The organism is Pseudomonas sp. SORGH_AS_0211 (assembly GCF_031453455.1).
Taxonomy (GTDB): domain Bacteria; phylum Pseudomonadota; class Gammaproteobacteria; order Pseudomonadales; family Pseudomonadaceae; genus Chryseomonas; species Chryseomonas aestiva.
In genome coordinates this window covers 4,100,381-4,155,712 of record NZ_JAVIZV010000001.1, presented here as the reverse complement: position 1 = coordinate 4,155,712, position 55,332 = coordinate 4,100,381, and the positions used below count along the sequence as shown (strand labels likewise).

Below are 55,332 nucleotides of genomic sequence, written 5' to 3'. Positions count from 1 at the left end.
GGCCGCGCCCTGGGCGATCTGGGACTGAATCTCGCGGATCAGCAGCGGGAAGGCGGCAAACCCTTCTGGCGAGCGTGAAAATCTGCGCCGGGATGCGACTTCCTCGGGCTGGCGGTAGTCTCACTCAGGCCTATCCAGACGGGAGTCCCCCATGAAAACCCTGCACCTGGGCGCCGCCGCGGCGCTGTTCTGCCTGTCCACCGCCGCCTCGGCGTCGAGCTTCTATGTCACCACCGACATCATCGTCAACGCCATCGATGCGACCTCGGACACCACCTCGTCCATCACTGGCTCCTTCAAGAACGACAAGCTGGTACAGGAAGCCCGTGACGATGCCGCCACCTTCGTTGGCAGCGCCGGCGACATCCGCGGCGTACGCCTGGAGGCGGCGCTGGACCACTTGCGCGGCCAGGCGCCCGAACTGCGCCAGGCGAGTGACGACCAGCTGGCCCAGGCGATTCTCGCCATCTGACGCGCAACACCGCGATACCCCCCGCACCCCGTGGCTGCTAGCCCGGAGCGGGGGGCTGCGTTAGCCTTGGCGACCATCTGCCACCGGAGGGTCGCCATCCATGCATATCCGTCGTTCTGCCGCGCTGTTGCTCGGCCTCTGTCTCGCCACGCCGGTCCTGGCGTTCGACTCCACCACCGAGGGTCTGGTGAAGACCATCTATGGCACCAGCCAGATCACCACGGCGCCGTTCCAGAACAAGCTGGTCCTGGCGGCGCGTGACGATGCCGCAGCCTTCGTCGCCACCGATGGCGCCCTGCGCGGTGCCCAGCTGGAGGAAACCTTCCGCGCCTTGCGCGCAGCCGATCCGGCGCTGCAGGCTTCCGACCGGGAACTCGCCGAGGCGATTCTGAGTCAGTAGTCCGTTTCAATTCCGTGACATCCCTGGAGTATCCATGCGCCGTTCCCTGCTTATCGCCGCTGCCCTGACCCTGGGCGTTTCGAGCCTGGCTCAGGCCCAGACCCTGGTGGCCACCAGTAACATCGTGGTGCGGGCGCTGCAGCGCAGCATCGACTTCACCTCCGATACCACCACTTCCATTCGCGACGCCAAGATGATCCAGGCCGCGCGTGGCGATGCCGCCAGCTTTGTCGCCACCGACGGCGACATCCGTGGCGTCCAGCTGGAAGAAGCCTTCCGCAGCCTGCGCGACCAGTTCCCGGCCGCGCGCCAGGCCAACGACCTGCAGCTGGCCCAGGCCATCCTGGCGCTGTGAGGAACCGCGCCGGCCGGCTGCGGCAGTGGCTGGCTGGCCTCGCGGCCGGCCTGGCCCTCGGCGGGGCTCAGGCCGCCCTGCACCTCGAACTCGATACCCAGGGCCTGACGCCCGCGCAGATCCAGGCCACCCAGCAACTGCTGGCTGAAGCCCAAACGCTGTTGCCACCCAAATTCAAGGCGGCGCTCGACGAACGCATCCCGGTGCGCTGGAGCAGCGAGTTGCGGGAAGAAGCCTATGGCGAGGCGGATCGGCGCAACCTGCTGCTCAATCGGCGCCTGCTGCCCAGTCTGGTGGACGGCAGCGACACCCGCATCCAGACCGGTCGCCCCCATGGCACCCAGCACCGCGAACTGCTGGCCACGGTGCTGCACGAGCTGACTCACTTCTATGACCGCGAGCGCGTCTGGACGCCCGAGCAGCGCCAGCTGATCCTCTCCTGCGGCGGCCTGGGGCTGACTTCCGACCAGTTGCCGGTGAAATGCCAGGGCCAGGCCGGGCGCAGCTATACCCTGTCCGATGATCCGCGGCTGCTGGACCTGGCCGGCTGGCAGGTGAAGACACGCAAGCACGGCAATCGCGAGTCGAAGAACCTCTTCATCGCGCGCAGTCCCGATCTCTATGAAGTCACCAACCCGAAGGAATTCGTGGCGGTGAACCTGGAGTACTTCCTGCTCGACCCGAGCTACGCCTGCCGGCGGCCGGCGCTGCAGCGCTACTTCGCCGAGCACTTCGGCTGGTCGCCGGCGCACGACGCCTGTCCGGGGCGCTACCCCTATCTCAACGCTGGCAACGACTTCGGCGAGGCGCCCCTGGGCTGGCTCGATCCGGAGCGGGTCTATGCGGTCGACTACCTGTTGGCCGAGGGCAACGAGCAGGTCATGAGCCGCTGGGGCCACAGCATGCTGCGCCTGGTGGTCTGCGCCCCGGGCCGGCCGCGCGGCCCGGATTGCCGACTGGACCTGCAATACCATCTGGTGCTGTCGTTCCGCGCCTTCGTCAACGACGTCCAGCTCTCCAGCTGGCGCGGCCTGACCGGCTCCTACCCGTCGCGGCTGTTCGTGCTGCCGCTGGCCCAGGTGGTGGACGAGTACACCAAGGTGGAGCTGCGCGGCCTGCAATCCGTGCCGCTCAAGCTGACCCGTCCGGAAATCGCCGACTTCCTCGAGCGGACCGCCCAGGTGCACTGGAGCTATGATGGCCAGTACTACTTCGTCACTAACAACTGCGCGGTGGAGACCTTCAAGCTGCTGCACGACGGGGTGCCGCGCCTGGCCGATGCCCAGCTCGATGTCATCACCCCCACCGGGCTGATGGATGCCCTGAGGTTCAAGGACCTGGTGGACACCTCGGTGCTGGACGATCCGCGTGAGGCCTTGCGGCTGGGCTATCGCTTCGACAGCTTCCGCGAGCGCTTCCAGGCGATGTTCAAGGTGGCCCGGGAGCGCCTGAAGCTGCCCCAGGCGGATGTCGAGGCCTGGCTGGCGCTGACCCCGCAACAGCGTCGCGAGCAATTCCAGCGCGCCGACCTGCGCGCCAGCGCCGCCCTGCTGCTCTTGGAGCAGGCGGCCTATCGCCGGGCGCTGTTGCAGGCGCAGACCGAACTCAAGGATCGCTACCTGGGCCAGGACGCGGTGGACAAGGCACGCTTCGGCAAGGCCGGCGGCGCCCTGGAGCAGATCCTCAAGGACAGCGGTTATCTGAGTCGTCCGGCCGAGCTGCTCGGCACCGACGGCTACGGTCTGCCGCAACCGGGGGAGTGGGAGCAGCTGACCGCCGAGAGCCAGAAGCGCCAGGCGCACCTGCGCAGTCTCAGGGACACCCTCAACAACGAAGTCCGCCAGCTGCTTTCGCCGGAGGCCCGCGATGGCCTGGACCTGACCGAGGCCAACCTGGACCTGCTCGGCAAGCACCTGCGCGAGCTGAACAAGGCCAGTGGCGGGCTGGAGTTGAAGTAGGGCGGTCGAAGCCGCTGTTGGGCTTCGCGTGGCTCAACCCAACCTACGGAGCCTGCGTAGGTTGGGTTGAGACGGTCCTATCGTCGAAGCCCAACGAGAGAGGGCATGTTGGGCTTCGCGTTGCTCAACCCAACCTACGGAGCCTACGTAGGTTGGATTGAGACGGTTCTATCGTCGAAGCCCAACGAGAGAGGGCATATTGGGCTTCGCGTGGCTCAACCCAACCTACGGAGCCTGCGTAGGTTGGGTTGAGGCGGTCCTACCGTCGAAGCCCAACGAGAGAGGGCATGTTGGGCTTCGCGTTGCTCAATCCAACCTACGGGGCCTGCGTAGGCTGGATTGAGACGGTCCTATCGTCGAAGCCCAACGAGAGAGGGCATGTTGGGCTTCGCGTGGCTCAACCCAACCTACGGGGCCTGCGTAGGTTGGGTTGAGGCGGTTCTATCGTCGAAGCCCAACAGCCCAAGCATCCGCTAGCGTTTCGGTGCCTTGCCCTGGGGTTTGGCAGGCGCCGTGGGTTGCGGGCGTTCCAGCAGGGCCAGCAGCTGTTCCGGCGGCACCTCCTGGCCATTGAGCATCAGCCGTCCGGCGCTGTAGTTCAGGGTGGCCACCAGGTCCTCGCCTTCGGCCTTGAGCAGGCCGCTGTTCAGGCCGATGCCGGCCAGGGCTTCGGCGGTGGCCTGGGCCTGCTGCTGCATGGCCGGCTGGGTGCGCTGGGCGCCCGCCTGGAACAGGACACCATCCACCAGGCTGCCTCGTGCTACCGACAGGCGCGCATCGAGACCGGCCAGCAACTGGGCCGCGAGCTGCTCCGGCGGCAGATCGTAGGTCGCCGGCTTGGCCAGGGTCAGGTCCAGGCGCAGGTGGTTGCTGCCGCCGGGGGTGTCGAGACGCAGGTCATCCACCACCAGCTGGGGACGCGCGGCGAGCACATCGCCGAGGTGCTGCTGCAGGGTCGCCTGGGTGGTGGGATCGAGGCCCTGCTCGGTATCCAGCTGCAGGTGCTGCAGCAGGGCATTGAGCTGGGCCAGGGCGGGGCTGTCGAGATTGCTGTAGTGACTGCTCAGGGTCGCCTTGCCCAGGGTCTGGCCGGCGATGTCGAGTCGGCCAAGGCTGGCGTTGAGCGTACCCGCCAGCTGCTGGCCCTGCTGCCGGGTGTCGCCCTGAAGCTGCAGGTCCCGCAACTCGACCGGCGGCTTGCCGGGCATGGCCAGCAGCAGGCGGCCGAGGCGCAGCTGGCCCGGGCCGAGCCAGAAGCCATCGGCATTGCGACGGTTGTCGCCGGTCAGGCCGAAGCCTTCGGTCTCCAGCTTGGCCCAGCCATCCGGCGTGCGCACATTGAGGCTGAATTGTCCGACGGTGCTGTCCAGGCGCAGTCGGCTGGCCTCCATGTCGGTAGCGAAGGTGGCCGTCAGGCCGGAGAAGGCCACCGCGCCCTGGGGCTGGTCCAGGTGCAGGGCGGCCAGGGTCAGGCCGCCGTCCACCGCGCGGTCGTAGCCCAGGGTGGCGTCGAGCTGCACGGGTTCGGCGCCCTTGGCCAGGGTGAAGAGATCGGCCGTGAGCGGCGTGCGCGCCAGGGTGAAGCGGTTGACCGCCATGACCGGCGCCAGCTGCAGGGACTTGAGACGGGTCAGGGGGAAGGGACCGTGCTGGATGTCGTCGAGCACCCGCAGTACCTCCACGGGCGGCCGATCCTCGGCCTGCACGGTCAGGCTGAAGGTGGCGGCGCTGCTGAAGACACCGCGCTGCAGCTCGACCAGCTGCAGCTGCAAGGGGTACTCGGGCAATTGCGCCTGCAAGGCTACCTGGGCCTGGCTGGTGGCCTGGCGCAATTCGCCCTCCAGCCGGGTGCCGGTGTACCAGGCGCCGCCCACGGCAGTGCCGACAACGACCAGGGCCACACCGGCGAGGGTGGTAAGTAGCGGTTTCTTCATGGCGACCAAATCCCTTTGTAAGAGGCGCGCAGCGGCTTGCGGCCGATAGGAGGCGAAGTGTACGAGAGCGCCGGGTGGATGCCGAGGGGCCGCGGCGGTGATTTGCTCGCCGGGCTGCAGACTGTGATGGCTTTCCGGCGGCGTCGGCGCCGAGTCGACGACCGCGGCGGTGAGTGCTAGCGTGCCGCGATCCCCACTGCCGGAACCTCCGCCATGACCGCTTCCCACTGCTTGCCTGCCCTCTCCGCCGTTTCGCTGCAGGGGGTGCCGGCATGAGCAGTCAGCGTCCGGTCGATGGCCTGCAACTTCCCGCCGAACTCCTGGCTCGCGCCGAGGCGCTGCTGGCCCGGGGTGGACGCCGCCTGCTGGGCATCGCCGGCACGCCGGGCGCGGGCAAGTCGACCGTGGCTGAACTCTTGGCCGCAGCGCTGGGCGAGCGCGCCGTGGTGGTGCCCATGGACGGCTATCACCTGGCCAATCGCGAGCTGGCGCGCCTGGGTCGCGCGCAACGCAAGGGCGCGCCGGACACCTTCGATGCGCGCGGCTATCGCGCCCTGTTGCAGCGGCTGAAGACGCCGGTGGCCGGGGAGACCGTCTATGCGCCGCTGTTCAATCGCGAGATCGAAGAGCCCATCGCCAATGCCATTCCGGTCCACGCCGAGACCCAGCTGGTGATCAGCGAGGGCAACTACCTGCTGCTGACGCAGGCGCCCTGGAGCGATGTCGCCGAGGTGTTCGACGAGTGCTGGTACGTGCGCGTCGATCCCGCGGAGCGTCGCGAGCGGCTGGTCGCCCGGCACATGCACTTCGGCCGCAGCCGCGCGGACGCCGAGGCCTGGGTGGAAAGCACCGACGAGCCCAATGCGCGACTGATCGACGGCGACCGGGCGCGGGCAGATCTGGTGGTGGAGTGGCGGGGCTAGGACACCGGGTGCCCAGGGCCGCCGGCGTGTCGCCCGGCACGCCCTGAACGGCGGGTCAGAAACCCCCGCCGGCATCCAGCCAGGCCTGTTCCTCCGGCGTATTGAGCCGCCCCAGTGCCCGGTTGCGGTGCGGGAAACGGCCGAAGCGGGCGATCACCTCCAGATGGGCCTCGGCATAGCGCCGGTAGTGCTCGATGCCCAGGTCCTCGAACAAGGCGAGCGAGCGCCGCTGATCGGCCAGGACTTCGGAGTGCTCGAACGGCAGATAGAAAAAGGCGCGCAACTCGGCTGCGACCTGCTGATCCAGACCGGCGTCGATCGCCTGTCGCGCATGCTGCAGGGCCAGGCCGTCGGTGGCGAAGGCGTGGCCGCTGTGGCGGAAGATATTGCGCGGGATCTGGTCGAGCAGCAGGCACAGGGCCAGGGCGCCTTCGGCACCTTCGATCCAGTCATCGCACTCACGGCGGCTGGCAGCGAAGTGCAGGGCCTCGAAACGCGAGCGGCACTCGGCGTCGAAGGCAGGGCCGCCGTTGAACCACTGGCGCCGGCCGGCGGCGCGCCAGAAGGAGACGACTTCGGCTGGATTCATTTCCTGCTCCCTGTCTGATCGGGTTCCACGTGGAACCCCTCAGCCCCGGCCCACATAGGGCATCTTGGTCGCCATCACCGTGAGGGTCTGGACGTTGGCGTCCAGCGGCAGGCTGGCCATGTAGCGGACGGCGTCGGCGACGTGCCTGACATCCATGCGCGGCTCCACGGCGGTGCTGCCATCGGCCTGGAGCACGCCGTTGGCCATGCGCTCGGTCATCTCGGTGGCGGCGTTGCCGATGTCGATCTGGCCGCAGGCGATATCGAAGGCGCGGCCGTCGAGGGCCAGGGCCTTGGTCAGCCCGGCCACGGCATGCTTGGTGGCGGTATAGGGCGCGCTGAAGGGCCTGGGCGTGTGCGCCGAGATGGAGCCGTTGTTGATGATGCGTCCGCCACGGGGTGTCTGCTCGCGCATCAGGGCGAAGGCCGCGCGGCTGCAGAGAAAGACGCCGGTGAGGTTGGTGTTGACCGCCCGGTGCCAGGCATCCAGTTCCAGCTCGTCGATGGGCACCGCCGGGGCGCTGACGCCGGCATTGTTGAACAGCAGGTCCAGGCGACCGTAGGTGTCGCGGATGCGGGCGAACAGCGCCTCGACGCTGGCGGCATCGGTGACGTCGCAGGGTACCGCCAGGGCTTCGCCGCCCTGTTGCCGGGCTTCTTCGGCGAGCGCCTCCAGGGGTTCAGTACGGCGCGCGGCGAGGACCACGCGGAAGCCGTCCTGCAGCAGACCGAGGGCGACGGCGCGGCCGATACCCTGGGAGGCACCGGTGACGAGGGCGATGGGGTGGACGGTGGTCATGGGCGGTCCTTGGGCGGGGAAGGAGCTTCCAAGGCTAGCAGGTAGGGAGAGGGTGGTGGGCACCCCCTCACCCTGGCCCTCTCCCGCAGGGAGAGGGGATGGCTACGGTGTGTTGGGGAGGTAGGTGGTCCCTGGTAGCTCCTGTAGGCTCAGCGGAGCTTGGGGTCCGTCGGCACCAGGATCGCCTGGCCGGAGGGTCGCGCGCGCAGGCGGTCGAGATAGGCGGCGAGGCGGGGCCAGGTCGTCTGCCAGTGGAGGTCGGGCAGGGGCTCCAGGTAGTCGAGCATGGGCCCCAGCAGGGCATCGGGCAGGCTGAATTCGGCGCCGCAGAGAAAGCTCTGGTTGCCCAGCTGACGGTCGAGTACGGCCAGCGTCGCGTCGACGTCGGCCAGGGCGCGCTGCTGCTCTTCCAGCGTCTGGAAGGGGGCGGGTCGTGGCCCGGCGATCCGTAGCAGATAGCGACGGACCAGGCGGGCATCCACGGTGGTGAGCAGGGCGCTGCTCCAGGCATCCTGCTCCGGGTTGCCGCCGCGCTCCGGCGAGAGCCGACGATCGAGATGGCGGCAGATGGCGAGGGTTTCGAAGATCCGCTGGTCACCGTCGAGCAGCACCGGCGCCTGGCCGAAGGGGTGCAGCGCCAGATGGGCCTCGCTGCGCCAGGCGATGGGCTGGCCACCCGGGGCGAGGCCACAGGGTAGCTCCAGCCCCTGTTCCAGGGCATGGAGGCGCACGCTGCGCACCAGGGTGCTGAAGGCGGGACCGAAGAGATAGGGCGTCATGCTGCAGGCTCCTTGCAAAGAAGGCCGCATGCTGGCAAAGGAGACCTTATGTTCAAGAACATAATCCGGAGTAGCCATGGCCTGGCCCCTTGATCAGCGCGAGCGGACCCGCCAGCGCATCCTCGACAGCGCCGCCCGCCTGTTCGCCCTCCGGGGCTTCGATGCGGTCGGACTCGATGACCTGATGGCCGACGCCGGTCTCACCCGCGGCGCCTTCTATCACCACTTCCGCACCAAGACCGAGGTCTATGACCAGGCCATCGCCCATGCCGCGCGGATCGGCAGTGCCCGGCTCGACGGTCTCGGTAGCGAAGGCCTCGGGCAACTGGTCGAGCATTACCTGAGTCGCGAGCATGCCGAAGGCGAAGCGCTGCGCTGTCCGCTGGCCTTTCTGGCAGCCGACGTCACCCATCGGGGGGCCGCCATCCGTGGCAGCTATACCCGCTTCTTCGCGCGCTTCGTCACCCGGCTGGAGCGGGATCTGTCGGGGCCGCCGGCGCGGCGGCGCACCCGGGCGCTGCAGCTGGCCACCACCCTGATCGGTGGTGTGGCCCTGGCGCGGGCGCTGGATGACGAGGACCTGGCCGAGGAACTGCTGGCGGCCTGTCGCCAGGGGGCCCAGGACCTGCTGGACGAGGGCAGCGATTTGGCAGCGGCGGCCGGCTAGGCGACACTGGCGGTTCCTTGGTCCGCCGGAGTCATCCATGCAGATTCGCCCCCTCGCCGCCGCCGATTTCGAGCAGGTCTGGCCACTGATCCAGCAGGTCGCCCAGGCCCGGGAGACCTACGCCTACGACCCGGACATGACCCGCGACGACGCCTGGCGCCTCTGGGTGGAGCTCCCGCAGGCGACCTTCGTCGCCGAGCGCGACGGTCAGCTGCTCGGCAGCTACTACCTCAAGGCCAATGCCATGGGGCCGGGCGATCACGTCTGCAACTGCGGCTACATGGTCGCCCCCGCCGCCCGCGGCCAGGGCGTGGCCGGCGCCCTCTGCGAGCACTCCGTGCAGGTGGCCCGAGAACTGGGTTTCCAGGCCATGCAATTCAACTCGGTGGTGGCCAGCAACCAGGTGGCGGTGCGGCTCTGGCAGAAGCACGGCTTCGAGATCGTCGGCACCCTGCCCAGGGCCTATCGCCATGCCAGCCTCGGGCTGGTGGATTGCCTGGTGATGTATCGCTGGCTGGCGGACTAGCGCCACTCGCTCAGCACGGCCTGCAGCGAGGCCGGCAGCATGGGGCCGTGGCCCAGGCCTTCGAGAACCTCGTAGCGCACCCGGATGCCGGGGAGCTGGCCGAGGCGGTCGGCCAGGCGCCGGGTGGCATCGGTGGGGACCTCGCTCTGGAAATGCGCGGGCAGTTCGCGTTCGGCGCCGCCCTGCAGCAGCACCAGGCGGGCCGGATGGGCCTTGAAGCGCTCCTTCAGTTGCTGGTCGTCTTGCGGCAGCACGGTGGGACTCCACCACAGCGAGGGGCTCACGGCGTAGCCCTGGGCAAAGGCGTCCGGGCGGGTGAGCAGGGCGTGGAGGACGAAGAGACCGCCCAGGGAGTGACCCCAGAGTGCGCGCTGGCCCTGATCCAGGGGCAACTGCCGGGCCACTGCCGGTTCCAGGCGCTCCAGCAGCCAGGCGAGAAAGACGTCGGCGCCGCCGGTGGCCAGCTCGCGAAAGCGCTCGCTGCTAGGCGCGGACGGCGTGTAGTCGTAGGCCCGGCCTGGGCCGTCGATGCGCTTGCCGCCCGTGTACCCCACCGCGACCAGCACGGGCGGCTTGGGCCGCTTGGCCAGGGTATCGAGCAACTCGGCGTTCAGCCCGCCCAGGGCGGCGTTGCCGTCGAGCAGATAGAGCACCGGATAGCCAGCGGCCGGTGCCGGGGTGGCGGGTCGGGCGATCCACACCTGGTAGTGGCGGGCGCCGTCGACGGAATCCAGCTGGAGTTCGCTGAAGGCATAGCCGTGGCCCGGCTGCTGCAGCACCTGGGCGTCCATGGGCTGATCGATGGGGCGGGCCTGGCCGGGAGCGGCGAGGGCGAGCAACAGCGGCAGGGCCAGCCAGGCGCTGTGACGGACGGAACGGGGCAAAGGCGGCATCGGCGAACAAGACTCATTTCCAATGGAGCGGTCGAGCCTACCGATCTCTGTTCCCGCTCGCCATACTGGCCAGGATTTCCCGTTGCCAGGACATCCCATGCATCACCCCCATCTGCTGTTCGATCTCGATGGCACCCTCACCGATTCGCGCCTGGGCATCACCCGGGCGATCCAGGTGGCGCTACGCGCCGAGGGGATCGAGGAACCCGATCTGCGTAGGCTGGAGGTCTTCATCGGCCCGCCGCTGCTGCAGAGCTTCATGACCCATTACGGCTTCGACGAGGCGCGGGCCTGGCGCGCGGTGGAGGCCTATCGGGGGTATTTCCGCGCCACCGGTCTCTATGAGAACGAGCTCTACGTGGGCATCCGCGAGTTGCTGGCCGAGTTGCAGGCGGCCGGGCGGCGGCTCTATCTGGTGACGGCCAAGCCGCGGGTGTTCGCCGTGGAGATCCTCCGGCACTTCGCCCTGACGGAATGCTTTACCGCCGTGCATGGCAGCGAGCTGGACGGTACACGCGCCGACAAGACCGAACTGCTGCGTTTCGTGCTGGAAACCGAAGGCCTGGCGCCGGAGACCTGCCTGATGCTGGGTGACCGCGAGCACGACCTGATCGCCGCTCGTGCCAACGGCGTGGCGGCGGTGGCCCTGGGCTATGGCTTCGGCAGCCGGGAAGAGCTGGAGCGCCATGGCCCGGCCTTCCACTTCCACAGCGTAGCGGCCCTGCGCCAGGGCTTCGGCCTCTAGCCGGGCGCACCGACCTGCGCGGCAGGGGCCGGCAGGTCGTGGGGCGCGCCGGGGATCAGCCGCAGGTGGCGGTCTGCACCACCAGGCTGGCGCTGGTGGTGATGGTCAGGCGCTGGGAATTGAAATCCATGGTCATGGGGTCCTGCGGACGGACCACGCGGACGACCTGGGCACCGGCGCGCTGCCGACCTTCTTCGGCCAGGGCCGGGGAGAGGGCCTTGCCGACCAGATCCTGGACCGCATCGGAGTTGCAACGGCCACTGCTGCCGACGGCGCCGCTCGGGGCCGAGGAGGTCGCCGCCGGGCTGCTCTGGGTTTCATGCGAGCCGCAACCGGCCAGCAGGGTGAAGAGCGCGGCACCAGCCAGCAGGAGGGGAGTCTTGGAGCTCATGAGTTCGCCTTTTCGATCGTGAGAGAAGGAACCTTAACCCGTACGGGCCTCCTCATGGACCCCTCAAGGGCGGGCATTGTTACAAAGCGCGATACAGAAGACGTTGAGAAACCTGGCGGACCAGTCGTCCTGCAGGAATAAAGTTAATAAAGATAACTTTCGGTAATCGGCCAGATTCAGCCTGGATGGCTTGATCCATTTCTGCCATGGACCATCATCGAACCAGGGCCAACCGCCCCCCGGTGACGACAACAACAACAAAGGGACACCCGCCATGTCAGCTCGCTATCCAACCACCCTTCCTCCTGACCGCTACCCGATCCGCGCCCGCGAGGCCCTGATCCGCGCGCCCCGGCGGCGCCTTCCGCTTCCTCAGTCAGGACGGTCATCTCATGTCTTTTTCGCGCTCGCTTCCGGCCCGCGCACGGGCCCGCTCGTGCCTCGCCTTTACCACGCTCGCCTCCTTGCTCGCCAGCCAGGGCCTTCTGGCCGCGCCTTCCACCACCCTGGAAAGCGCCCGGCCCAAGCCGCTCAACAGCCTGGAGACGGCGCGTCCCCTGCCGCCCGGACCGCCGCGCTGGGCCGAGGACTATCGCTTCCTCGACGATCCGGCCAAGCGCACCGATCCCTTCGACGGGTTGCGCTACCAGCGCCTCGGCGATTCGGCCTGGCTGCAGACCGGCGGCGAGGCGCGCTATCGCTTCGACAGCATCCGCAATCCGGTCTTTGGCCGGCGCGGGGTGGCTACCGACCACTACATCCAGCAGCGCCTGCAGCTGCACGCCGACCTGCACCTGTTCGACGATGCCGTGCGCGCCTTCGTCCAGCTGGAAAACACCCGTGCCTGGAACAAGGCGCTCTACGGTCCCTACGACCAGAGCCGCACCGAGCTGCACCAGGCCTTCATCGACCTCAACACGCCGCTGGCCGGCGGCACGCTGATGACCCGCATCGGTCGCCAGGAGCTGGGCTATGGCAACCAGGCCTTCGTCACCTACCGCGACGCCCGCAACATCCGTCTCAACTTCGACGGCCTGCGCCTGGCCTGGACCCGCCCGGACGGCTACCGGCTGGACGCCTTCGGCCTGAGGCCCGTGGTGACCGGCGAAGACAGCTTCGACGACGGCTCCAACAATGCGGTCAAGCTCTATGGCCTCTACGGCACCCTGCCGCTGGCCGGACCGCTCAAGCTGGATGTCTACGGCTTCGGCCTGGAGACCGACCAGCGCACCCTGGATGGCCTGACCGGCGCGGAAAAGCGCTACACCGCCGGCTTCCGCCTGTTCGGCAACGCCGGTCCCTGGGACTGGAGCTGGGACCTGGCCGGGCAGGGCGGGCATCTGGCCGGCGCCCGGATCCGCGCCTGGGGCCTGAGCAGCGAAACCGGCTATCGCCTGGGCGGCGCCTGGAAGCCGCGGCTGGCCCTGCGGGTGGACGCCGCCAGTGGCGATCACGGCCCGGGCGACGACCGCGTCGGCACCTTCGATCCGCTCTATCCGAAGAACGGCTTCTATGGCGATTCCGGCCTTACCACCCTGGCCAACCTCTATCTGGTCGGCCCGCTGCTGACCCTGGCGCCGCGCCCGACCCTGCAGCTGGAAAGCGGGCTGTTCGGCGTCTGGCGGCAGAGCACCGCAGACGGCGTCTACCTGCCGGGCATGACCACGGTGCCGGGCACCGCCGCCAGCTCGGCGCGCAAGGCCGGCACCCTCTGGCGCAACAACCTGCGCTGGATGCCCACCGCCAACCTGACCCTGGACCTGGAATACAGCTACTTCCAGGCCGGCGCCGCCGTGCGTCAGGCCGACGGCGACGACACCCGCTTCCTGATGGCCGCCACCACCTTCCGCTTCTGAGGAGTCCACCATGCGCCTGCTCTCGACCGTTCCGCCCGGGGCCCGCCTGACCCTGCTGCTGTGCTTTATCGTCGCCCTGCTGGAGGGCATGGACCTCCAGGCCATGGGCATCGCCGCCCCGGCCATGGCCAAGGCCTTCGGCTTCCAGCCGGGGCAGATGGGCCTGGTGTTCAGCGCCAGCATCCTCGGCCTGCTGCCCGGCGCCTTCATCGGCGGCTGGTGCGCCGATCGCATCGGCCGCAAGAAGGTGCTGATCGCCTGCGTGCTGATCTTCGGGGTCTTCTCGGTGGCCACCGCCCATGTCTGGAGCCTGGAGAGCCTGCTGCTGGCGCGGCTGCTCACCGGCATCGGCCTGGGCGGCGCCCTGCCCAATCTGATCGCCCTGTCCGCCGAATCGGTGGACGAGCGCGCCCGGGCGACGGCGGTCAGCCTGATGTACTGCGGCGTACCCCTGGGTGGCGCCCTGGCGGCGGTGGTGGGGCTGCTGGACGTCGGCCGCTGGCAGACGGTGTTCTATGTCGGTGGCCTGGCGCCGCTGCTGGTGGCGCCGCTGCTCGGGCGCTACCTGGCGGAGACCGCCGGCTTTCTGCGCCATCGAGGCGGGCCTCAGGCGGGCGGACCGCGCGGGGCCTGGCTGGGCGCCATCCCGCTGTCGACCACCCTGCTGCTGTGGCTCGGCTACTTCTTCACCCTCACGGTGATGTACATGCTGCTCAACTGGCTGCCCTCGCTGCTGGTGGGCCAGGGCTTCAGCCGCGGCCAGGCGGTGGGGGTGCAGATCCTCTTCAACCTGGGCGGCGGCATCGGCTCGGTGCTGTTCGGCCTGCTCATGGATCGCTGGCGGCCACGGCTGACGGTGCTGGCCATCTACCTGGGCATCCTGCTGGGTCTGGCCGGGCTGGGTCTAGCCAAGGCCTATCCACTGGTGGCCCTGGCCGGCTTCGCCGCCGGACTGTTCGTGGTCGGTGGCCAACTGGTGCTCTATGCCCTGGCGCCGCAGCTCTATCCGGCGGCGGTGCGGGCAACCGGGACCGGTGCGGCCGTGGCGGTCGGCCGCCTGGGCGCCATGGCCGGACCGCTGCTGGCGGGCCAGGTCCTGGCCGTGGGCGGAGGCGCGGCGACCCTGGTGGTAGCCACTACCCCGGCAGTGCTGGTGGCGGCGGGCGCGGTGCTGGCCCTGCTGCAGCGGCGGACGGCGGTGCCGGCGGCTGCAGCCCGCGCCGAGGCGCCTGGTCATGCGTAACGGCATGGGTGCGCTCTACGACGATGTCCTGCTGCTGGATGGCGTGCGCACGCCCTGGACCGATCTGAATGGCGCCCTGGGGCAGGTGTCGCCCACCGACCTGGGCATCGCCGTGGCCCGGGCGCTGCTGGCACGCGGGCATGAGGCCGGGGCGGTGGATTCCGTGCTGGCCGGCTCGGTGGCCCAGGCCAGCTTCGATGCCTATCTGCTGCCACGCCATATCGGCCTCTATGCCGAGGTGCCCGAGGCGGTGCCGGCGCTGCAGGTGCAGCGGGTCTGCGGCACCGGCCTGGAGCTGCTGCGCCAGGCGGGCGATCAGTTGCAGAGCGGCCAGGCCAGCCGGGTGCTGTGCGTGGCGGCCGAGTCCATGACCCGCAATCCCATCGCCGCCTACACCCATCGCAGCGGCTTTCGCCTCGGCGCGCCGGTGGAATTCCACGACTTTCTCTGGGAGGCCCTCAAGGACCCGGCGGCCGGACTGGACATGATCGCCACCGCCGAGCGCCTGGCGCAGCGCCACGGCATCGCCCGCGCGGCCGTGGATGCCTGGGCACTGCGCAGTTTCGAGCGCGCCCTGGCGGCCCAGCGCCAGGGCTGGTTCGCGGAAGAGATCGTGCCGGTGGCGGCGGCGCGCTTCGAGGCCGAGGGCCTGGCGCCGCGGGCGTTGCGCCTGCCGCGGGGCTGCGCGGTGGTCGAGCATGACAGCCATCCACGGGAAACCTCGCGGGAGGCCCTGGCACGGCTGACGCCGGTGCATCCGGGCGGGGTCCAGACCGCCGGCAACAGCTGCGCGGTGGCCGACGGCGCCGCCGCCGTGCTGCTGACGCGAGGCGCGGACGCCGCGTCGGCACGGGCACTGGCCTGGGTGCGCGGCAGTTGCGTGGTAGGCGTGCCGCCGGACGTCATGGGCAGCGGCCCGGTGCCGGCCATCCAGGGCCTGCTCGACCGCGTCGGCCTGGCGCTGGAGGCCATCGACCGCCTGGAGATCAACGAAGCCCAGGGCGCCCAGCTGCTGGCGGTGCAGCGCGCCCTGGAGCTGGATCCAGCGCGACTCAATGTCCACGGCGGCGCCATCGCCCTGGGACACCCGCTGGCCGCCACCGGCCTGCGCCTGGCCATCACCCTGGCGCGTCAGTTGCGCGCCGAGGGGCTCAGGTACGGGGTGGCGGCGGTGTGCATCGGCGGTGGGCAGGGGATGGCGGTGCTGCTGGAAAATCCGGGGTGGCGGGGATAGGGCGGAACACCGGGATTTAGCGCCGTGCCGGGCAGCCCCTCTCCCATGGGGAGAGGGTTGGGGTGAGGGGTAGGACAGGGCTCTGGCGTGTTGGGCTTCGCTGCGCTCAACCCAACCTGCGAGGGTATCAGGGCGCCGGATTACTCCCTCTCCATTGGGGGAGAGGGTAGCTTTCCACCCAACCTACGAAGCCTCCGCCGGCGGCACGACCAGGGGCGGGAAATGGATGGCCACGCGCAGGCCGTGGCCGCCTGCCGCGGTCGCCAGTTCGATGCCGGCGTCGTGGGCGATGGCGATGTCGCGGACGATGGCCAGCCCCAGGCCGGTGCCATGGATGCCGCGGTCGAGGCGATAGAAACGCTCGAAGATGCGTTCGCGCTCCGCCTCGGGAATGCCCGGGCCGTCGTCTTCCACCTCCAGCACCGTCGCCCCGGCCTGGCCGCGCAGCCGCACCGTGACCTGACCGCCGCGCGGGGTGTATCTGAGGGCGTTGTCGACCAGGTTGTCGAGCAGGTCGCGCAGCTGGAAGGCGTTGCCCTGCACGGTCTGCGGCTCCAGTTCGTAGCCCAGGTCGATGTTGTGGCCATCGGCCTGGGACAGCTGGCTTGGCATGGCTGCGCCGATCAGCTCGTCCAGCCGCAAGGGCTCGCGCGGCGGGCTTTCCAGCCGCGCGGTGGCGGCGCGGGCCAGGGTCAGCAACTGGTTGGTCTGGCGGGTCATGCGCTCGGTGGCGGCCTGGAGTTGCGCCAGGGCCGCGGCGCTTTCGGCATCGCCGGCATGGCGCTGGCGCAGCCACTGGGTCAGGGTGCTGATGCCGGCCAGCGGGGTGCGCAACTGGTGGGCCATGTCGTCGAGAAAGGCGCGCTGGTTGCGCGCGCCCTCGCGGATGCGCAGCAGTAGACCGTTGAGCGCGGTGACGAAGGTGCCCAGTTCGCGGGGCGCACCCTCTTCGCGCAGCGGCGCCAGGTCATCGTAGTGGCGGCTGTCGAGCTGGCGCTCCAGCCGTTCCAGGGGTTTGAGGCCCCGGCGTACCGCCCAGAGCAGCTGGGCGGCGATCAGCAGGGCGACCAGGATCTGCACCGCTACCAGGGTCAGCACCATGCGCTGCAGGGCGGCGGTGTGGCGACTCAGGGTCTGGGCCACGCTGGCCACCACCGGTTGCCCGGCCACTACGCCCAGGCGGCCGACCATGAACACCGAGCGATCGTTGATGCGGGTGCGCAGGGCGGTGGTATGGCCGTCGCGCATCTCGTCGGTGATCTCCTGGACCGGCATCGCGGCATCGCCGAACAGCAGCTGGCCGTCGAGGCTGCGCACCGCCAGCCAGACGTGGTCGTGGCTGTTGTGGCGCAGCAGGTAGTCGGCTTCCGTCGGCAGCCACAGGCGGCCGTTGCCATCCACTTCCAGCTGTTCGAGCAGCAGGATCGCCGCATCGGTGAGATCACCGTCCAGGGCGCTGAACGCCGGTTTGCGGGCGAACTGGTAGCTGACCACGGCGCCGCCGAGATTGACCAGCAGCACCGGCAGCACCAGCCATTTCAGCAGCCGCCGGCGCAGGCTGGGCGCGGTGGCGGTCATGGCGCGGCTTCTTCCAGGCGATAGCCGAAGCCGCGCACGGTACGGATGCCGACCCCGGAGTCGGTCAGTTTCAACCGTAGCCGCGAGACATAGACCTCCACGGCGTTGTGGGTCAGGTCCTCGCTGCCCCAGGGGGCCAGGGCGTCGATGATCTGCTGCTTGGAGACCACCTTGCCGGCCTGGCGCAGCAGGTGTTCGAGCACCGCCCACTCGCGGGCCGAGAGATCCAGCGGGGTGTCGCCGAGGCGCGCCTGGTGGGCGGCGGTGTCCAGGCGCAGGGCCCCGAGGGTGAGGTCGGCGCTGTTCTGGCCACCGGCGCGACGGACCAGCGCCTTGATCCGCGCCACCAGCTCGGGCACGGCGAAGGGCTTGACCAGGTAGTCGTCGGCGCCCACCTCGAAGCCATGTACCCGGTCGTCGATGGCGTCGCGGGCGGTGAGCAGCAGCACCGGCTGATCGCTGCCACGCTGGCGCAGGCGGCGGACCACCTCGAAGCCGTCCAGGCCACCGGGCAGGCCGATGTCCAGCACCACCACGGCGAAGCGGGTGGTGCGCAGCCAGGCGTCGGCCTCGGCGCCGTTGCGCAGGAGATCGACCTGCATGCCATGGCCTTCCAGGACGCGGCGGATACCGTCGGCCAGGGTGGCGTCATCTTCGACGAGCAGGATGTGCATGTAGGGTCCTTGGATTCAACGCGGTTCGGTCGCCGTGCCGCCGATTATGCACAGGCTCTCAGCGCGGCAGGGTGCAGAAATCGCCCAGTGCCCGCACCAGGGCCAGGCGGTGGAGATCATCGGGGCGTGCGACGGCGAGCTGGGCGGCGAGGGCGCGCTCCAGCTGCGCCGGGCAGTCCGCGGCGGCGCGCAATTCGCCGGTGGCGGCGAGACCGCCGAGCAGCCTGGCCTGGAGTTCGTTCAGCCGGGTCCTGAGCACCGCTAGGTCCGTCGTGCTGGCGGGCAGCGGCTGTTCGTTGCGCCGCCAGGCCTGCAGCAGGCCGTATTGCACCAGCTTGTTGGCTTCCATCTGGGCGGCGAAAAAGGTCTGGGCGGTGGCCGGGGAGACGGCGGCGCCGGGCGCGGCCTGGGCGACGTCCTGCAGCACCTGGCGTTCGCGGGCTTCGTCCAGCACCGGCTTGCCGCTGTCGTGCTTGCTGCGGGCGACCTGATCGGCCAGCGTCAGGCGCTGGGCCATGGCGTCCAGCAGGGCCGGCAGCGGCGCCGGCGCGGCCTGGGCGCCGAGGGCGATACTCAAGAGCGGCAGGGCGAGCCAGCGAACACCCGACATGACGGACCTCCAGGGCAGGGGAAGGGGCCCCGAAGCTCGCACGGGGCCGCGGGGCGGTCAAGATGAGCGGAGCAGGGCGGTTGCGCGGGAATGAGGTGGAGGGGGCGGCCCTCACCCCAGCCCTCTCCCCGAGGGAGAGGGGGCGGAGCGGGCGTCCGGCGTAGGGTGGAAAACCGCGGAGCGTTTTCCTCGCGGGTGCCGTGGCCCCGTGGATGAGGCTGCGCCGTCATCCACGCTACGGAGTCGCGCGCAGGCGGAGCCTGTGGCTTTGGTAGGTTGGGTTGAGACGGCTCCTCCGTCGAAGCCCAACACGGCGGGGTCGAGCAGATGCCGGTGGCTTCGCGCGGAGCGGTTCCCTCACCCCAGCCCTCTCCCAGAGGGAGAGGGGGCAGAGCGGCGCGGGTGCCGTGCCGCTGTGGATGAGGCTAGGCCTCCTGCGTCGCCCGTACCTCGGCGGTCAGGGCCTGGAGGCGGGCGTCGAGGGCGGTCAGGGCGCCGGCGTCGGCGGCGGTGTCCAGGCTCAGGCGCAGAGCGGCCAGGACCAGCAGCTCGATGGCGTCACCGCGGCGGCGATCGCCCTGGATGGCGACCAGTTCGTCACGCAGGCGGGCGGCGGCCTGTTGCAGGGCGGCGCGGTCGCCTTCGGCCACCTTGAAGCGGTAGCGGCGACCGAGCACCTCCACCTCGTCGTCGGCGCCCGCGTTGGCGGTCTTCACTCGACGCTGGCCGCGTGGCGCTGCTCGGTATCAGCGGCCACCGCCTGCTCGACGGACTGCGCGGACAGCAGGGCCAGCAGGCCTTCCACGCGCTGGCGGGTGCTGGCGCCGTGTTCTTCCTGCTCCAGCAGACTCAGTTGCAGGGTGTCGTTTTCCTCGCGCGCGGCCAGCAGGGCCTGCTCCAGTTCCTGGGTGCGGGCGGTCAGGCGCTGGTTGCGCTGCAGCAGGTCGCGGATGGCGGTTTCCAGTTCGCTCAGGGTGTTGTCCAGCATGGGCGCGGTCGTCTCTCGTGTCAGGTTCGGGACTGCCAAGGGGGCAGGGGTCAGCATTCTAGGCCTCTCACCGACCACCGGCACCCCATTCGTCGTGGGCTAAGCCCTTGTTTTGCCAAGAGGTTCACGGGGGTGGCCAGCAAGCTGACCGGCTGTCAGGCAGTTGTCAGGTTGCGCTAAGGGGGCCGTAAGGCAAGACGCCTTAGCCTGGGCTCATCGCGTCGGCTGTCCTGTCCCGGCGCCCCTCGCTTCGGATGAGCCGCCATGACCGATCTGTCCCAGAGCACCGCCCCGCGTCAGCTGGACGAGCCTTTCCTGCCGTTCTCCCGGCCCAGCATCGGCGCCGAGGAAGTGGCCGCGGTGAGCCGGGTGCTGACCTCGGGCTGGATCACCACCGGGCCCCAGGCCAACCTGCTGGAAGAGCGCTTCGCCGATTCCGTGGGCGCCGCCCATGCGGTGGCCCTGTGCTCGGCCACCGCCGCCATGCACGTGACCCTGCTGGCGCTGGACATCGGTCCGGGCGACGAGGTGATCACCCCCTCGCTGACCTGGGTCTCCACCGCCAACATGATCACCCTGATCGGCGCCACCCCGGTGTTCGTCGACGTCGACCGCGACACCCTGATGGTCTCCGCCGAGCAGGTGGCCGCCGCCATCACCCCGCGCACCAAGGCCATCGTGCCGGTGCACTACGCCGGCGCCAGCTGCGACCTGACCCCGCTGCGCGCCCTGGCCCGCGAGCATGGCGTGGCGCTGATCGAAGACGCCGCCCACGCCGCCGGCACCCGCTACCAGGGCGAGCCCATCGGCCAGCGCGGCACCGCCATCTTCAGCTTTCACGCCATCAAGAATCTGACCTGCGCCGAAGGCGGCATGCTGGTGACCGACGACGCCACCCTGGCCGAGCGGGTACGGCGCTTGAAATTCCATGGCCTGGCGGTGGATGCCTTCGACCGTCATGCCCTGGGTCGCAAGCCCCAGGCCCAGGTGCAGGAGCCCGGCTTCAAGTACAACCTCTCTGACATCCATGCCGCCCTGGCGCTGGTGCAGCTGGATCGCCTGGGCGACATCAACAGCCGCCGCCGGCTGCTGGCCCAGGCCTACACCCAGCGCCTGGCGGCGCTGCCGGTCGCGCCCCTGGCACTGCCCGACTACGCCCAGACCCACGCCTGGCACCTCTACATCCTGCGCATCTGCCCCGAGCGCTGCGGGATGGAGCGCGAGGCCTTCATGGCCGGCCTCAAGGCGCGCGGCATCGGCACCGGCATCCATTTCACCGCCACCCACCTGCATCCCTGGTACCGCGAGCGCTGGCCGGAGCTGGCGCTGCCCAACAGCGAATGGAATTCGGCACGGCTGTGCTCCATCCCGCTGTTCCCCGACATGACCCTCGCCGACGTCGACCGCGTGGTCGGCGCCATCGAAGACCTGCTGGAGAAAGGCGCATGAAGCCCTATGCCATCGACCGGGTATCCGTGGTGATCCCCGTCTACAACGAAGAAGCCAGCCTGCCGGAACTGCTGCGCCGCACCCGCGCCGCCTGCCGCCTGCTGGATTGCCAGGTGGAGATCATCCTGGTCGACGACGGCAGCCGCGACCGCAGTGCCGAACTGCTGCAGCAGGCCGCCAGCGAGCCGGACAGTCCCGTCGTGGCGGTGCTGCTCAATCGCAACTACGGCCAGCACTCGGCGATCCTCGCCGGCTTCGAGCAGGCCCGTGGCGATCTGATCATCACCCTGGACGCCGATCTGCAGAATCCGCCGGAAGAGATCCCGCGCCTGGTGCACACCGCCGCCCAGGGCTACGACGTGGTCGGCACCGTGCGCCAGCAGCGCCAGGATTCCTACCTGCGCACCCTGCCGTCGCGGCTGATCAACCGTGCCGTGCAGCGCTCCACCGGCGTCGCCATGCGCGACTACGGCTGCATGCTGCGCGCCTATCGTCGCCAGGTGGTGCAGTCGATGCTGGCCTGCCACGAGCGCAGCACCTTCATCCCGATCCTGGCCAACAGCTTCGCCCGCCACACCACCGAGATCGAGGTGGCCCACGCCGAGCGCGAACACGGGGATTCCAAGTACGGCTTCCTCAAGCTGATCAACCTGATGTTCGACCTGCTGACCTGCATGACCACCACCCCGCTGCGCATGCTCAGCCTGTTCGGGGGCGGCCTGGCCATCTTCGGCTTCCTCTTCGCCGCGCTGCTGCTGGTGCTGCGCGTCACCCACGGCGCCGAGTGGGCGGCCGATGGCGTGTTCTCGCTGTTCGCCGTGCTGTTCATCTTCACCGGCGCCCAGTTCGTCGGCCTCGGTCTGCTCGGCGAGTACCTCGGCCGGGTGTACCACGACGTCCGTGCCCGGCCCCGGTTCCACGTGGAACAAGTGATCCGCGCCGCCACCCTTTCTCCTTCGCCGGCGCCGCTGCGCCAGGTCCAGTAACAGGAAAGCCCCTGATGAAAACCGCCATCGTCTTCGCCTACCACGACATCGGCTGCGCCGGCCTCGCCGCGCTGATCCAGGCCGGCTATCCCATCGCCGCCGTCTTCACCCACCCGGATGACCCGAGCGAAAACCGCTTCTTCGGTTCGGTGGCCCAGCTCTGCGCCCGCCATGGCATCCCGGTGCACGCCCCGGAAGACGTCAACCACCCGATCTGGGTCGAGCGCATCCGCGCCCTGGAGCCGGATTTCATCTTCTCCTTCTATTACCGCAACCTGCTGTCCAACGACGTCCTGGCCTGCGCCAAGCGCGGCGCTTACAACCTGCACGGTTCGCTGCTGCCGCGCTATCGCGGTCGCGCCCCGGCCAACTGGGTGCTGGTCAACGGCGAGACCGAGACTGGCGTAACCCTGCACCGCATGGTCCAGCGCGCCGACGCCGGCGCCATCGTCGCCCAGCAGCGCGTCGCCATCGCCGCCGACGACACCACCCTGACCCTGCACGCCAAGCTGCGCGAAGCCAGCCAGACACTCCTGCGCGACAGCCTGCCGGCCCTGGCTGAAGGCCGCCTGACCGAGCGTGAGCAGGACGAGAGCCAGGCCACCACCTTTGGCCGCCGCAGCGCCGCCGATGGCGAGCTGGAGTGGAGCCGTCCGGCCGTGGAACTGGGCAACCTGGTGCGCGCCGTGACTCAACCCTATCCGGGCGCCTTTGGCTGGATCGGTGACCGCAAGCTGATCGTCTGGAGCGCCCAGGCGCGCCAGGAAAGCCATGGCCAGGCCCCCGGCAGTGTGCTGAGCCTGGAGCCGCTGCGCATCGCCTGTGGCGAGGGCGTCCTGGAAATCCAGGCCGGTCAGCTGGGCGACAACGGCCTGTACCTGTCCGGTCCGCAACTGGCCCGCGAAGCCGGCCTGGTGGCCGGTGCCCGCCTGCATCGCCAGGATCGCCGCGCCAAGCGCCGCACCCGGGTGCTGATCCTGGGCGTCAACGGCTTCATCGGCAACCACCTCTCCGAGCGCCTGCTGGCCGACGGCGAGTACGAGGTCTATGGCCTGGACATCGGCTCCGACGCCATCGAGCGGCTCAAGGCCGATCCGAATTTCCACTATGTGGAAGGCGACATCTCCATCCACACCGAGTGGCTGGAATACCACATCAAGAAGTGCGACGTGGTGCTGCCGCTGGTGGCCATCGCCACCCCCATCGAATACACCCGCAATCCGCTGCGCGTGTTCGAACTGGACTTCGAGGAAAACCTCAAGATCGTTCGCCACTGCGTGAAGTACAACAAGCGCGTGATCTTCCCGTCCACCTCCGAGGTGTACGGCATGTGCCAGGACGAGCGCTTCGACGAAGACCGCTCCAACCTGGTGGTCGGCCCGATCAACAAGCAGCGCTGGATCTACTCGGTCTCCAAGCAGCTGCTCGACCGGGTCATCTGGGCCTACGGCGCCAAGGGCCTGAAATTCACCCTGTTCCGCCCGTTCAACTGGATGGGTCCGCGCCTGGATCGCCTGGACTCCGCGCGCATCGGCAGCTCCCGCGCCATCACCCAGCTGATCCTCAACCTGGTGGAAGGCACCCCGATCAAGCTGGTCGACGGCGGCGCCCAGAAGCGCTGCTTCACCGACGTCGACGACGGCATCGAGGCGCTGTTCCGCATCATCGAGAACCAGGGCGGTCGCTGCGACGGCCAGATCGTCAACATCGGCAACCCGGACAACGAAGCGAGCATCCGCGAGCTGGCCGAAGAGCTGCTGGCCCAGTTCGAGGCCCATCCGCTGCGCCATGAATTCCCGCCCTTCGCCGGCTTCCGCGAGGTGGAGAGCAAGAGCTTCTACGGCGACGGCTACCAGGACGTGGCCCACCGCAAGCCCAGCGTGGAAAACGCCCGCCGCCTGATCGACTGGCAGCCGACCACCGCCATGGCCGCCACCGTCGGCAAGACGCTGGACTTCTTCCTGCGCGAAGCCATGGCGCAGCGGGAGGCCTGATGAACACCCTGATCCCGGCCAGCCTGCGCATCGACGTGGACACCTATCGCGGCACCCGCGAAGGGGTACCGCGACTGCTCGACCTGCTGGACGAAGCCGGGGTCAAGGCCACCTTCTTCTTCAGCGTCGGGCCGGACAACATGGGGCGCCACCTCTGGCGCCTGGTGAAGCCCACCTTCCTGTGGAAGATGCTCCGCTCCAAGGCCGCCAGCCTCTATGGCTGGGACATCCTGCTGGCCGGCACCGCCTGGCCGGGTCGCCCCATCGGCCGCGACCTCGGCCACCTGATGCGCGAGACCCGCGCCCGCGGCCACGAGGTCGGGCTGCACGCCTGGGACCACCACGCCTGGCAGGCCCATACCGGCAGCTGGAGCCTGGAGCGCCTGGGTGCGGAATTCGGCCGTGGCCTGCAGGCCCTGGAAGACATCCTCGGTGCCAGGGTGGACTGCTCCGCCGCCGCCGGCTGGCGCGCCGATCCGCGCGTGGTGCTGGCCAAGGAAGCCTTCGGCCTCAGGTACAACAGCGATTGCCGCGGCAGTGCGCTGTTCCGCCCGCGCCTGGGCAACGGCAGCCACGGCACCCCCCAGGTGCCGGTGGACATGCCGACCTTCGACGAGGTGGTCGGCCCGGAGCTGGCCGCCGGTGACTGGAACAACTATCTGCTCAAGCGCTTCCGTCCGGGGGCGCTCAATGTCTACACCCTGCACGCCGAGGTGGAAGGCATCGCCTTCGCCGAGGACTTCCGCGCCCTGCTCAAGGCGGCGCGGGAGGAGGGCATCCTGTTTCTGACCCTGGGCGACCGCCTGCCAGCCGATCCGCGCCAGTTGCCCGCCGGCAATCTGGTGCGTGGCAGCCTGGCCGGACGCCAGGGCTGGCTGGGCGTGCAGGCATGAGTCGGCGGCGCCTGTGGATGCTGCTGCCGCTGGCGCTGCTGGCCTATGCCTTGCCGCTGGCCTGGCGCGGCCTGTGGATTCCGGACGAGTCGCGCTATGCGCAGATCGCCCAGGAGCTCTGGCGGCGTGGCGACTGGGTGGTGCCGCACTTCCTTGGCTTGCCCTATTTCGAGAAGCCCATAGGCGGCTACTGGACCCAGGCCATCGCCCAGGCCTGGCTCGGTGATTCGCTGCTGAGCGTACGCCTGGTGCCGCTGCTGGCCAGTCTCGCCACCGCCGCCCTGGTGGCGCGCCTGACCCGGCTGATCTGGCAGGACCGCCCGCTGGCGCTGCTTGCCGGGGTGGTCTATCTCTCCTGCGTGGCCGTGGCGGGTCTGGCCACCTACGTCACCCTCGACGCCCAGTTCGCCTTCTGGATGGCCCTGGCGCTGCTCGCCCTCTGGCAGGCCCAGGCCGCCGAGACCCGCGGCGCGGCCCTGGGCCAGTGGGCACTGCTGGGGCTGGCCTGTGGCTGCGGCCTGCTGACCAAGGGCTTTCTCGCCCTGGTGCTGCCGGTGCTGGTGGCCGTGCCCTTCTTCCTCCTGCAGCGGCGCCTGGGCGAGTTGCTCTGCCGCGGTCCGCTGGCGGTGCTGGTGGCGATCCTGGTGGTGGCGCCCTGGGCGCTGCTGGTGGCTCAGCGCGATGCGGATTTCTGGAATTTCTTCTTCTGGCACGAGCACATCCAGCGTTTCGCCGGCCAGGACGCCCAGCACGAGCGGCCGTTCTGGTTCTATGGCCCGGTGCTGCTGCTGGCCATCCTGCCCTGGGCCGGCCTCCTGCCGCGTACCCTGGGCCGGACCTGGCAGGAGCGCCGCCATGCCGGTACCGCCTTCCTCGGCATCGCCGTGGTCGGCCAGCTGCTGTTCTTCAGCTTCAGCCGCGGCAAGCTGCCCACCTACCTGCTGCCGACCCTGGCCGCCCTGGTGCCGCTGCTGGCGCGCACCCTGCTGGAGGCGGGCCGACGCGGCGCCACCGGCGCCCTGCGCCTGAACGGCCTGTGCAATCTGCTGCTGGGCCTGGCCGGCGTTGCCGCCCTGCTGATCTATGGCGGCCGCCTCTACGAGAGCGGCGAAGGCCTGACCCGTGCCCTGGCCCTGCTGGCGCCCCTGGCGCTGCTGCTGGCCGGCCTGGCCGCGCTGGTCTGGCCGCGGCGCACCCTGCTGGCACCGGCCCTGGCGCTGTGGGTGCTGCTGCCGCTGCTGTCCATCGCCCTGCCCAACGGCCTGGTCGACAACAAGCTGCCGAGCAGCTTCATCCAGGCCCAGCTCGGCCACTTCAAGAATGCCGGCCTGCTGGTCAGCAACGACCTCGGCGTGGCCGCCAGCCTGGCCTGGGCCACCCACCGCGACGACGTGGTGCTGGTGGGCGGTCCGGGCGAGCTCAAGTACGGCTTCGCCCGCGAGCCGGCCAGCGGTCGCCTGATCGAAGAGCGTGACCTGGCCGCCTGGCTCGCCGCCCATCGCGACCAGGGTCCGGTGGCCATCCTCTTGCGGGTCGACGGTCCCGGCGATCGCCAGCTGCTCGACAGCCTGCCCGAACCTGGCGAGAGCATCGCCAGCGAGCGTCTGGTGCTGCTGGTCTATCCGAGGCCGACACCATGACGGCCCTCGACGGCCTGCTGATCGCCGTGGTGATCGGCCTCACCTGCGCCGGCCAACTGGGCCAGAAGCGCGCGGTGGCCGCCGGCAATGCCCTGGCCGCACGACTGCGCTCGCCCTGGCTGTGGGGCGCCCTGGTCTGCCTGGGCCTGGCCCTGCTGGTCTGGTGCGCGGTGCTGCAGCGGGTGCCGGTAGGCGTCGCCTATCCCTTGCTTTCGCTCAACACCCTGGCGGTGACCCTGCTGGCCCGGCTGGTGTTTGGCGAGAGGGTGGATGCCCGTGCCTGGTGCGGCTGCCTGTGCATCGTCGCCGGCGCCGCGCTGCTGGGAGGCCAGCTATGAACGGCCTGTTCCCGCTCGGCCTGAGCATCCTGCTCACCACCCTCGCGCAACTGTCCCTGCGCGCCGCCCTGGTGCGGCTGCCGGCGATGGCCACGTGGCTGAGCACGCCGTCGGCGCTGTTCGGCGCGGCCGGTCTGCTGCTGGCCCTGGGCATCCTCTGCTACGGCCTGTCGCTGCTGGCCTGGCTGGCGGCCCTGGCGCGCCTGCCGCTGGGTCGCGCCTATGCGGCGCTCGGCCTCTCCTACGTCTTCGTCCACCTCGGCGCGGCCTGGCTGCCAGGCGCCGCCGAATCCTTCACCCCCTGGAAAACCCTGGGCGTCGCGCTGGTCGTGGCCGGCGTCGCCCTCGTCGGCGGGCCCCGCGCCAGCGCCGCTCCCACCCTGAGGAATACCCTATGAACATCAGCGTTTTCGGCATCGGCTACGTGGGTCTGGTGCAGGCCGCCGTGCTGGCGGAAGTCGGCCACCAGGTGGTGTGCATGGACATCGACCGCGCCAAGATCGACAAGCTCAAGCGCGGCGAGGTGACCCTCTATGAGCCGGGTCTGGAAGAGCTGGTGCGCAGCAACCTGGCCGCCGGCCGCCTGGTGTTCACCCACGAGGCCGCCGAGGCCGTGGCCCATGGCGCCGTGCAGTTCATCGCCGTCGGCACCCCGCCGGCCGCCGATGGCTCGGCCGATCTGTCCGCCGTCTTCGCCGTGGCCGAGACCATCGCCCGCCTGCGGCGCGAGCCGCTGATCGGCCAGCCGGTCTCCCGCGATCCGCTGCTGGTGGTGAACAAGTCCACCGTGCCGGTGGGCACCGGCGACCGGGTTCGCGCGCTGATCCACGAGGTGCTCGCCGAAGAGGGTCGCACCCTGCACGTGGAGGTGGTCTCCAATCCGGAATTCCTCAAGGAAGGCGCCGCCATCGCCGACTGCAAGAAGCCCGATCGCATCGTGGTGGGCACCGATTCGCCGGTGGCCCGCGACGTGATGCGCGAACTCTATGCGCCCTTCAACCGCAACCATGACCGCATCCAGTGCATGGACCTGCGCAGCGCCGAGCTGGCCAAGTACGCCGCCAACAGCCTCCTGGCGGTCAAGATCAGCTTCATCAACCAGATCGCCGAACTGGCCGAGCACGTCGGCGCCGACATCGAGGCGGTGCGCCAGGCCATCGGCGCCGATCCGCGCATCGGCCACCACTTCATCTACCCGGGCTGCGGCTACGGCGGCTCCTGCTTCCCCAAGGACCTGCAGGCGCTGATCCGCACCGGCGAGGAAAACGCCGTGGAGCTGGATCTGCTGCGCGCCGTGGAAGCCATCAACGTGCGCCAGAAGACCAAGCTGTTCGAGCGCATCAACACCTACTTCGACGGTGACCTGCGCGGCCGTACCTTCGCTCTCTGGGGACTGGCCTTCAAGCCCAACACCGACGACATGCGCGATGCGCCCAGCCGGGTGCTGATGGAAGCCCTCTGGGAGGCCGGCGCCAAGGTGCGCGCCTTCGATCCGGTGGCCATGGCCGAGGCCCAGCGTCTCTATGGCCACGACGAGCGCCTGGCGCTGATGGGCACCCCCGAGGCCGCCCTGGCCGGGGCCGATGCCCTGGTCATCTGCACCGAGTGGCAGCAGTTCAAGGCGCCGGATTTCGATCTGATCGCCCGCCAGCTCAACCAGCCGGTGATCTTCGACGGCCGCAACCTGTTCGATCCCGAGCGCATGGAGCGCCGTGGCATCGAATACTTCGCCATCGGGCGTGGCGCCGCCCTGGGCGGTCCCCAGGTCGCCCGCCGCGTGGATGCCGCCTGATGGTCTCGCCCATGCCCCTGACCCCACGCAGCGCGCCCCTCTTCGCGCTGCCGGCGGCCAGTCGCCTGCGCCGCGAAAGCCTGCTGCTCGGGGTGGTCGCCACCCTGATGTTCACCCTCGGCATCTGGAACCAGGCGCCCCAGGGCTTCGACGGTCGCTGGGCGGTCTTCCTCAGCGAGATGTTTCGCCATGGCCCGTCCTTTTTCGCCACCACCTACGGCCAGCCCTATCCGGACTATCCCGGCACCGCCACCTGGCTGAGCTGGCTGGCCGCGCGGGTGATCGGCGCGCCCAACCACCTGGCCAACGTGCTGCCCACCGCCCTGGCCTCGGCCGCGGTGCTGGCACTGACCTATCGCCTGCTGGCCGACACCCGCCGCGCCTGGGCGCTGCTCACGGTGCTGCTGGTGGCCCTGACCCCGCAATGGCTGGAAAAGGCCCGCGCGGTCTGCCTGGACCAGCTGGTCGCCCTGGTGGTGCTGCTCTGCTTCTACCTGCTCCATAGCGCCGACCGCGACGGCCGCCCGCTGCGCCGCCTGCTGGTACTGCCGCTGTTCGCCCTGGGCTTCGCCATCCGCGGCCCGCTGGGGCTGATCGAGCCCTGTGGCGTGGTCTGCCTCTACTGGCTGGTGGTCGCCTGGGGCGAGCCGGCGCGCCGCACCCTTGCCCTGCAGCGGCTGCTGGGCTACGGCCTGGCCGGTCTGGCCTTGCTCGCCCTCGGCTGGTGGACGCTGATCCAGCTGGCCCATCACGAGGGCGGGGCGGACTTCGCCGCCGAGGTCTGGCACATGCAGGTCACCGGCCGGCTGGACGAAAGCGGCAAGCCCTTCTGGTTCTATCTGCAGCTGGGGCTGTATCGCTATCTACCCGTGCTGCCCCTGGCGCTGCTGGTGCTGCTGGCCGAGCGCCGTCGGCTGCCGGCCTGGCCGCACACCGCCCAGCGCCGCCTGTTGCTGGGTCTCGCCGGTAGCGGCCTGCTGATCCTGGTCGGGCTGTCCATCCCGCACTTCAAGCGCGCCTACTATGTGGTGCCCATGGTGCCCTTCCTGGCCGCCATCGCCGCCCATGGCCTCCTGCGCGCCGAGGGCTGGTTCCGCCGGGTCGCGCCGCTCTACACGGCGCTGGTGCTGGCCCTGCCGGGGCTGGCCCTGGTGGCCATGCTGGTCTGTCGTCACCTCTGGCAGCGCCACGGCTACTGGCCGGAGGTCTCCCTGGCGTTGCTGGTACCGGTCTTCGTCGCCCTGCAGATCGCCGCCCTGGTCAGCTGGCGCCGGCTGCACGGCAACCGCCGCCTGCTCATGCTGAGCGCCCTGGCGCTGGCCGCCCAGTGGCTGATGCTGGTCACGGTGGTGGAGCCGGCTCAGGACCTGCAGTACGACACCCGTGGCTTCGTCCAGCAGGTGGAGGGTCTGCGTCAGCAGCAGCCGGGTCCCCTGGTGTTCTTCGGTCTCGGCCAGGACAGCTGGGCGATCCGCTACATGATGAACCTGGACCACGACGAGCAGCCGATCTTCATCGCCCGGCCGCAGGTCGCGGACCTGGCGCACCTGCCGTCCGGCGCCTGGATCATCCTCGCCCGCGACGATCGCGAGCTGCTGGCGGGCACCCCGCTGGCCGACCTCACCCCGGTGCTGGGTCGCCGCCTCAACGGCAACCCCTGCCTGGTGTATCGCCTGCCCTGAGGCCTCCTGAGCCGCTCGCCCTAGCGATCGGCTCCGGTGTCCCGCGACAACTCCAGGATGCGGTTGCGCCCCTGCTCGGCGACCAGGTAATGACCGTCGCCGCGGCGGATCAGGGTCTGCGCCGAGCGCAGGTGCGAGAGCACCGTGACCAGGCTGCCGTCGGGCTGCACCAGCAGCACCCGGGCGCCGTGAGTGGCGTCTTCGGTGATCCACAGGCCGTCGGCCGAGCACTGCACGAAGCCCGGCGCGTCGAGACCCGCGGCGACCAGGGTATCGCTACCCCCGGGCTGCCATTGCTTGACCCAGCCCTTGGCCTTTTCGGTATAGAACAGCCGGCCATCCGGGCAGCGCGCCACCCCTTCGCCTTCTTCCAGGCCATCGCGCAGCACCGCCAGGCGGCGTTGCCGCGGGTCGTAGCTGAGCAGGCGACCGCGCGGCAGGTCCTCGATGGCGTAGAGGGTCTGGCCATCGGTGGCGACGCCCTCGACGTCGTTGCCGTCGAACAGGGCCTGGCGCTGGCCATCGCGCAGGAAAAACACCGGCAGCGGCCCGCCTTCCTGGCTGACCACCAGGCCGCCCTGGAACATGACCAGGCCATCGGGCTTGGACAGCTCGCCCAGCACCGGCTGGCGTTCGCCGCTGGGCAGCAGCCGCAGCAGGCTGCCGCGGCGACTGGAGAATTCCTGGGTCACGAACAGGCTGCCATCGGCATCCAGGGCCAGGGCGCTGACCATGGGGATGTCGGCGGCGAATTCCCGATAGCGCCAGCCCTCGGCCGCACTGACCGGATGGAAATGTCGCCAGGCCGGATAGGCGAAGCCCGCGGCCAGCACGGCGACGCCCAGCGCCAGACCCTGGCGCCAGCCCAGGCGCGGAACACGTCGCATGGCGACCTCTCGAGGTTGGGGGATGACCCTGCAGTCTAGCGGCCCGCGCGTGAAGATTCCGTCGCCGGCATCCCGGATGAGGGTGCCGGCGGGGAGCGGCCTCAGGCGGTGAGGAAGGCCTCGGTCAGCTTGACCCAGTAGCGCGCGCCGACCGGCAGCAGGGCGTCGTTGAAGTCGTAGGCCGCGTTGTGCAGGTTGGCGCTCGGGCCATTGCCGACGAACAGGTAGCAACCGGGCACCTGCTGCAGCATGTAGGCGAAGTCCTCGCTGGCCGGGATGGGCGCGAAGGGGTGCAGGGCGTCGGCGCCGAAGTGCTCGACCGCCACCTGGCGGGCGAAGGCGGTGGGACCGTCGTGGTTGACCAGCACCGGATAGCCGCGCTGGTAGTCCAGTTCGGCCGTGGCACCGAAGCTTTCCGCCTGGGCGCGCACCAGGGCGCCGATACGCTGCTCCAGCAGGTCGCGGGTGCTGTCCTGGAAGGCGCGGATGGTAAGCTTCATCTCCACCGCATCGGGGATGACGTTGGAGGCCTCGCCGCCGTGGATGCTGCCCACGGTGATCACCGCGGTGTCCAGCGGCGCCACGTTGCGCGAGACCACGGTCTGCAGCGCCATCACCGTGGCCGCGCTGGCGACGATGGGGTCGACCGCCTTGTCCGGCACCGCGCCGTGACCACCCTGGCCACGGATGCGCAGCAGGGCGGTGTCGGACGAGGCCATGGCGGCGCCGTCGACGAAGCAGAACTTGCCGGTGGGCACGCCGGGCATGTTGTGCAGGCCGAACACCTGGTCGCAGGGGAACAGCTCGAACAGGCCGTCCTGCATCATCTTCAGGGCACCGCCCAGGCCTTCCTCGGCCGGCTGGAAGATCAGGTGCAGGGTGCCGTCGAAGGCGCGGGTCTCGGCCAGGCAGCGGGCGGCGGTGAGCAGGGTGGTGGTGTGGCCGTCGTGACCGCAGGCATGCATGCGGCCCGGGTGCTGGCTGGCGTAGTCGAGGCCGGTGGTTTCCAGGATCGGCAGGGCGTCCATGTCGGCGCGGATGCCCAGCACCTTGCTGCCGCTGCCGGCGCGCAGGGTGCCGACCACCCCGGTGCCGCCCAGGCCGCGATGGACCTCGTAGCCCCAGCCCGCGAGGGCGGCGGCCACCAGGTCGCTGGTGCGCTGCTCCTGGTAACCCAGTTCGGGATGGCGGTGGATGTCGCGGCGCAGGGCGACCATTTCCGGCAGGTAGCCGGCGATATGACGGGCGGTGGCGTCTTGATCCGCAGCGGTGGCGAGGCTCATGGCGATCTCTCTCAGTCCAGGTGGCGTTCGGGATAGCTCAGCAGTGCCAGCCATCCTATCAGCAGCATGACGATCAGGTACCAGGCCGGGGCGAGCGGGCTGCCGGTGGCCTCGATCAGCCAGGTGGCGATGAACTGGGCGGTGCCGCCGAACAGGGTCACCGCCAAGGCGTAGGTCATGGCCAGTCCCGTGGCGCGCACCGGCCGTGGCAGGCCGGCGAGGATCAGCAGCAGCCCGGCGGTCATGTTGACGCTCATGGCGGTGATCACCACGAAGCGGGCGGCGAAGGCGAGGCCCTGGGTGGTGGGATCGTTCAGCCAGACGAAGGCCGGGTAGATGCCCAGCAGGGCCACCGCCAGGCTGACCAGGGCCACCGGCTTGTAGCGCCCGAAGCGATCCAGCAGCAGCCCGGCGGCCAGGGCGGCGGCCATCTGCACGGCGCTGGAGGCCACCCCGGCCAAATAGGCGCTGGTGGCCGGCAGGCCGACGATGCGGGTCATGTAGGTGGGCATGTAGAACTGCATCAGGTAGGTCAGCAGGGTGGCCGACATCACGATCAGCAGGCCCAGGCCGAAGCGCCGCGGATGCTCGCGCAGAAAGGCGCGCACCGGACCGCCCTCGACCGTGCCGGCGCCGCTCCAGGTCTCGTCCACCTGACGGCGGATATAGAGGCCGACCGGAATGATCAGCAGCCCGACCAGGAAGGGGATGCGCCAGCCCCAGGCGTGCAGCTCCGCCTCGCTCAGGCTGCGGGTGAGCAGGGCGCCCAGCGCGGCGCCGAGCAGGGCACTGCCGCCCTGGCTGATCACCTGCCAGCTGACATGGAAACCGCGCCGGCCCGGACTGGCCGATTCCAGCAGCAGGGTGGTGGCGGCGCCGATCTCGCCACCGGCCGAGAAGCCCTGCAGCAGGCGCCCCAAGAGCAGGATCAGCGGCGCGGCGATGCCGATCTGGGCGTGGGTCGGGGTGAAGGCGATCAGGGCGCTGCCCAGGCCCATCAGGGTAATGGTCAGCAGCATGGCCTGCTTGCGCCCATGGCGATCGGCATAGGCGCCCAGCACCATGCTGCCCAGCGGGCGCATGACGAAGCCGACGCCAAAGACGCCGACCGCCATCAGCAGGGAGCCATAGGGGGTGTCCGAAGGAAAATAGAGCTGGCCGATGATGGCGGCGAAAAAGCTGAAGACGGTGAAGTCGAACATCTCCAGGCCGTTGCCGAGACTGGCCGCGGCGATCAGCTTGGCGCGCGAGGGCGTGGCGTCCGCGCTGGCGGGAGCCGCGTCGGCGGGGGAGGAGGACGTCGGAAGAGCCTGGGCCATGGTGCGTTCCTCTGCACTGAGATGAATGCTTAGCTATGCAAATGATGGTCCGGCCCGCGGATGCCGCCTGCCTGGGCGGTCGTGGCGGAGCCAGGGGCCGGACGTGCGCCAGGCTGGTGCAGCCCTGGCCCTCTTGCAGCCTAGTCGAACCTGCCGGCGCGGCTGGCGCTGGCGCATAAATCCGTCACAATGCGCGCCTAGGCTCTGTACGAAAAATGCCTGCGCTCGGTGATGCTGCGTTGAAAATCAGCTCGGAATGCTCATTTACCCCTCGTAAACTCCGCTTCCTCACTGATTTTCGCCTTGCCTGACCTTCGCTCGGCGATCTTTCGTACAGAGCCTCGAGTGCCGGCTTGCGCCTGAGCGTCGCCGGCCCAGGCCTGTCTCCCATCCCCGCGAGGAATCCGGCATGGACATCAAAGGTCCGCTGACCGCTGTGGCGCTCGCCCTGGCGCTAGGTGGCACGACCACTCGGGCCGAGGGCGTCGACCCGGCCATCCCCGCCTACCAGAAGGTCAGCGGAATCTCCGGCAATCTGTCGAGCGTGGGCTCCGACACCCTGGCCAACCTGGTCACGCTCTGGGCCGAGAGCTACAAGCGCCAGTATCCCAATCTCAATATCCAGATCCAGGCGGCCGGCTCGTCCACCGCGCCGCCGGCGCTCACCGAGGGCACCGCCGGCATCGGTCCGATGAGTCGCAAGATGAAGGACGCCGAACTCCAGGCCTTCGAGCAGCGCTTCGGCTACCAGCCCACCGCGGTGCCGGTGGCCATCGATGCCCTGGCGATCTTCGTCAACAAGGACAATCCGCTGCGCCAGCTGACCCTGGAACAGGTCGACGCGATCTTTTCCAGCACCCGGCTCTGCGGCGGTTCGCACGAACTCAAGACCTGGGGCGACCTGGGCCTGACCGGCGACTGGGCTAAGCGCCCGATCCAGCGCTTCGGCCGCAATTCGGTGTCGGGCACCTACGGCTACTTCAAGGAAGCGGCGCTGTGCCGCGGCGACTTCCGCGCCAACGTCAACGAACAGCCGGGCTCGGCCTCGGTGGTCCAGGCCATCAGCCAGTCCCTGGGTGGCATCGGCTACTCCGGCATCGGCTACCAGACCGCCAGCGTCCACACCCTGGCGCTGGCCCGCCAGGGCACCACCGACTTCGTCGCGGACAACCAGGAGAACACCCTGTCCGGGCGTTATCCCCTGGCGCGCTATCTCTACGTCTATGTGAACAAGGCGCCCAATCGCCCGCTCAACCCCCTGGAAGGAGAATTCCTGCGGCTGATCCTCTCGCGCAGCGGCCAGGAGGCCGTGGTCAAGGATGGCTATATCCCCTTGCCGGCAGCGGTGGTGCAACAGGCCCTGAAGACCCTGGGCTACTGAGTGCCCAGCGCCCTGCGCCCGCGCCGGGCGTAGCGCCTCTGGCCGTCCATTCGCTGTAACCTTTCTGTCACACGACGTGATTAGGCTCTGCGCCATGATATCCCCGGTACCCCCGTCCCCGCCCGATCCTCGCGGCCCTGCTCGGCTGGACTTCAACACGCCTGCACTACGCCGGCGGCGGCGCTGGCGGGCCCTGCAGGATCGCCTGATACGGGGCTCGGTGCTGGCCGGTGGGCTGGCCGTCCTGGCCACCATCACCCTGATCTTCTTCTATCTGGCCTATGTGGTGCTGCCGCTGCTGCGTGGCGCCAGTCTGGAGGCCCAGCCGCTGCCCCAGCCCGACTGGCTGGCGGCCGCCGGGGCGCCGCTGCTGCTGGGCATCGACGAGCAGAATCGCCTCGGCCTGCATCTTTCCCGGGCCGGCGAGGCCACCTTCTTCACCCTGGCCGACGGCCAGCCGGTCATGCGCGAGCGTCTGCCGCTGCCGCCCGGTGTCACCATCAGCAGCCAGGCCCAGGACGCCCCCCGCGGCCTGATCGCCCTGGGCCTGTCCGATGGCCGCGTGCTGGTGGCGCACAAGCGCTATGTCTCCCGCTATCCTCAGGGCACCCTGGTCATCACCCCCGAACTGGACTTTCCCTACGGGCGCGAGCCGCTGGACCTGGGCGCCGCTCGCACGGCCCTGGAGCGGGTCGCCATCGCCGGTGACGAGGACCTGCTGGTGCTGGCCGGCGCCCAGGGCAATCGGGTGACGGCCCTGCGCCTGGCCGGGCTGGCCGCGCCGGTGACCGGTGACGCGGCCGTTCCCGTCCGTACCTCGCTCACCCTCGGGCCGCTCAACGCCGCGGCCAAGGCGCTCTACCTCGATCCCCGCGGCCACTGGCTCTATGCCCTCAATGGCCGTGCCCAGGCGGATGTCTTCGACCTGCGCGACGGCAGTCTCAATGGCCACTACAAGCTGCTCGACGCGGCCGACGACGAGGTCACCGCCAGCGCCCAGCTGCTGGGCGGCGTGTCCCTGCTGGTGGGTACCGCCAAGGGCGGCATCGGCCAGTGGTTCATGGTCCGCGGCCAGGACGGCGAACCGGTGCTGAGGCATATCCGCAGCTTCCAGCTGGGCACCGCGCCCATCGTCCAGCTGGTGCCGGAGCAGCGGCGCAAGGGCTTCGTGGCGCTGGATGCCACGGGCGAACTGGGGGTCTTCCACAGCACCGCCGGGCGTACCCTGCTGCGCGAGCGGATCGCCCCCGCCACCGGGGTGCTGGCGCTGTCGCCGCGCGCCGATCGGCTGCTGCTGGAGGAAGATGGCCGGCTGCTCGGCTTCCGCCTGGACAATCCGCACCCGGAAGTCTCCTGGTCGGCGCTGTGGGGCAAGGTCTGGTACGAGAATTACGAAGCGCCGGCGCGGGTCTGGCAGTCCAGCGCCGCCACCGCGGACTTCGAACCCAAGCTGAGCCTGGCGCCGCTGACCTTCGGCACTCTCAAGGCGGCCTTCTACGCCATGCTGTTCGCCGCCCCCCTGGCCATCGCCGCGGCGGTCTATACCGCCTACTTCATGGCGCCGCGCATGAGGCGTACGGTCAAGCCGGTCATCGAGCTGATGGAGGCCCTGCCCACGGTGATCCTCGGCTTCTTCGCCGGGCTGTTTCTCGCGCCCTTCGTGGAAAATCACCTGCCGGGACTGTTCAGCCTGCTGCTGCTCCTGCCGCTGGCCATCCTCGCCGCGGGTTTCGGCTGGTCGCGCCTGCCGCTGAGTCTGCGCGAGCGCATCCCGGAAGGCTGGGAAAGCCTGCTGCTCCTGCCGGTGGTGCTGCTGACCATCGCCCTGGCGCTGTGGCTCAGTCCCTGGTTGGAAACCCTGCTGTTCGCCGGCGACCTGCGCCTCTGGCTGAGCCAGACCCTGGGCCTCGCCTACGACCAGCGCAACGCCCTGATCATCGGCCTGGCCATGGGCTTCGCCGTCATCCCCAACATCTTCTCCATCGCCGAAGACGCCATCTACAGCGTGCCGCGCAGCCTGACCCTGGGCTCCCTGGCGCTGGGCGCCACCCCCTGGCAGACGCTGGTGCGGGTGGTGCTGCTGACCGCCAGCCCAGGGATTTTCTCGGCGCTGATGATCGGCCTGGGCCGCGCCGTCGGCGAGACCATGATCGTGCTCATGGCCACCGGCAATACCCCGATCATGGATGCCAACCTGTTCGAGGGCATGCGCACCCTGGCGGCCAACATCGCCGTGGAGATGCCCGAATCCGAGGTGGGCGGCACCCATTACCGACTGCTGTTCTTGGCCGCGCTGGTGCTGCTCAGCTTCACCTTCCTGATGAACACCCTGGCCGAACTGATCCGCCAGCGGCTGAGGAAAAAATATGCGGCCCTCTAGCGCCGGCGCGCCGCCACGCTCCCTGGGCGTCTGGCTGCGTGGCGGCGCGCCCGGGGTCTGGCTCAGCGCCGGCGCCGTGGCCATCGCCGTGCTCATGACCCTGGGCCTGATCGGCATCCTTGCCGTGCGCGGCCTGGCGCATTTCTGGCCGGCCGAGGTGGTACAGGCGCGCTACACGCCGCCAGGCCTGGAACCGCGCCTGGTGCTCGGCCAGGTGGTGGAGCAGGAGACGATACCGGCCGAGCGGCTGCGCAGCGCCGGGGTGACCCTGCCGGCGGACAGCGGTGAAACCCTGACCCGCGAACTCTTCAAGCTGGGCAATCGCGACCTCTATGGCAGCGACTTCGTCTGGCTGGTCGGCGACTGGCTGCGCGATCGCCAGACCCCGGCCGACGCCCTGGTGCTGGAGCGCCGCGAATGGGGCAACTTCTACGGCTATGCGCTGGAGGTGCGCGAAGAGGGACGCCAGGTGGCCAAGGGCGCTGCGGCGGTGCCCGAGCTGCAGCGCCGTCTGCTGCGCACCCGCGACCTGAGCGAGCAGCTGGAGCGCCTGGAAAAGCAGGACATCGGCAGCGTCAACTACGCCCTGGAGCGGCTGCGCCTGGAGGGTCGCGGCCTGGAGCTGGACGGCCGCCTCGACGCCACCGCCCAGGCGGATCTCGCCGCCCGCCGCGCCGAACTCGAAGCCCGTTACGGCGAGTTGGAGGACCAACTGGCCAGCCTGCGCCAGGAGCGTCGCCGTGACAGCGTGGTGCTGCGCGACGTCGAGGGCCGCACCCTGGAACTCAATCTCGCGCGCATCGTGCGCGCCTACCAGCCCAACGCCATGGGCCTGGGCGCCAAGCTCGGCTTCTATGGCAGCAAGCTGTGGGAATTCCTCAGCGCCGATCCGCGCGAGGCCAACACCGAGGGCGGCGTCTTCCCGGCCATCTTCGGCACCGTGATGATGACCCTGCTGATGGCGGTGATCGTCACCCCCTTCGGCGTCATCGCCGCCATCTACCTGCGCGAATACGCCCGCCAGGGTCCGCTGACCCGCACCATCCGCATCGCCGTCAACAACCTCGCCGGGGTGCCGGCCATCGTCTATGGCGTCTTCGGCCTGGGCTTCTTCGTCTATGTGCTGGGCGGCTCCCTGGACCAGCTGTTCTTCCAGGCCAGCCTGCCCACGCCGACCTTTGGCACCCCGGGGCTGCTGTGGGCTTCGCTGACCCTGGCGATCCTCGCCGTGCCGGTGGTGATCGTCGCCACCGAAGAGGGCCTGGCGCGCATTCCCCGCAGCATCCGCGAGGGCTCCCTGGCGCTGGGCGCGACCCAGGCGGAGACGCTGTGGAAGGTGGTGCTGCCGCTGGCCAGCCCGGCGCTGATGACCGGGCTCATCCTCGCCGTGGCCCGCGCCGCCGGCGAGGTGGCGCCGCTGATGCTGGTGGGGGTGGTCAAGCTGGCGCCCTCGCTGCCGCTGGACGGCAACTACCCCTATCTGCACCTTGATCAGAAGATCATGCACCTGGGCTTCCACATCTATGACGTCGGCTTCCAGAGCCCCAACGTGGAAGCTGCCCGCCCGCTGGTCTATGCCACCGCGCTGCTGCTGGTGCTGGTGATCGCCGGGCTGAACCTGTCCGCCGTGTTCCTGCGCAACCGGCTGCGCGAAAAGTATCGGTTGCTGGAAGACTAGCGCCGAGGAGACCCCATGCCTTCCGATTCCTCCATCTTCAGAACCGCCGCCGCCTACGCGGCCAGCGCCCAGCCTGCGGCGAGCGAAGGTGGCGTGGCCCTGTCGGTGCCGCGGCTCAATCTGTTCTACGGCAAGAAGCAGGTGCTGCAGGACATCGCCCTGGAGATCCCGCGCCAGCGGGTCACCGCCTTCATCGGCCCCAGCGGTTGCGGCAAGTCGACCCTGCTGCGCTGCTTCAATCGCCTGAACGACCTGGTGGAAGACTGCCGCATCGACGGCGAGATCCTGCTCGACGGCCAGAACATCTATGCCCGCGGCACCGAGATCGCCGAGTTGCGGCGGCGGGTGGGCATGGTGTTCCAGAAGCCCAATCCCTTCCCCAAGAGCATCTACGAGAACGTGGTCTACGGCCTGCGCATCCAGGGCATCAAGCAGAAGCGGGTGCTCGACGAGGCGGTGGAGTGGGCGCTGCACGGCGCGGCGCTGTGGGAGGAGGTCAAGGACCGCCTGCACGAGTCGGCCCTGGGTCTCTCCGGCGGCCAGCAGCAGCGCCTGGTGATCGCCCGCACCATCGCCGTGCAGCCCGATGTGCTGCTGCTCGACGAACCCTGCTCGGCGCTGGACCCCATCTCCACCCTCAAGGTGGAAGAGCTGATCCACGAACTGAAACAGCGCTACACCATCGTCATCGTCACCCACAACATGCAGCAGGCGGCGCGGGTGTCCGACTACACCGCCTTCATGTACATGGGCCAGCTGGTCGAACACGGCGACACCGACACCCTCTTCACCAATCCGGCGAAGCGGCAGACCGAAGACTACATCACCGGCCGCTACGGCTAGTTCCAGGCAGGCCGGTGCCCCACCCGGCGACTCGCTCCTCTTAGGCAGGACTGACAGCATGATCAACAAAGAAGGCCACACGCAGCACATCTCCCAGCAATACAACGTCGAACTGGAAGAGGTCCGCAGCCACCTGCTGGCCATGGGCGGCCTGGTGGAAAAGCAGGTCAGCGACGCCGTGCGCGCGGTGATCGACGCCGATGCCGGCCTGGCGCGCCAGGTGCGCACCATCGACGACCAGATCGACATCATGGAACGCGGCATCGACGAGGAATGCCTGCGCATCCTGGCCCGTCGGCAGCCCGCGGCCTCCGACCTGCGCCTGATCATCAGCATCTCCAAGTCGGTGATCGACCTGGAGCGCATCGGCGACGAGGCCTCCAAGATCGCCCGCCGCGCCATCGAGCTGACCGAGGACGGCGAGGCCCCGCGCGGCTACGTCGAGGTCCGCCACATCGGTGAACAGGTGCGCAAGATGGTCCATCAGGCGCTGGACGCCTTCGCCCGCTTCGACGCCGAACTGGCGCTCTCGGTGGCCCAGTACGACAAGCTGATCGACCGCGAATACAAGTCCGCGCTGCGCGAACTGGCCACCTACATGATGGAAGACCCGCGCTCCATCTCGCGGGTACTGAGCATCATCTGGGTGCTGCGCTCCCTGGAGCGGGTCGGCGACCACGCGCGCAACATCGCCGAACTGGTGATCTACCTGGTGCAGGGCACCGACGTACGGCACATGGGCCTCAAGCGCATGGCCGAAGAGGTCAATCGGTCGCGCGAATGATCCGCCCGGTCACTCCCCGGGTGGCGTCCCGGACCTGCCTGCTATGCTGGAAGACTTGGCATGGAGTGACCGATGAGCAAGTTGAACGTACTGGTGGTGGATGATGCGCCCTTCATTCGCGATCTGATCAAGAAGGGCCTGCGCAACCTGTTTCCCGGGCTGGTGGTGGACGAGGCGGCCGATGGTCGCCGCGCCCAGACGCTGCTCGGCAAGCAGCGCTTCGACCTCATCCTCTGTGACTGGGAAATGCCCGGCATGACCGGTCTGGAACTGCTGAGCTGGTTTCGTGCCCAGCCGGACCACAAGGGCGTGCCCTTCATCATGGTCACCAGCCGCGGCGACAAGGAAAACGTCGTCCAGGCCATTCAGGCCGGCGTGTCCGACTACATGGGCAAGCCGTTCTCCAACGAACAGCTGGCGGCCAAGGTCAAGAAGGCCCTGCAGCGCACCGGCAAGCTCGCCGAGCTGCAGGCCGGCGCCCAGCCACGCCCGGCGACCGGCTTCGCCAATGATTCCCTCGGCGCCCTGACCGCCGGCCGCAGCGACGTGGTCCAGCCCGTCGCCGCCCCGGTGGCGGCCCCGGCCGCCAGCTCCAGTGCCGCCCTGCTCACCGGCGGCGCGCCGCCGTCACCCGCCCGCGGCAAGCCCGCCGCCAATTTCGGCCAGGGCCAGCTGCGCCTGCCCAACGCCAGCATGGCCTGCCTGATCAAGGCCATCAGCATCAAGGAGGCCCTGCTGGTGGTCCGCCGTGGCGATCCGCTGCCGCAGATCCTGGAAACCGCCGTGCTCGACCTGGAGCAGGGCGAAGACGGTGGCGACGTGGCGCGCCTCAATGGCTACCTGCATTCCCTCAGCGCGGTGGAAGCGACTCCGGCCAGCGAGTGGGTGCAGGTCAACTTCCGCTTCATCGACCGTGACCCGGCCAAGCTCGACTACCTGTCGCGACTGATCGCCAAGGGCACCGCCCAACGGCACTACGTGCCGGGCGCCTAGGGCGGGCGGCGCCATGCTGGGGCTGGCACGGAGACTGCTTCGCGCTGAGACACCGCGGATTTCTGACGCCTTGCCCATGCCCCTTGCCTGTCGCCTGCTGCTGCTGTCAATCGCCCTCTCGGGACCCGCCCTGGCGGCGCCCATCTACAAGTACGTCGATGCCAACGGTGTGGTCACCTACACCGACAAGGCGCAAAAGGGCGCCAAGGTGATGACCTTCAGTGACGACCCCATCGAGCGGCTCGACCAGCGGGTCAAGCTGCAGCCGCGGCACTATGCCGGCGGCACGGTGCTGGAGGTGCGCAACGACAGCTTCCTGCCGGTGACCGTCACCCTGCGCCTCTCGGCGCTGCAGAATGTCAGCGGGGTGGGCGAGGCGCCCATCCGCAAGGTGCTGCCGGCGCGCAGCCTGACGCGCCTGGCGACCCTGATCGCGCCCGATCCGGGCCGCCCGCAACGCTATACCCCGCAGCTCACCACCCTGATGGGCAGTGCCACCCCGGTCTTCGCCTCCGGCTTCGCCTATCCGCTGCCCTGGCTGGGCGGACCCTTCAACGTCAGCCAGGGCGCCGGCGGTGGTTTCAGCCACAACACGCCCAAGAGTCGCTATGCGGTGGACATCGCCATGCCCGAGGGCACGCCCATCGTGGTCTCGCGCGCCGGTCAGGTGGTGGAGGTGGAGAACGACCAGGATGGGCGCGGCAATCACCCCTCCGGTAACTTCGTCCGTATCCTCCACGACGACGGCACCATGAGTGTCTACCTGCACCTGCAGCGGGGTTCGATCAAGGTCGCCGAAGGCCAGTGGGTGCGCCCGGGTCAGGCGCTGGCCTCTTCGGGCAACACCGGGCGCAGCACCGGGCCGCACCTGCACTTCGTGGTTCAGCGCAACACCGGCGAGGCGGTCGAATCCATTCCCTTCCGCTTCGCCCAGGCGGTGGACAGCCTGCCCAACTTCGCCGTCGGCGGGCCCTGAGCGTTTGGCGTCAGCCCTGGGCGTCGAGGTACTCGCTGGGCGAGACGCCCAGCACCCGGCGAAACATCCGGGTAAAGGCCGAGGGCGAGGCATAGCCAAGATCCAGCGCCACCCGGGTCACCGGCTCGCCGGCGGCCAGTCGCGGCAGGGCCAGCATCAGCCGGGTGTGCTGGCGCCAGGTGGAAAAGCTGGTACCGGTTTCCTTGAGGAACAGCCGCGCCAGACTGCGCGAGCAGAGGTGCAGTTGCTGCGCCCAGGTCGCCAGCGCCGTGTCGTCGGCGGGATCGGCATGCAGACTGGTCTGGATGGCCCGCAGCCGCCGGTCGGCCAGCGCCGGCAGGTGCAGGGCGGTCTCTTCGAGAAACACCAGTTCCGCCAGCATCAGCGCCCGTACGTGGCTGCCCAGTTCGGCCTCGCCATAGGAGGCGCCGCCGCGTCTCAGGCAGCGCAGCAATTCGCGCAGCAGCGGCGAGATGAGCACCATGCGGGTGGCCGCCTGGGGACAGGGCAGGCCGCTCGGCAATTCGATGATCACCACCTGCAGGGTGGCCTCGCCATTGGCCCGCGCCTGGTGCTCGATGCGCGGCGGAATCCAGATCGCCTGCTTGGGCGGCACGTACCAGACCCCTTCGTGGGTGGTGACCTCCAGCACGCCGTTGACCGTGTACATCAGGTGCGCCTGATCGTGCACATGCGGCGGCCACACCTGGCCATGGGCGAAGGTGCTGAGCTGGGACACCAGGGGACCGGCAGGCGGGAGGGGGGCATCCGCCACCACGCTCCGCGCTCGGTCGATTGTCTGTTCCTGCATAACAGCTGTCCGTTTCGGTTGGGCCGGGTCCAGGTGCCAGGGCCTAACCTGCAGCACTATGGCCGGAGCATCGGGCGCGCCCAGGGGTGACCCCTCTGCACGCCGCAAACCTGCCTCTTGCGGGAGTGTCGCACAGAACACCCGCCGCTTGGCTGACCTGCCTGAACCATCAGGCCTGTATTTGAACTACCGTCCGATCGGTGGCAGCGTGGCACAGGGATTTGAGTGCCACGCTTTTTTATTTGCGTCGATGCTTTGCCAGCGGCTTCACAAAGCCGTGGTTTGGCCATCGCCCAGTCTGCACGGCTTTGTTAGGTTCTGTCCTTGCCCATCATGGTGGCCCTATGCCATGGACCGACGCCTGACCGCCCTGATCTCCTGCCTGACCCTCGCCCTGGCCATGCCCGCCCTCGCGCCGGCTGCCGAAAAGGCGACCCTGACCAAGACCTCCGCCAAGAGCCCGGCCCGCAAGGGGCAGGTCAAGCTCAAGGTGCGCAATGCCAGTGAAGGCCGCATCTTCGAGGTTCGCAACGATTTCGACGTACCCGTGCGGGTCGAGCTGCGCCTGCAGCGCACCGTCAACGTGGCCGGTGCCGAGCGCCCGATCCGCCAGGTCATCGAGCCGCGCTCCACGGTGCAGCTGGCGGTGATCCGCAAGCGCCAGCAGGGCTTTCCCATGCACTTCGAGCAGGCCTTCAGCTACAGTCCGCAGCTGCCGGTCGGCACCCTGCCGCCGCTGGCGCCGGATTTGGCGAGTGGTGCCGACAACGGCATCGGCTATGGTTACGCCTGGCCCTGGCGCCAGGGTGTCTACTACGTGACCCAGGGCGCGGGCGGCGATTTCAGCCACCACACGCCCAAGGGCCGCTATGCCGTGGACATCGCCATGCCCGAGGGCACGCCGATCAGCGCCGCCCGGGCCGGCACGGTGATCGACGTCGAAAACGGCCAGTTCGGCCATGGTCCCAATCCCTCAGGCAACTTCGTGCGCATCGCCCACGAGGACGGCAGCCAGAGCGCCTACCTGCACCTGCGCCGCGGTTCGGTCAAGGTGCGACCCGGCGAGCGGGTGGAGATCGGCACGCCCCTGGCGGAGTCGGGCAACACCGGTCGCAGCACCGGTCCCCATCTGCACTTCGTCGTCCAGGCCCACACCGGCGGTGAAATGGTCTCCATTCCCTTCCGTTTCGTACGGCCGCTGGCGGCCCTGCCCAACATGGCGCTGGGCGACCGCTGAGTCCGCGCTTCAGGGCGTTCCAGACAGGCTGACGCCACCGGGCCCGTCCAGGGCCCAGGCACCCTGTCGCCGGTAGAAATCCCTTGGCAGGAACAGGCTTGGTGGCGTTATGCTATCACCACGCTATTTCCTCCTGGGCGCGGGCTCTACCGCGGCCTTTCCTTCCTTCAGGCTATGGATGCCGCCCCATGAAAGGATTCCTGGCCGCCCTGTGCGCCGGTGGGCGCAATCGGGCTTTGCACCTGCTGGTCCTGCTGCTGATTGCCCTCGACGGCCAGGCGCAGGTGCTGCGGCTCGACGATCCGGCGCGCAGCTACGATCCCCGCCCGGCACTGGAGATTCTCAAGGCGCCCGCCAGTCTGACCTTTGCCGAGGCCGCCGCGCGCCCAAGCGGTGGCGAGGACGGCTGGCATGCGCCCGATGAGCTGGAGATGCTGCTCCATGACGGTCGCCAGGGCCTCTGGCTGCGCTTTGCCATCCGGGGCCGCGACGACCAGGCCTGGTGGCTGATTCCGACCTGGCCGGTGCTGGATCGCCTGGACCTGCGCACCCGCGCTGCCGATGGTCGCTGGAGCCCGCTGCAGCGCAGCGGCCTGGCGCTGCCGGCGACGCAACGGGCGCTGCCCGGGCGCCAGCTGATGTTCGCCCTGGCGCCGGCCGCCGGCGCCGTGGAGGAGGTCTACCTGCGGCTGGATTCGCGGGAGACCTTTGTCCTGCCGCTGCGCCTGGTGACCCCGGCCACCTATCTGCGCGAGGCCCAGCAGGATGCCTGGCTGGTCGGCAGCTTCTTTGGCTGCCTGATCACCATCCTGCTGCTGACCCTCACGCTGTGGGGGTTCGGCCGCCGCTCGGGCTTTGGCTGGTATGCCCTCTATCTGCTCAGCGTCATCGGCTATCAGGCGGTCACCAGCGGCTATGGCGCCTGGCAACTCTGGCCGGAGAGCCCGGCCTTCGCCCTGCGTGCGCACCTGGCCTTCGCCGCCCTGTGCTTTCTGAGTGGCGGATTGTTCGTGCGCTATCTGCTCAGTCTCTATCACGGTGGCCGCTGGATCGATTTCGGCAATCGCCTGCTGATCGGCTACTGGAATGTGGCGCTGGTCGTCACGCTGATCTGGCCGCACCTGCTGAGCTTCCAGGAAATGCTCGGCATGATGGCGCTGAGTTGCCTGGGCCTGCTGGGCACCACCACCTACCTGGCGCTGCGCGGCAGCCGCATGGCGCTGTGGTTCAGCGCCGCCTGGGCCCTGCTGTTGCTGGGCAGCGCGATCCAGCTGCTGGCTGTGGCCGGCTGGCTGGCCGCCGACAGCCCGGCCTTCCATGGGCAGATGGCCGGTTTCGCCCTAGGCTTCGTGATGCTGTCGCTGGGACTCACCGAGGGCCTGAGTCTGCAGCGGCGGACGCGAATCGAGGCCCAGCGGCAGGCCCTGGAAGCCTCCACCGCCCTGGCCCGGGAGCGCGAGGCCTCCTTCGTCGAACTGGAGTTGCGGGTGGCACTGCGTACCGTGGAGTTGCAGCAGGCCAAGGCTTCCCTGGAGCGACTGAATCGCGAACTGCTGCACCAGAGCCAGACCGATCCCCTGACCGGACTCGGCAACCGCCGGCATTTCGAGCGACTCTTCCAGCAGGAGATCCGCCGCGCCATCCGTGCCGAACTGCCGCTGGCGGTGCTGCTGGTGGACATCGACCACTTCAAGGCGGTCAACGACACCCATGGCCACACCCTGGGCGACGAATGCCTGAGGTGCGTGGCCGAGGTGTTGCGCCAGCACGTCCAGCGGGCGGGGGAGGTGGCGGCGCGCTATGGCGGCGAGGAATTCGTCATCGCCCTGCCCGGAAGCGACCAGATCGCGGCCCGGACGCTGGCGGAGCGCATCCGCAAGGACGTGGCGGCGCTGGAATTGCAGACCGAGCACGGACGCCTGCGGCCGTCGATCAGCATCGGGGTCGCGGTGACCGTGCCGAGCAATCTCGAACACGGCCTGGGCCTCCTGGAAGACGCCGATCGGGCGCTCTACACGGCCAAGCGCGGCGGGCGCAATCGTGTCTGCCTGAGCGATGGCCTGCCGGAGCTGGGCAGCGGACGCGGCTGAGGCCGCGCCCCTCAGCGCTCTTCCGGCTGGCGCCGGCGGACGTCCTTGGGATCCAGCTTGATGACCTTGGCCAGGACGATCTTGGGGCCCTTCATCTTCTTGACGATGATGCGCAGCCCTTCGGCCTCCAGCACCGTCTCCTCTTCCGGAACGCGCTTCAGGCTGTCGTAGATCAGCCCGGCCAGGGTCTCGGCCTCGACGTGATCCAGGTCGATGCCCAGCAGCCGCTCGACCTTGAACAGCGGGGTGTCGCCACGCACCAGCAGCTTGCCCGGCTGGTAGGCGACCACGCCGCGCTCGGTCTTGCGGTGTTCGTCCTGGATGTCGCCCACCAGGACCTCGAGCACGTCTTCCATGGTCAGGAAGCCGATGACCTTGTGGTCGGCTTCCTCCACCAGCACGAAGTGCGCGCCGCCGCGGCGAAATTGCTCCAGCAGTTCGGACAGCGGCATGTGCTTGGTCACCCGTTCCAGCGGATGCACCAGGTCGTCGAGGTCGAACGAAGCGGCTTCACTGTCCAGGCCGGCGATGGCCAGGAGCAGGTCCTTGATGTGCAGCACCCCGGTAAAGGTCTGGCTGTCTTCGTCATAGACCGGGTAGCGGCTGTACTTGGAGCGGCGGATCTGGGTGAGGATCTCGTCCAGGCTGGCCTTGCTGTCCAGGTAGATGAGGTCTTCGCGGGAATTGGCCCAGTCCACCACCTCCAGCTCGCCCAGCTCCACCGCCGAGGCCAGCACCCGGGCGTCCGGATCGGTGGCGCGGTTGGAGTGCAGGATCAGCTTGAGTTCGTCGCGGCTGTAGTGGTGCTCGTGGTGCGCGCCCGGCTCGCCCTGGCCAGCGATGCGCAGGATGCCGTTGGCGCTGGCGTTGAGCAGCCAGATGGCCGGGTACATCAGCCAGTAGAACAGGTACAGCGGCACCGCCGTCCACAGCGAGAGCAGGTCGGGCTTGCGGATCGCCCAGGACTTGGGCGCCAGCTCGCCGACCACGATGTGCAGGTAGGAGATGATGAAGAAGGCCGAGAAGAAGGCGATGCCGTGGATCACCTCGGGACTGCTGACGCCGACGGCGCCGAGCAGGGGTTCGAGCAACTCGGCGAAGGCCGGCTCGCCGACCCAGCCCAGGCCCAGGGAGGCCAGGGTGATGCCGAGCTGGCAGGCGGAGAGGTAGGCGTCGAGCTGGTTGTGCACCTTCTTGAGGATGCGCCCGCGCCAGCCGTGCTTCTTGGCGATGGCCTCCACGCGGGTGGCGCGCAGCTTGACCATGGCGAACTCGGCGGCGACGAAGAAGCCGTTGAGCAGCACGAGGAAGAAGGCGAAGAACACGAGGCCGAGATCGGCGAACAACGTCGAGGCGAGACTGGTGGAAGGGTCCATTAGGGCCGAGAGCTGGAGAAAGGTCGGCTAAGCATGGGGGCGGGGCAGGGCAGTTGCAAGATGTTGCGCCCGCTGGAGGGACGGGGCGCACCCTGGGCTGACGGACAGTGGCTCTGGTGCAGCCCTTTGCCAGCAGAAGTTTTTCGCTAGGTCCAGCCTTCCAGACGCATGGTGGCGCGCACCAGGCGCTGCTCTTCCTGCTCGATCTCGCGCAGGCTGTCCCTTACGCTGTGGATGTGCTCGCGGGCGGCGGCGTGGGCCTCGTCGGGCAGGCGTTGGCTCACGGCGGCATAGAGGCGGGCATGCTGGGCGTCGATTTCGCGGCGCTGCGGCGGCCGATGGTAGAGATTGGCGATGCAGGCGAACACCGAGCCCAGCAGCAGCTCGTTGAGCGATTGCAGGGTGTGCACCAGCACCGGGTTGTGCGAGGCCTCGCTGATCGCCAGGTGGAAGGCGTGGTCGAGGCGGGCATGGGTTTCCGCGGGCAGGCTGGCCGGATCCTGGCAGGCGGCGCACAGCTCGTCGTAGCGGCGGCCTATGAGCACCAGGTCGGCGGTGGTGGCGCGCAGCGCGGCCAGGCGCGCGGCCTCGCCCTCCAGCAGGGCGCGTACCTCCAGCAGGTCGTAGAGGGTGCGCGGCTGGCTGCTGAACAGGTGCAGCAGCGGATTCTCCGCCGCCGGCGCCGCCAGGCGGGCGACGAAGCTGCCCTGGCCGTGGCGGGTCTCGATGATGCCACGGGCGCGCAGCAGCCCCAGGCCCTCGCGCAGGGCGGTGCGGGAGACACCGAGCTTGTCGCACAGGCGCCGCTCGGAGGGGAGCGGCTGGCCGACCTTGAGCACCCCATCCACCACCAGCCGTTCGATCTGCTGACTGACGTTCTCGGCAACGGGAAGGCGGGCGACGGGTGCGGACATAAGGGTTTCCTGCTGGTATGACCACGAGGTTCCATCCTAGTGAGCCACCGACCGGATTTGCCGTCAAGCAGCCTGAAACCCGCTAATCCTTTGGTCGAAGAGGGTACAAAAACTGGTATGACCAGTGCGTTGAGCCATGGACGCCCTGGCCGTGGCCGGGGTACAACGAAGGCTCTCCAGCCAGAACAACAACAAGGGTGGTTACCCGATGAGCCTGGTCTACGACGAACGTCTCGACGGCGCCTTGCCCCGCCCGGACAAGGCGCACCTGTTGCAGCGGTTGCGTGCCGAACTGCCCGAGCACTGCCTGCTGCACGACAGGGAAGACCTCAAGCCCTACGAATGCGATGGCCTGGCGGCCTATCGCAGCACGCCGCTGCTGGTGGTGTTGCCGGAAACGGTGGAGCAGGTGCAGGCGACCCTGCGCCTCTGCCATGAGCTGAACGTGCCCCTGGTGGCGCGCGGTGCCGGCACCGGTCTCTCCGGCGGCGCCCTGCCACTGGAGCAGGGCGTGCTGCTGGTGATGGCGCGCTTCAATCGCATCCTCGACGTGGACCCCGATGGCCGCCGTGCCCGGGTCCAGCCCGGGGTGCGCAACCTGGCCATCTCCCAGGCCGCGGCGCCCCACGACCTCTACTACGCCCCCGATCCCTCGTCGCAGATCGCCTGTTCCATCGGCGGCAACGTGGCCGAGAACGCCGGCGGCGTGCACTGCCTGAAATACGGCCTGACCGTGCACAACGTGCTGGCTGTGGAGATCGTCACTCTGGAGGGCGAGCGCCTGACCCTGGGCAGCGCCGCCCTGGACAGTCCCGGCTTCGACCTCCTGGCGCTGTTCACCGGCTCCGAGGGCCTGCTCGGCGTCGTGGTGGAGGTGACCGTCAAGCTCCTGCCCAAGCCGCCCTGTGCCCGGGTGGTGATGGCCAGCTTCGCCGACATCGAGCGTGCCGGGGCGGCGGTGGCCGACATCATCGCCGCCGGCATCATCCCCGGTGGGCTGGAGATGATGGACAACCTGACCCTGAGGGCCGCCGAGGACTTCATCCACGCCGGCTACCCGGTGGACGCCGCGGCCATCCTGCTCTGCGAGCTGGACGGGGTGGAGGCCGACGTGGCCGCCGACATCGAGCGCGTCAGCAGCCTGCTGGCCGCCGCCGGCGCCACCGAGATCCGCCTGGCCCGTGACGAGGCCGAGCGGCAGAAATTCTGGGCCGGGCGCAAGAATGCCTTTCCCGCGGTGGGGCGGCTGTCGCCCGACTACTACTGCATGGACGGCACCATCCCGCGCCGCGCCCTGCCCGAGGTCCTGCGCGGCATCGAGGCGCTGTCCGCGGAATACGGCCTGGCGGTGGGCAATGTCTTCCATGCCGGCGACGGTAACCTGCATCCGCTGATCCTCTTCGATGCCAACCGGCCCGGCGAACTGGAGCAGGCCGAGGCTCTGGGTGGCCGCATCCTCGACCTCTGCGTGGCGGTGGGCGGCACCATCACTGGCGAACACGGCGTGGGTCGGGAAAAGATCAATGCCATGTGCACCCAGTTCCAGTCCGGCGAACTGCTCTTCTTCCACGCGGTGAAGGCCGCCTTCGACGCCCCCGGGCTGCTCAATCCCGGCAAGAACGTGCCGACCCTGCACCGCTGCGCCGAATTCGGTGGCCTGCACGTGCACCGTGGCCAACTGCCCCACCCCGAACTGGAGCGCTTCTGATGGACAGCCTGGAACTGCTCCTCGACCAGGTCCGCGAGGCCCTAGTCCGTCGCCAGCCGCTGCGCATCCATGGCGGCGACACCAAGGCCCACCTGGGGCGTGCGGTCGCGGGTGAGCCGCTGGACGTCAGCGGCCACCGCGGTCTGGTGCACTACGACCCCACCGAACTGGTGGCCACGGTGCGCACCGGCACGCCGCTGGCCGAACTCGATGCCGCCCTGGCCGAACAGGGGCAGATGCTGCCCTGCGAACCGCCGCGGCTGGGGGAGGGCGCCACCGTCGGCGGCACCCTGGCCTGTGGCCTCTCCGGTCCGCGCCGTCCCTGGGCCGGCAGCCTGAGGGATTTCGTCCTGGGCACCCGCTTGATTACCGGCACCGGCGAGCACCTCAGATTCGGCGGCGAGGTGATGAAGAACGTCGCCGGCTACGACGTCTCCCGCCTGCTGGCCGGCAGCCAGGGTTGCCTGGGGGTGATCACCGAGGTGTCCTTCAAGGTGCTGCCCAGGCCGCGTTGCAGCCAGAGTCTGAGCCTGGAACTGGACGCTGCGCGCGCCCTGCAGCGCCTCGCCGTCTGGGGCCGCGAAGCCCTGCCGATCTCGGCGGCCTGCCATGACGGCCGGCGGCTGCAGCTGCGCCTGGAGGGCGGCGAGGGCTCGGTGCGCTCGGCCGTCGATCGCCTGGGCGGTGAAGCCCTGGACGCGGCCTTCTGGGACGCGCTCAACGAACAGCGGCTGGCCTTCTTCGACGACCCCAGGCCGCTGTGGCGGCTGTCGGTACCGGTCAATACCCCGCTGCTGGAGTTGCCCGGCAGCCTATTGCTGGACTGGGGTGGTGCCCAGTACTGGCTCAAGAGCGATGCCGCGGCCACGGTCCTGCGCGAGATCGCCGAGCGTGCCGGTGGCCATGCGCTGTGCTACACGCCGGACGCCGAGCGCGAGGCCCAGCATCCGCTACCCGCCGCGCTGCTCGACTATCACCGCCGCCTCAAGGCGCGCCTGGACCCCCAGGGGATCTTCAATCCGGGTCGGCTGTACGCCGGGCTGTAGGGGAAAGACGTCATGCAAACCAATCTGAGTCCCGCCGCCCGTGAACTGCCCCGCGCCGCCGATGCCGAGCGGGTGCTGCGCAGCTGCGTGCACTGCGGCTTCTGCAATGCCACCTGCCCGACCTACCAGCTGCTCGGCGACGAGCTGGACGGGCCCCGCGGGCGCATCTACCTGATCAAGGGCATGCTCGAAGGCGGCGAGGTCAGCGAAAAGACCCGCGAGCACCTCGACCGCTGCCTGACCTGCCGCAACTGCGAGACCACCTGTCCCTCGGGCGTCTCCTACCACGAATTGCTCGACATCGGCCGGGCCGAGGTGGAGCGCCGGGTGCCGCGGCCGCTGGGCCAGCGCCTGCTGCGCGCCGGGCTGCGCCAGGTGCTGCCGCAGCCACGGCTGTTCGGCGTCCTGCTGAAAGGCGGCCAGGCGCTGAAGCCGCTGCTGCCGGCCGGCGTCCAGGCCAAGCTGCCGGCGCGCATCGCCGCCCCGGGCGTGCGCCCGGCGCCGCGCCATGCCCGGCGGATGCTGATCCTCGAAGGCTGCGTGCAGCCGGGGCTGTCGCCCAATACCAATGCCGCCACCGCGCGGGTGCTGGATCGCCTCGGCATCAGCCTGGACGCCGCGCCCCGCGCCGGGTGCTGCGGCGCCGTGGATTACCACCTCAATGCCCAGGAGGCCGGTCTCGACCGCGCCCGACGCAACATCGACGCCTGGTGGCCGGCGCTGCAGGGCGGCGCCGAAGCCATCATCCAGACCGCCAGCGGCTGCGGCGCCTTCGTCAAGGAATACGCCAGCCTGCTCAAGGACGACCCGGTCTACGCCGCCAAGGCCCGGGAAGTCTCGGCGCGCACCCGTGACCTGGTGGAGGTGCTGCGCGAGCTGCCGCTGGAAGAGCTGCAGCTGAAGGACACCCCGCGGCTGGCCTTCCACTGCCCCTGCACCCTGCAGCACGCCCAGCGCCTCGGTGGCGCCGTGGAAGGCGTCCTGCAGCGCCTCGGCTTTCCGCTGGCGCCGGTGCCGGACGGCCACCTTTGCTGCGGCTCGGCCGGCACCTATTCGCTGACCCAGCCGGACTTGTCGCGGCGGCTGCGTGACGCCAAGCTCGATGCCCTGGAGAGTGGTCACCCCGAGGTGATCGCCACCGCCAACATCGGTTGCCAGAGTCATCTCGACGGCGCCGGGCGCACCCCGGTGCGCCACTGGATCGAAATCCTCGACGCGGCCCTGGCCGCTCCGACCCAACCCTGAACCCTGGAGGCCCCATGAATACCAAAGCCGTGCTCACCCTTGCCGAGATCAACACCCTGCTGGCCGCCGGTCGCGCCGAAGCCGAACGCCAGGGCTGGGCCGTGTGCATCGCCGTGGCCGATGACGGCGGCCATCCGCTGGCGCTGCTGCGCCTCGACGGCGCCGCACCGAACAGCGCCTACATCGCCCCGGAAAAGGCCCGCAGCGCCGCCCTGGCGCGCAAGGAGTCCAAGGTGCTGGAAGAGATGATCAACAACGGCCGCACCTCCTTTCTCAGCGCCCCGCTGATGCAGGGCATGCTCGAGGGCGGGGTGCCCATCCTGGTGGACGGCCAGGTGGTGGGCGCGGTCGGCGTCTCCGGCGTCAAGGCGCCGGAAGATGCGCAGGTCGCCAAGGCCGCCATCGCGGCACTGGGTTAACCCTCTCTCGACAGTTTCGTTATCAAGGAAAGCCATCATGACCGACCGCACTACCCTGGGCCGCCTGCAGGTGGCCACCGAGCTGCAGCGTTTCATCGACGAGGAAGTGCTGCCCGGCACCGGGCTCGACACCGCCGCCTTCTGGTCGGGCGTGGACACCCTGGTGCACGAGCTGGCGCCGCGCAATCGCGACCTGCTGGCCGAGCGTGATCGCCTGCAGGGGGAGCTGGACACCTGGCACAGCGCCCATCCCGGCCCGGTCACCGATCTGCCCGCCTACCAGGCCTTCCTCGAAGGCATCGGCTATCTGCAACCGGTCCCCGGCCAGGTGCAGGCCTCGACCTCCGGCGTCGACCGCGAGATCGCCGAGCAGGCCGGTCCGCAGCTGGTGGTGCCGGTGCTCAACGCCCGCTACGCCCTGAACGCCGCCAACGCGCGCTGGGGTTCGCTGTACGACGCCCTCTATGGCACCGACGCCCTGCCCGAGAGCGAGGGCGCCGAGCGCGGCAAGGGCTACAACCCCACCCGCGGCGCCAAGGTGGTGGCCTTCGCCCGCCAGGTGCTGGACGGCGTGGCGCCCCTGGCCAGTGGCTCGCACCGGGACGCCACCGCCTACCGCATCCAGGACGGTCGCCTGGTGGTGGATCTCAGGAGCGGCACCAGCGAACTGGCCGATCCGGCCGTCTTCGTCGGCTACCAGGGCGATGCCGCGGCGCCGTCCGCGGTGCTGCTGCGCCACAACGGCCTGCACCTGGAGATCCAGATCGACCGCGCCAGCGCCATTGGCAAGACCGACGCGGCCGGGGTCAAGGACCTGCTCATGGAAGCCGCGGTCAGCACCATCATGGACCTGGAAGACTCCATCGCCGCGGTGGACGCCGCCGACAAGGTCTTGGCCTATCGCAACTGGCTGGGCCTGATGAAGGGCGATCTGGCCGAAGAGGTCAGCAAGGGTGGCGAGACCTTTACCCGTCGCCTCAACCCCGATCGCGAGTACCAGGGCGCCGACGGCCAGCCGCTGAACCTGCACGGACGTTCGCTGCTGTTCATCCGCAACGTCGGCCACCTGATGACCAATCCGGCGGTGCTGCTGGAGGACGGTCGCGAGATCCCCGAAGGCATCCTCGACGCCCTGGTCACCGTGACCATCGCCATGCACGACCTCAAGCGCCAGGGCAACTCCCGCAGCGGCTCGGTGTACATCGTCAAACCCAAGATGCATGGCCCGGCCGAGGTGGCCTTCGCCGTGCAGCTGTTCGACCGCGTCGAGGCCCTGCTGGGGCTGCCGGCCAACACCGTCAAGCTGGGCATCATGGACGAGGAGCGCCGCACCAGCGTCAACCTCAAGGCCTGCATCGCCGCCGCCGCCGCGCGGGTGGCCTTCATCAACACCGGCTTCCTCGACCGCACCGGTGACGAGATGCACACCGCCATGCTGGCCGGGCCCATGCTGCGCAAGGGCGACATGAAGACCTCGAAGTGGATCACCGCCTACGAGCGCAACAACGTGCTGGTCGGCCTGGCCTGTGGCCTGCGTGGCAAGGCGCAGATCGGCAAGGGCATGTGGGCCATGCC

52 protein-coding genes (2 of these 52 only partly in view) are annotated in these 55,332 nt (G+C 69.4%); 35 read left to right on the top strand and 17 right to left on the bottom strand.

The features are described from left to right. The 5 genes from QE393_RS19230 to QE393_RS19210 all read left to right on the top strand — a co-directional run. Positions 1-78, top strand: the 3' portion of a protein-coding gene (locus QE393_RS19230; protein ID WP_310045077.1) for a DUF1127 domain-containing protein. It extends 132 nt beyond the left edge of the window; the window shows 78 of its 210 coding nt (coding positions 133-210); its start codon lies beyond the left edge, outside the window; its stop codon occupies positions 76-78. A 73-nt stretch (positions 79-151) separates the two neighbouring features. Beyond that, complete coding sequence (locus QE393_RS19225) at positions 152-472, top strand: DUF2388 domain-containing protein (protein WP_310045076.1); 321 nt, start codon at positions 152-154, stop codon at positions 470-472. A 100-nt stretch (positions 473-572) separates the two neighbouring features. Then, positions 573-872 (top strand): DUF2388 domain-containing protein, encoded by a 300-nt coding sequence (locus tag QE393_RS19220; RefSeq protein ID WP_310045075.1) that lies wholly within the window; start codon positions 573-575, stop codon positions 870-872. Between the two features lie 34 nt (positions 873-906). Beyond that, a complete protein-coding gene (locus QE393_RS19215) occupies positions 907-1,227 on the top strand; it encodes a DUF2388 domain-containing protein (RefSeq protein ID WP_007160025.1) in 321 nt (106 codons plus the stop codon). After that, positions 1,224-3,185 carry a DUF4105 domain-containing protein gene (locus QE393_RS19210; RefSeq protein WP_405046264.1) on the top strand — a complete coding sequence of 654 codons (1,962 nt, stop codon included), beginning with the start codon at positions 1,224-1,226 and terminating at the stop codon, positions 3,183-3,185. The genes QE393_RS19215 and QE393_RS19210 overlap by 4 nt, the downstream gene beginning before the upstream one ends. A gap of 473 nt (positions 3,186-3,658) precedes the next feature. Here QE393_RS19210 and QE393_RS19205 read toward each other — a convergent pair whose 3' ends face one another. After that, on the bottom strand, positions 3,659-5,119 hold the full coding sequence (locus QE393_RS19205) for a YdgA family protein (RefSeq protein ID WP_310045072.1): 1,461 nt from the start codon (positions 5,117-5,119) through the stop codon (positions 3,659-3,661). A 272-nt stretch (positions 5,120-5,391) separates the two neighbouring features. On the opposite strand from QE393_RS19205, the gene QE393_RS19200 reads away from it, so the two are divergent. Further along, positions 5,392-6,042, top strand: a complete 651-nt coding sequence (locus QE393_RS19200) for a nucleoside/nucleotide kinase family protein (RefSeq protein WP_310045070.1) — start codon at positions 5,392-5,394, stop codon at positions 6,040-6,042. 55 nt (positions 6,043-6,097) lie between these two features. Here QE393_RS19200 and QE393_RS19195 read toward each other — a convergent pair whose 3' ends face one another. The 3 genes from QE393_RS19195 to QE393_RS19185 all read right to left on the bottom strand — a co-directional run bounded on the left by QE393_RS19195 (position 6,098) and on the right by QE393_RS19185 (position 8,208). After that, positions 6,098-6,631, bottom strand: coding sequence for a DUF924 family protein (locus tag QE393_RS19195; protein WP_310045069.1), 534 nt, complete (start codon positions 6,629-6,631; stop codon positions 6,098-6,100). A 39-nt stretch (positions 6,632-6,670) separates the two neighbouring features. Then, on the bottom strand, positions 6,671-7,429 hold the full coding sequence (locus tag QE393_RS19190; RefSeq protein WP_310045068.1) for an SDR family oxidoreductase: 759 nt from the start codon (positions 7,427-7,429) through the stop codon (positions 6,671-6,673). A 149-nt stretch (positions 7,430-7,578) separates the two neighbouring features. Continuing rightward, a complete protein-coding gene (locus QE393_RS19185; RefSeq protein ID WP_310045066.1) occupies positions 7,579-8,208 on the bottom strand; it encodes a glutathione S-transferase family protein in 630 nt (209 codons plus the stop codon). Positions 8,209-8,284: 76 nt separating this feature from the next. On the opposite strand from QE393_RS19185, the gene QE393_RS19180 reads away from it, so the two are divergent. Together QE393_RS19180 and QE393_RS19175 are read left to right on the top strand one after the other, a co-directional pair. Continuing rightward, positions 8,285-8,875 carry a TetR family transcriptional regulator gene (locus QE393_RS19180; protein ID WP_310045064.1) on the top strand — a complete coding sequence of 197 codons (591 nt, stop codon included), beginning with the start codon at positions 8,285-8,287 and terminating at the stop codon, positions 8,873-8,875. A 37-nt stretch (positions 8,876-8,912) separates the two neighbouring features. After that, positions 8,913-9,401, top strand: a complete 489-nt coding sequence (locus QE393_RS19175) for a GNAT family N-acetyltransferase (protein ID WP_310045063.1) — start codon at positions 8,913-8,915, stop codon at positions 9,399-9,401. On the opposite strand, the gene QE393_RS19170 is transcribed toward QE393_RS19175, so the two are convergent. Then, on the bottom strand, positions 9,398-10,285 hold the full coding sequence (locus QE393_RS19170) for an alpha/beta hydrolase-fold protein (protein WP_310045061.1): 888 nt from the start codon (positions 10,283-10,285) through the stop codon (positions 9,398-9,400). The genes QE393_RS19175 and QE393_RS19170 overlap by 4 nt on opposite strands. Positions 10,286-10,391: 106 nt before the next feature. On the opposite strand from QE393_RS19170, the gene QE393_RS19165 reads away from it, so the two are divergent. Further along, positions 10,392-11,039 carry an HAD hydrolase-like protein gene (locus QE393_RS19165; RefSeq protein ID WP_310045059.1) on the top strand — a complete coding sequence of 216 codons (648 nt, stop codon included), beginning with the start codon at positions 10,392-10,394 and terminating at the stop codon, positions 11,037-11,039. 55 nt (positions 11,040-11,094) lie between these two features. Here QE393_RS19165 and QE393_RS19160 read toward each other — a convergent pair whose 3' ends face one another. Continuing rightward, a complete protein-coding gene (locus QE393_RS19160) occupies positions 11,095-11,430 on the bottom strand; it encodes an I78 family peptidase inhibitor (RefSeq protein WP_310045058.1) in 336 nt (111 codons plus the stop codon). A gap of 392 nt (positions 11,431-11,822) precedes the next feature. Here QE393_RS19160 and QE393_RS19155 point away from each other — a divergent pair, with 392 nt between their 5' ends. Genes QE393_RS19155 through QE393_RS19145 form a run of 3 tightly spaced genes read left to right on the top strand, consistent with a single transcriptional unit; the run spans position 11,823 to position 15,763 of the window. Next, positions 11,823-13,286, top strand: a complete 1,464-nt coding sequence (locus QE393_RS19155; RefSeq protein WP_310045056.1) for an alginate export family protein — start codon at positions 11,823-11,825, stop codon at positions 13,284-13,286. A 10-nt stretch (positions 13,287-13,296) separates the two neighbouring features. After that, positions 13,297-14,529 (top strand): 3-(3-hydroxy-phenyl)propionate transporter MhpT, encoded by a 1,233-nt coding sequence (gene mhpT / locus QE393_RS19150; RefSeq protein WP_310045054.1) that lies wholly within the window; start codon positions 13,297-13,299, stop codon positions 14,527-14,529. Beyond that, positions 14,522-15,763, top strand: a complete 1,242-nt coding sequence (locus QE393_RS19145) for a thiolase family protein (RefSeq protein ID WP_310045051.1) — start codon at positions 14,522-14,524, stop codon at positions 15,761-15,763. The genes mhpT and QE393_RS19145 overlap by 8 nt, the downstream gene beginning before the upstream one ends. Before the next feature lie 183 nt (positions 15,764-15,946). Here QE393_RS19145 and QE393_RS19140 read toward each other — a convergent pair whose 3' ends face one another. From QE393_RS19140 to QE393_RS19120, 5 genes are all read right to left on the bottom strand, one after another. Then, the gene (locus QE393_RS19140; protein ID WP_310045050.1) at positions 15,947-17,341 is read right to left on the bottom strand and encodes an ATP-binding protein; all 1,395 of its coding nucleotides are present in this window, start codon (positions 17,339-17,341) and stop codon (positions 15,947-15,949) included. Beyond that, positions 17,338-18,015, bottom strand: a complete 678-nt coding sequence (locus tag QE393_RS19135; protein WP_310045048.1) for a response regulator transcription factor — start codon at positions 18,013-18,015, stop codon at positions 17,338-17,340. Before QE393_RS19135 ends, QE393_RS19140 begins: the two co-directional genes overlap by 4 nt. 58 nt (positions 18,016-18,073) lie before the next feature. Beyond that, positions 18,074-18,625, bottom strand: coding sequence for a chorismate mutase (locus QE393_RS19130; protein ID WP_310045047.1), 552 nt, complete (start codon positions 18,623-18,625; stop codon positions 18,074-18,076). Between the two features lie 425 nt (positions 18,626-19,050). Then, the gene (zapA, locus tag QE393_RS19125; RefSeq protein WP_273805367.1) at positions 19,051-19,341 is read right to left on the bottom strand and encodes a cell division protein ZapA; all 291 of its coding nucleotides are present in this window, start codon (positions 19,339-19,341) and stop codon (positions 19,051-19,053) included. Beyond that, positions 19,338-19,613: a hypothetical protein gene (locus QE393_RS19120; RefSeq protein WP_273805366.1), complete on the bottom strand. Its 276-nt coding sequence runs from the start codon at positions 19,611-19,613 to the stop codon at positions 19,338-19,340. Before QE393_RS19120 ends, zapA begins: the two co-directional genes overlap by 4 nt. A 300-nt stretch (positions 19,614-19,913) precedes the next feature. Here QE393_RS19120 and arnB point away from each other — a divergent pair, with 300 nt between their 5' ends. Genes arnB through QE393_RS19075 form a run of 9 tightly spaced genes read left to right on the top strand, consistent with a single transcriptional unit; the run spans position 19,914 to position 30,387 of the window. Continuing rightward, complete coding sequence (arnB, locus tag QE393_RS19115; RefSeq protein ID WP_273805811.1) at positions 19,914-21,062, top strand: UDP-4-amino-4-deoxy-L-arabinose aminotransferase; 1,149 nt, start codon at positions 19,914-19,916, stop codon at positions 21,060-21,062. Beyond that, the gene (gene arnC / locus QE393_RS19110; RefSeq protein WP_068384540.1) at positions 21,059-22,048 is read left to right on the top strand and encodes an undecaprenyl-phosphate 4-deoxy-4-formamido-L-arabinose transferase; all 990 of its coding nucleotides are present in this window, start codon (positions 21,059-21,061) and stop codon (positions 22,046-22,048) included. The genes arnB and arnC overlap by 4 nt, the downstream gene beginning before the upstream one ends. Positions 22,049-22,062: 14 nt before the next feature. Continuing rightward, on the top strand, positions 22,063-24,042 hold the full coding sequence (gene arnA, locus QE393_RS19105) for a bifunctional UDP-4-amino-4-deoxy-L-arabinose formyltransferase/UDP-glucuronic acid oxidase ArnA (RefSeq protein WP_405046263.1): 1,980 nt from the start codon (positions 22,063-22,065) through the stop codon (positions 24,040-24,042). Positions 24,043-24,053: 11 nt separating this feature from the next. Next, complete coding sequence (gene arnD, locus QE393_RS19100) at positions 24,054-24,935, top strand: 4-deoxy-4-formamido-L-arabinose-phosphoundecaprenol deformylase (RefSeq protein WP_310045650.1); 882 nt, start codon at positions 24,054-24,056, stop codon at positions 24,933-24,935. Next, the gene (gene arnT / locus QE393_RS19095) at positions 24,932-26,575 is read left to right on the top strand and encodes a lipid IV(A) 4-amino-4-deoxy-L-arabinosyltransferase (RefSeq protein ID WP_310045045.1); all 1,644 of its coding nucleotides are present in this window, start codon (positions 24,932-24,934) and stop codon (positions 26,573-26,575) included. The genes arnD and arnT overlap by 4 nt, the downstream gene beginning before the upstream one ends. Next, positions 26,572-26,913 carry an EamA family transporter gene (locus QE393_RS19090; RefSeq protein WP_160922093.1) on the top strand — a complete coding sequence of 114 codons (342 nt, stop codon included), beginning with the start codon at positions 26,572-26,574 and terminating at the stop codon, positions 26,911-26,913. Before arnT ends, QE393_RS19090 begins: the two co-directional genes overlap by 4 nt. Next, complete coding sequence (arnF, locus tag QE393_RS19085) at positions 26,910-27,311, top strand: 4-amino-4-deoxy-L-arabinose-phosphoundecaprenol flippase subunit ArnF (RefSeq protein ID WP_285386599.1); 402 nt, start codon at positions 26,910-26,912, stop codon at positions 27,309-27,311. Before QE393_RS19090 ends, arnF begins: the two co-directional genes overlap by 4 nt. Further along, complete coding sequence (locus QE393_RS19080) at positions 27,308-28,705, top strand: UDP-glucose/GDP-mannose dehydrogenase family protein (RefSeq protein WP_133860355.1); 1,398 nt, start codon at positions 27,308-27,310, stop codon at positions 28,703-28,705. Before arnF ends, QE393_RS19080 begins: the two co-directional genes overlap by 4 nt. Beyond that, complete coding sequence (locus QE393_RS19075) at positions 28,705-30,387, top strand: glycosyltransferase family 39 protein (protein WP_310045040.1); 1,683 nt, start codon at positions 28,705-28,707, stop codon at positions 30,385-30,387. The genes QE393_RS19080 and QE393_RS19075 overlap by 1 nt, the downstream gene beginning before the upstream one ends. Before the next feature lie 20 nt (positions 30,388-30,407). Here QE393_RS19075 and QE393_RS19070 read toward each other — a convergent pair whose 3' ends face one another. From QE393_RS19070 to QE393_RS19060, 3 genes are all read right to left on the bottom strand, one after another. After that, positions 30,408-31,274, bottom strand: coding sequence for a hypothetical protein (locus tag QE393_RS19070; RefSeq protein ID WP_310045038.1), 867 nt, complete (start codon positions 31,272-31,274; stop codon positions 30,408-30,410). 101 nt (positions 31,275-31,375) lie between these two features. Beyond that, positions 31,376-32,557, bottom strand: coding sequence for a M20 aminoacylase family protein (locus tag QE393_RS19065; protein WP_017639278.1), 1,182 nt, complete (start codon positions 32,555-32,557; stop codon positions 31,376-31,378). A gap of 11 nt (positions 32,558-32,568) precedes the next feature. Beyond that, on the bottom strand, positions 32,569-33,876 hold the full coding sequence (locus tag QE393_RS19060) for an MFS transporter (protein WP_310045034.1): 1,308 nt from the start codon (positions 33,874-33,876) through the stop codon (positions 32,569-32,571). A 409-nt stretch (positions 33,877-34,285) separates the two neighbouring features. On the opposite strand from QE393_RS19060, the gene QE393_RS19055 reads away from it, so the two are divergent. From QE393_RS19055 to QE393_RS19025, 7 genes are all read left to right on the top strand, one after another. Further along, the gene (locus QE393_RS19055; protein WP_310045032.1) at positions 34,286-35,257 is read left to right on the top strand and encodes a phosphate ABC transporter substrate-binding protein PstS family protein; all 972 of its coding nucleotides are present in this window, start codon (positions 34,286-34,288) and stop codon (positions 35,255-35,257) included. Positions 35,258-35,351: 94 nt separating this feature from the next. Beyond that, a complete protein-coding gene (locus QE393_RS19050) occupies positions 35,352-37,637 on the top strand; it encodes an ABC transporter permease subunit (protein ID WP_310045030.1) in 2,286 nt (761 codons plus the stop codon). Next, a complete protein-coding gene (gene pstA, locus QE393_RS19045; protein ID WP_310045028.1) occupies positions 37,624-39,315 on the top strand; it encodes a phosphate ABC transporter permease PstA in 1,692 nt (563 codons plus the stop codon). Before QE393_RS19050 ends, pstA begins: the two co-directional genes overlap by 14 nt. Before the next feature lie 15 nt (positions 39,316-39,330). Further along, the gene (gene pstB / locus QE393_RS19040) at positions 39,331-40,158 is read left to right on the top strand and encodes a phosphate ABC transporter ATP-binding protein PstB (protein ID WP_133860362.1); all 828 of its coding nucleotides are present in this window, start codon (positions 39,331-39,333) and stop codon (positions 40,156-40,158) included. A 58-nt stretch (positions 40,159-40,216) separates the two neighbouring features. After that, positions 40,217-40,942 (top strand): phosphate signaling complex protein PhoU, encoded by a 726-nt coding sequence (gene phoU, locus QE393_RS19035; protein WP_007161478.1) that lies wholly within the window; start codon positions 40,217-40,219, stop codon positions 40,940-40,942. A gap of 72 nt (positions 40,943-41,014) precedes the next feature. Beyond that, entirely contained in the window at positions 41,015-41,935 is a 921-nt protein-coding gene (locus QE393_RS19030; RefSeq protein WP_273805356.1) for a response regulator, read from the top strand. Positions 41,936-42,011: 76 nt separating this feature from the next. Then, positions 42,012-42,911 carry a M23 family metallopeptidase gene (locus tag QE393_RS19025; RefSeq protein ID WP_310045026.1) on the top strand — a complete coding sequence of 300 codons (900 nt, stop codon included), beginning with the start codon at positions 42,012-42,014 and terminating at the stop codon, positions 42,909-42,911. A 10-nt stretch (positions 42,912-42,921) separates the two neighbouring features. On the opposite strand, the gene QE393_RS19020 is transcribed toward QE393_RS19025, so the two are convergent. Then, positions 42,922-43,722 (bottom strand): AraC family transcriptional regulator, encoded by an 801-nt coding sequence (locus QE393_RS19020; protein WP_273805355.1) that lies wholly within the window; start codon positions 43,720-43,722, stop codon positions 42,922-42,924. Positions 43,723-44,071: 349 nt separating this feature from the next. Here QE393_RS19020 and QE393_RS19015 point away from each other — a divergent pair, with 349 nt between their 5' ends. Next, positions 44,072-44,959, top strand: coding sequence for a M23 family metallopeptidase (locus tag QE393_RS19015; RefSeq protein ID WP_310045024.1), 888 nt, complete (start codon positions 44,072-44,074; stop codon positions 44,957-44,959). Positions 44,960-45,147: 188 nt separating this feature from the next. Then, entirely contained in the window at positions 45,148-47,049 is a 1,902-nt protein-coding gene (locus QE393_RS19010; RefSeq protein ID WP_310045022.1) for a diguanylate cyclase, read from the top strand. 11 nt (positions 47,050-47,060) lie between these two features. On the opposite strand, the gene QE393_RS19005 is transcribed toward QE393_RS19010, so the two are convergent. Both QE393_RS19005 and glcC read right to left on the bottom strand, forming a co-directional pair. Continuing rightward, positions 47,061-48,425 (bottom strand): hemolysin family protein, encoded by a 1,365-nt coding sequence (locus QE393_RS19005; RefSeq protein ID WP_310045021.1) that lies wholly within the window; start codon positions 48,423-48,425, stop codon positions 47,061-47,063. 146 nt (positions 48,426-48,571) lie between these two features. Next, positions 48,572-49,339 carry a transcriptional regulator GlcC gene (gene glcC, locus QE393_RS19000; RefSeq protein WP_183631932.1) on the bottom strand — a complete coding sequence of 256 codons (768 nt, stop codon included), beginning with the start codon at positions 49,337-49,339 and terminating at the stop codon, positions 48,572-48,574. 208 nt (positions 49,340-49,547) lie between these two features. On the opposite strand from glcC, the gene glcD reads away from it, so the two are divergent. The 5 genes in view from glcD to QE393_RS18975 are tightly spaced (at most 37 nt apart) and all read left to right on the top strand, a layout consistent with a single transcriptional unit that may run on beyond the window. After that, positions 49,548-51,047, top strand: coding sequence for a glycolate oxidase subunit GlcD (gene glcD, locus QE393_RS18995; protein ID WP_273805807.1), 1,500 nt, complete (start codon positions 49,548-49,550; stop codon positions 51,045-51,047). Beyond that, the gene (glcE, locus tag QE393_RS18990) at positions 51,047-52,093 is read left to right on the top strand and encodes a glycolate oxidase subunit GlcE (RefSeq protein WP_310045018.1); all 1,047 of its coding nucleotides are present in this window, start codon (positions 51,047-51,049) and stop codon (positions 52,091-52,093) included. The genes glcD and glcE overlap by 1 nt, the downstream gene beginning before the upstream one ends. 12 nt (positions 52,094-52,105) lie before the next feature. After that, positions 52,106-53,338: a glycolate oxidase subunit GlcF gene (gene glcF / locus QE393_RS18985; RefSeq protein WP_273805351.1), complete on the top strand. Its 1,233-nt coding sequence runs from the start codon at positions 52,106-52,108 to the stop codon at positions 53,336-53,338. A 14-nt stretch (positions 53,339-53,352) separates the two neighbouring features. Next, on the top strand, positions 53,353-53,757 hold the full coding sequence (locus tag QE393_RS18980; RefSeq protein ID WP_310045016.1) for a heme-binding protein: 405 nt from the start codon (positions 53,353-53,355) through the stop codon (positions 53,755-53,757). Positions 53,758-53,794: 37 nt separating this feature from the next. Then, a protein-coding gene (locus QE393_RS18975) for a malate synthase G (protein ID WP_273805350.1) crosses the window boundary here: on the top strand, positions 53,795-55,332 show its 5' portion. It continues 637 nt past the right edge of the window; the window shows 1,538 of its 2,175 coding nt (coding positions 1-1,538); it begins with the start codon at positions 53,795-53,797; the stop codon falls past the right edge of the window.

What these genes read in the sequence shown, in the direction of transcription:
- QE393_RS19090 (WP_160922093.1), top strand. Translation starts at nt 26,572, where the DNA reads ATGACGGCCCTCGACGGCCTGCTGATCGCCGTGGTGATCGGCCTCACC.
- QE393_RS19050 (WP_310045030.1), top strand. Translation starts at nt 35,352, where the DNA reads ATGATATCCCCGGTACCCCCGTCCCCGCCCGATCCTCGCGGCCCTGCT.
- QE393_RS19180 (WP_310045064.1), top strand. Translation starts at nt 8,285, where the DNA reads ATGGCCTGGCCCCTTGATCAGCGCGAGCGGACCCGCCAGCGCATCCTC.
- glcD (WP_273805807.1), top strand. Translation starts at nt 49,548, where the DNA reads ATGAGCCTGGTCTACGACGAACGTCTCGACGGCGCCTTGCCCCGCCCG.
- QE393_RS19185 (WP_310045066.1), bottom strand. Translation starts at nt 8,208, where the DNA reads ATGACGCCCTATCTCTTCGGTCCCGCCTTCAGCACCCTGGTGCGCAGC.
- QE393_RS19195 (WP_310045069.1), bottom strand. Translation starts at nt 6,631, where the DNA reads ATGAATCCAGCCGAAGTCGTCTCCTTCTGGCGCGCCGCCGGCCGGCGC.
- arnF (WP_285386599.1), top strand. Translation starts at nt 26,910, where the DNA reads ATGAACGGCCTGTTCCCGCTCGGCCTGAGCATCCTGCTCACCACCCTC.
- glcE (WP_310045018.1), top strand. Translation starts at nt 51,047, where the DNA reads ATGGACAGCCTGGAACTGCTCCTCGACCAGGTCCGCGAGGCCCTAGTC.
- glcC (WP_183631932.1), bottom strand. Translation starts at nt 49,339, where the DNA reads ATGTCCGCACCCGTCGCCCGCCTTCCCGTTGCCGAGAACGTCAGTCAG.
- QE393_RS18980 (WP_310045016.1), top strand. Translation starts at nt 53,353, where the DNA reads ATGAATACCAAAGCCGTGCTCACCCTTGCCGAGATCAACACCCTGCTG.
- QE393_RS19010 (WP_310045022.1), top strand. Translation starts at nt 45,148, where the DNA reads ATGAAAGGATTCCTGGCCGCCCTGTGCGCCGGTGGGCGCAATCGGGCT.
- QE393_RS19155 (WP_310045056.1), top strand. Translation starts at nt 11,823, where the DNA reads ATGTCTTTTTCGCGCTCGCTTCCGGCCCGCGCACGGGCCCGCTCGTGC.
- QE393_RS19160 (WP_310045058.1), bottom strand. Translation starts at nt 11,430, where the DNA reads ATGAGCTCCAAGACTCCCCTCCTGCTGGCTGGTGCCGCGCTCTTCACC.
- QE393_RS19145 (WP_310045051.1), top strand. Translation starts at nt 14,522, where the DNA reads ATGCGTAACGGCATGGGTGCGCTCTACGACGATGTCCTGCTGCTGGAT.
- QE393_RS19140 (WP_310045050.1), bottom strand. Translation starts at nt 17,341, where the DNA reads ATGACCGCCACCGCGCCCAGCCTGCGCCGGCGGCTGCTGAAATGGCTG.
- QE393_RS19025 (WP_310045026.1), top strand. Translation starts at nt 42,012, where the DNA reads ATGCCCCTTGCCTGTCGCCTGCTGCTGCTGTCAATCGCCCTCTCGGGA.
- arnT (WP_310045045.1), top strand. Translation starts at nt 24,932, where the DNA reads ATGAGTCGGCGGCGCCTGTGGATGCTGCTGCCGCTGGCGCTGCTGGCC.
- QE393_RS19225 (WP_310045076.1), top strand. Translation starts at nt 152, where the DNA reads ATGAAAACCCTGCACCTGGGCGCCGCCGCGGCGCTGTTCTGCCTGTCC.
- QE393_RS19120 (WP_273805366.1), bottom strand. Translation starts at nt 19,613, where the DNA reads ATGCTGGACAACACCCTGAGCGAACTGGAAACCGCCATCCGCGACCTG.
- QE393_RS19215 (WP_007160025.1), top strand. Translation starts at nt 907, where the DNA reads ATGCGCCGTTCCCTGCTTATCGCCGCTGCCCTGACCCTGGGCGTTTCG.
- QE393_RS19060 (WP_310045034.1), bottom strand. Translation starts at nt 33,876, where the DNA reads ATGGCCCAGGCTCTTCCGACGTCCTCCTCCCCCGCCGACGCGGCTCCC.
- QE393_RS19130 (WP_310045047.1), bottom strand. Translation starts at nt 18,625, where the DNA reads ATGTCGGGTGTTCGCTGGCTCGCCCTGCCGCTCTTGAGTATCGCCCTC.
- arnC (WP_068384540.1), top strand. Translation starts at nt 21,059, where the DNA reads ATGAAGCCCTATGCCATCGACCGGGTATCCGTGGTGATCCCCGTCTAC.
- QE393_RS19165 (WP_310045059.1), top strand. Translation starts at nt 10,392, where the DNA reads ATGCATCACCCCCATCTGCTGTTCGATCTCGATGGCACCCTCACCGAT.
- QE393_RS19030 (WP_273805356.1), top strand. Translation starts at nt 41,015, where the DNA reads ATGAGCAAGTTGAACGTACTGGTGGTGGATGATGCGCCCTTCATTCGC.
- QE393_RS19005 (WP_310045021.1), bottom strand. Translation starts at nt 48,425, where the DNA reads ATGGACCCTTCCACCAGTCTCGCCTCGACGTTGTTCGCCGATCTCGGC.
- QE393_RS19065 (WP_017639278.1), bottom strand. Translation starts at nt 32,557, where the DNA reads ATGAGCCTCGCCACCGCTGCGGATCAAGACGCCACCGCCCGTCATATC.
- pstA (WP_310045028.1), top strand. Translation starts at nt 37,624, where the DNA reads ATGCGGCCCTCTAGCGCCGGCGCGCCGCCACGCTCCCTGGGCGTCTGG.
- arnA (WP_405046263.1), top strand. Translation starts at nt 22,063, where the DNA reads ATGAAAACCGCCATCGTCTTCGCCTACCACGACATCGGCTGCGCCGGC.
- phoU (WP_007161478.1), top strand. Translation starts at nt 40,217, where the DNA reads ATGATCAACAAAGAAGGCCACACGCAGCACATCTCCCAGCAATACAAC.
- QE393_RS19055 (WP_310045032.1), top strand. Translation starts at nt 34,286, where the DNA reads ATGGACATCAAAGGTCCGCTGACCGCTGTGGCGCTCGCCCTGGCGCTA.
- QE393_RS19190 (WP_310045068.1), bottom strand. Translation starts at nt 7,429, where the DNA reads ATGACCACCGTCCACCCCATCGCCCTCGTCACCGGTGCCTCCCAGGGT.
- QE393_RS19015 (WP_310045024.1), top strand. Translation starts at nt 44,072, where the DNA reads ATGGACCGACGCCTGACCGCCCTGATCTCCTGCCTGACCCTCGCCCTG.
- QE393_RS19135 (WP_310045048.1), bottom strand. Translation starts at nt 18,015, where the DNA reads ATGCACATCCTGCTCGTCGAAGATGACGCCACCCTGGCCGACGGTATC.
- QE393_RS19020 (WP_273805355.1), bottom strand. Translation starts at nt 43,722, where the DNA reads ATGCAGGAACAGACAATCGACCGAGCGCGGAGCGTGGTGGCGGATGCC.
- mhpT (WP_310045054.1), top strand. Translation starts at nt 13,297, where the DNA reads ATGCGCCTGCTCTCGACCGTTCCGCCCGGGGCCCGCCTGACCCTGCTG.
- QE393_RS19080 (WP_133860355.1), top strand. Translation starts at nt 27,308, where the DNA reads ATGAACATCAGCGTTTTCGGCATCGGCTACGTGGGTCTGGTGCAGGCC.
- QE393_RS19205 (WP_310045072.1), bottom strand. Translation starts at nt 5,119, where the DNA reads ATGAAGAAACCGCTACTTACCACCCTCGCCGGTGTGGCCCTGGTCGTT.
- QE393_RS19175 (WP_310045063.1), top strand. Translation starts at nt 8,913, where the DNA reads ATGCAGATTCGCCCCCTCGCCGCCGCCGATTTCGAGCAGGTCTGGCCA.
- QE393_RS19220 (WP_310045075.1), top strand. Translation starts at nt 573, where the DNA reads ATGCATATCCGTCGTTCTGCCGCGCTGTTGCTCGGCCTCTGTCTCGCC.
- glcF (WP_273805351.1), top strand. Translation starts at nt 52,106, where the DNA reads ATGCAAACCAATCTGAGTCCCGCCGCCCGTGAACTGCCCCGCGCCGCC.
- QE393_RS19075 (WP_310045040.1), top strand. Translation starts at nt 28,705, where the DNA reads ATGGTCTCGCCCATGCCCCTGACCCCACGCAGCGCGCCCCTCTTCGCG.
- pstB (WP_133860362.1), top strand. Translation starts at nt 39,331, where the DNA reads ATGCCTTCCGATTCCTCCATCTTCAGAACCGCCGCCGCCTACGCGGCC.
- QE393_RS19070 (WP_310045038.1), bottom strand. Translation starts at nt 31,274, where the DNA reads ATGCGACGTGTTCCGCGCCTGGGCTGGCGCCAGGGTCTGGCGCTGGGC.
- QE393_RS19200 (WP_310045070.1), top strand. Translation starts at nt 5,392, where the DNA reads ATGAGCAGTCAGCGTCCGGTCGATGGCCTGCAACTTCCCGCCGAACTC.